Origin of the sequence: Anaerotruncus sp. 1XD42-93 (assembly GCF_009917605.1) — a bacterium.
GTDB lineage: Bacteria > Bacillota > Clostridia > Oscillospirales > Ruminococcaceae > Anaerotruncus.
Map to the genome: position 1 here is coordinate 1 of NZ_QZEG01000025.1, position 41,560 is coordinate 41,560.

A 41,560-nucleotide genomic window follows, 5' to 3' on the forward strand; every position below is an offset into this window, starting at 1 on the left:
AAGGAACCTCGAATCAGGCCCTATTATATTGGGGAAAAGCGGCTGATTACCTTGATGATGAAAATGGATGCTGATATGGTGGTCATGACCATGCCAGACCTGGATAACTTTCATATCAAGCGCAGCTATGTGCGTAAGGACATCGAATATATCTATATCTGCCACGGAATAGGAAGTTCTACCCTATTGCTGAATAAACTCGCTTTGGCACACTATGACACAATTTTTTGTATTGGAGAATATCAGAAGAGGGAGTTCCGACAGGAAGAAGCGGTTTATGGACTTCCTTCAAGAAATTTGATTCCCTGTGGTTATGGACTTTTGGATCGCACAAGGAAGGCATATGCTGAAATGCCGCCATATGCCCGGGAAAAACCGCAGATATTGATTGCGCCATCCTGGCAGACCGACAATATCTTGGACAGTTGTATTGACGAATTACTGGGTTCCTTGTTAACAGGAAAATATAGTGTGATCTTGCGGCCGCATCCGGAATACTGTAAACGTTATCCGCAAAAAATCGCAACATTAAAAAAGAGATATGAACAGCAAATTGGTCCTGATTTTGAGATTCAAACGGATTTTTCTTCCAACGAAACAGTGTTTCAATCTGATCTTGTGGTTACGGACTGGTCAACCATCTGCTATGAATTTTCATTTACGACCAAGCGGCCAACCTTATTTGTGGATACTCCCACGAAAATTATGAATCCGGAGTATGAACGCATCGGGATCATGCCACTGGATATTTTCGTTCGAAAAGCAATCGGGAAATCCATTAGTCCAAAAGAAGCGGGACAAATCCGGCAGACAGTCGATGAGCTGCTTTTAAAAACGGGAGATTATGCAGCATCTATCGAAAATCTGATGAACGAATGCCTATACCATCCGGGGGAAAGCAGCCGGGTAGCAGGAGAGTATATCATTAACCAGATGATTTCCAGACAGACCTCGAGGAAAAAGAGGTGAGCATAGATAAAATGGGGATGGAAGGTTTTATGTATGACCCGCAGATATTTTTAGAGGATATGCTGGCAGATGCACGAAATATCTTCCCAGATATATATGCAGTATTGGTGAAGCCAGAGGAGATGATCTTTGAAGAACGGTCGGCCATGAACTGTTTTTATTGTGGAAAATACAATAGGAACTGGAAATGTCCTCCTAATCTTCCTAAGATTGATTATCCTAAAATGTTTACAGAATATGAATATGGGGCCTTTGTCTACTTAAAATCACCTTTCGCAGATGAAACCTATGAAGATGTTCGTGCACAGTCTTCGATCAGGCTTCATCGGACACTTTTGCGAATGGAGAAATATTTATGGGAGCATGGCAATGCGGTAGCGATTTCATTCGGCGCGGGCTCCTGTAAGCTCTGTAAAGGGGGATGCGGAAAGGAACGATGCAACAATCCGTATGCGGCCAGGAGTCCCTTGGAGGCTACGGGGGTAAATGTGATTAAAAGTGCGGGAAAATACAATATCAGCATAAAGTTTCCACCAAAGGATTTTATTGTGCGTTTGGGGCTTATTTTATGGTAAGGAGGAAAAAGGATGACATACATTTTTTTAGCAGCGGGGCAGGGGTTGCGGCTTTCCCCTTTGACACTGCAAAGGCCAAAGCCGCTTTACAAATTGGATACCAATACAACGGTACTGCAAAGAATGATTAGCCTGATCCGGGAGTTCGATCATCAGGCAGAGATTGTGGTAGTTCTTGGCTATATGGCTGGGGATATCCGGTCTTGCCTTGATAACGATGTGCACTGTTTGATCAATCCCTTTTATAAGGTTACAAATTCGATCGCATCCTTGTGGTTCGCGAGGGAATATCTAGCACGTGACCATGTCACCATCATCAATGGAGATATTGTTGTAGAGAAGGAGCTGGCACGGACAATATTATGTAAAGCGACGGAGAAACCACTCGTGCTGATTGACAGTTCAATCCGGAATAATGGAGATTATAATGTCCAGGTGAAGAATGAAAAAATACTGGTCATGAGCAAGGAACTGAATGAATACTATGGGGAATATGCCGGAATTACACAGCTCGACAGGGGATCAGCACGAAAGCTGAGTCAGCAGATCGCCCAGATGGTAATGGGTGGATTTTACGATCAGTGGTATGAAGATGCACTGGTACAGATGATTTTCAATGAAGATTTTGTCCTGCATTATCAGGATATCAGCAACTATAGATGGACAGAGGTAGATTCCGTCAGCGATATGATGCTGGCCAAGACAATACATTTGGATAATTAGGTTCTTCTTAATAAAGAGAAACAAGTGCACAGACGGATATACAAATCCAGTCTGTGCGCATTTTTTTACGCGCCCCCGCCGCACTTATTTAGGCAGGAACCCAATTTTTTTATAGACCTTATCCAGCGTCCGCTGGGAGAACTTTTCGGCTTTCTCCGCGCCCGCCTTATAGCAATCCTCTAGGTAAGCCTTTTCCTTCATATAGCTGCCATACTGCTCCTGGATTGGGCGCAGCTCCTCGCAGACTGCTTCGCCTACCGCCTGCTTGAAATCGCCATACCCTTTACCCGCGAATGCCTGCTCGATCTGCTCAAAGCTCTGCCCAGTGACTGCGCTGTAAATCGAGATCAGGTTGTTGATTCCATCCTTCCCCTCACGCCAACAGACGCATCCTTCCGAATCAGTGACTGCACTTTTGAACTTTTTCATAATTGTTTCAGGGCGGTCGAGGATGCTGATAAACGCCTTGGGATTGCCATCGCTCTTGGACATCTTTTTCGTCGGTTCCTGGAGCGACATCACCTTTGCTGCGAGTTTGGGGATATACGGTTCGGGGATGGTAAACACATTCCCATAGATCCCGTTGAACCGCTGCGCGACATTGCGGGCCAGCTCGACATGCTGCTTCTGGTCGGTCCCAACAGGAACGAGGTCAGCCTGATAGAGCAGGATGTCCGCCACCATCAGCACTGGATAGGTGAACAGTCCGGCATTCACATTCTCGGGATGGCGGGCGCTCTTGTCTTTGAACTGGGTCATCCGGCTCAACTCTCCAAACTGGGTATAGCAGGCCAGGACCCAGTTCAGTTCAGCGTGGGTTTTGACATGGCTCTGGATAAATGCGATCGACTTTTCCGGGTCAATCCCGCAGGCGAGCAGCAGCGCATAGGCAGAGAGGGTATTTTCCCGTAGGGCTTTGGGATCCTGCCGGACGGTGATCGCGTGCTGGTTAACGATCGAATAGCAGCAGTTGTATTCTTCCTGCATCAGCTTCCAGTTGCGAACCGCACCCAGGTAGTTGCCCAGAGTGAAGATTCCGGTCGGCTGGATGCCGGAAAAGGTGATTTTTTTGTGATTGTTCTGTTCCATGGCAATCTTTCCTTTCAAATTAGAATCGGTCAGGCGGGATACCATTCACGGGTAAGCTGTCCGAGAATCTCGATCCCCTTGACGATTGCCTGATCGGTGGGGGTGGAGAAGTTGAGGCGGAACGCACGACAAGGGGCGGTCTGGTCGGCGAGGAAGGCCGAGCCTGGCACGATCGCGACCTTTTTTTCGACTGCCCGGTTGCAGAATGCCATCATGTCGGCGCCCTCGGGCAGGGTGCACCAAACGAACAGGCCGCCCTCTGGTACGGTGTAGGAAACCGCCGGGGAAAACTCCTTTTTGATGCAGTCGAGCATCAGGCTGCACTTGCGCTTGTAGATTTCCTGGATTTTGTGGATATGCGCTTCAACATCGCAGGTGGTGAGCCAGCGCTCACAGATCATCTGAGCAAGCATATTGGTATGCACATCGGAACACTGCTTTCCGACCGTCATTTTGGCGATCAGCGGTTTGGGAGCGGCGACAAACCCGACCCGGATACCGGGTGCAAGCAGTTTGGAGAAGCTGCCGACATAGATCACAGCGCCGCTTTCATCGAACGACTTGATGCTGGGAACCGGCTCACCGGAGCAGCGCAGATCGCCGTATGGGTTGTCCTCCAATATAAGGACGTTATATTTTTCGGCGAGGCGGAGAACCGCTTTCCGCTTTTCGAGGGAGGTGGTGATACCCGACGGATTTTGGAAGTTGGGTATCATATAGAAGAGTTTGACATTGGGCTGCTCCCTCATCGCCTGCTCGAGCTTTTCCAGATTGACCCCGTCAGGCTCCATCTCGACCCCGACCAGGTTGCAGTTGTAGGAGCGGAAGCAGTTCAGACATCCAATAAACGACGGGTCCTCGCAGAGAACAGTATCCCCCTCATTGACCAATGCCTTGGCGGTGAGGTCGGCGCCCTGCTGTGCCCCTGAAATGATAATCAGCTCGTTGTCCCGCATCGGGATGCCGTAATGGGTTTCGAGCAGTTTTTTACAGGCATCACGCAGGGGCATGTATCCCTCGGTAACCGAATATTGCAGGGCCATGATCGGCTGTTCAGCGAGTATTTCCGCCGCGATCCGCTGTACATCCGCGACCGGGAAGGCATCCGGAGCCGGATTGCCTGCGGCGAACGATATGACCGATGGGTCGGAGGTGGATTTTAAAATCTCCCGGATCAGGGAGGGTTGAAGGGTGGCCATCCTGTCGGAAAATTGATAAACCATGGTTATGTACGACCTTTCTGCCAAATGGCTGAACGATATAAAAATGATCCTGCATGTTTTCAAAAGCTCCCAAGCAGCGCGGGCAGCGTACGTATGGAATTTATTTTAGCATAAATCCCATTTGTTTTCAATCCTTTTACGCGGATGCATGTCCGCAAAATCCGACACCCGCTTTAGACAACTTCTGCGCCCCACCCTCTTTACAATAGGTAGAAACAGATAAACTTTTCAGTATATGAGGAATGGGTGAATTTTATGCAGAACAGAACAGGAGCAGCCGGAGCGGCATTGGGGGCGCGGGCGCGGCAGACGCTGCGTGCACACCGGCTGGAGATGGAGTATCTTGTATGTGCGGTAACCGGCTTCCTTTCAGCGAATGCGTTTGTACTGGGTGGCCTGGCGCCTTTTGGGGTTGCGTTTGCGGCTGCGGCCAAAAAGAAGGATTATGCAGCAGCCGTTTTGGGAGCGACGCTTGGATATCTCGCCTCGTTCCGTCTGGTAACCAATATTAAATATGTGGCGGCGATGCTCCTGCTCTTTCTGCTGCGCTGGGGAGGGGAGAGCGGGTCGTTTGCCAGAAGCCTGCGCATTCCGCGTCTGGCATTCTGCGCTGCTGCTCTGGGAATCCCGTCCCTTGCGCTGATGGTGATTTCAGGCGGAGGAATCTACGACCTGCTGCTTGCGGTCTCGGAGGTCCTTCTTGCCTGCTGTGCAGGATATTTTTTCTCCCGTACGATCCACGCGATGGAGGAAGGGCTTGAAAATGCCCGTCAGTCGGACATCACCAGTGTGATGATTACCTTTTGCATCGCGATTCTTGCACTGGTCAACCTGCACCTTTTCGGACTTTCGGTTGGTCGGGTGCTCGCCTGCCTGACCATCCTGCTCGCCGCACAGGCTGCACGCGAAGCAGGCGGTGCTATTGCAGGGGTCGCGGCAGGGGTGTCCGCAGGATTGCTCGGCGGCGGACAGGCGTTCCTGATGGGCACCTATGGATTTGGCGGGCTGCTCGCAGGGGTGTTTGCCCCGCTTGGTAGGTTTGCATCGGCGGGGGTGTTCATCCTCATCAACCTGTTTGCGATGCTCGCTTCCCGTTCGGGTGCGGACTACCATCTGCTTGCGGAAATCTTTGTCGCCAGCGCTTTTTCGATGCTGATTTCGACCGAACGGATGCAGCGTCTGGCAATGCGTGGGACACAGGGTGACGCGGTACAGGAGGATACCTATCGGGAGATGCTCACCGGGCGGATCGAAAATATTTCGGGCGCGCTGCGGGATGTCGCAGAGACCACCCGCAGGGTGAACGAGAAGCTGGCAGGGATGGTCAGCGGAGATGTCTCTTCGGTCTACCATTGCGCGGCGGACGAGGTCTGCCGCCGGTGCCGCAACAGGACGGTCTGCTGGCAGCTTCGATACAGCGATACCAGCAATGTGATGAACGATATGCTCGGGGTGCTCCGCAGAACCGGCCGGCTTTCCGAGCTGGATTTCCCGGACTATTTTGCGCGGGCCTGCCCCAGCCTTGCCGTACTTTCCGAGCAGATCAGCCGGAAATTTGCAGAATTCACCGCGCGGGAGACGATGCGCCGGAAGGTCGCACAGGTGCGCGGGGTGGTCACCGACCAGTTTGAAGGGATGGCCCTGATGATTGATTCGATGGGGCGGGAACTGGGCGCGCTTGCCGCGCAGGACAGCCAGACCGCCGCACAGGTCAGGACATATCTGGAATCTCTCTCGGTGTTTCCGGACCGGGTTTCCTGCACCCTAGACAGCGGCGCCAATATGACCCTCGAGCTGGTCATTCCAGTCTATAAATTCAACCGCCTGGGCGCGGAAGAGCTGACCTGCGGGCTTTCCGAGCTATGCGGACGGGAATTTGAGCTGCCAGCCAGGCGGGACTCGCTCGACAAAACCATCTGCACCCTGACCTTCACCGAAAAGGCATTTTACACGGTGCGGTGGGGCGCTTCCCAGGCAGGCAGCGGGGAGTCCCGTCTCTGCGGCGACAGTTACAGCTACGCAGACCCGCAGGTGGGGCGGGTCAACATCATCCTCTCGGATGGGATGGGGAGCGGCGGCGCGGCGGCAGTTGATTCGACAATGACCGCTGAACTGCTCAAACGGCTGATCGAAGCGGGAGTGAGCCTGGACGCAGCGCTGAAGCTGGTCAATTCGGCCCTGTTGGTCAAGTCGGGGGAGGAGTCGCTCGCCACCATCGATATCACCGGGGTGGATCTTTACACCGGCTGTGCCGAGTTCTATAAGGCGGGCGCTGCACCGACCTTCCTGCGCAAGTCGGGCAAGGGGGGATATGTCGAATCGAGCTCGCTGCCGGTGGGCATCTTGGGCGGGGTCAGCTTTGAGAAAAACGCGGTTACCCTGCGCGAAGGGGATGTGATCCTGATGGTCTCGGACGGGGCGGTCACCAGCGGATATGGATGGATTGTCAGCGAATTGGAGCACTTCTCCGGGGACGATCCCAAAGAATTGAGCGAACGGATTGTCACCGAGGCGAAACGCCGCCGCAACGACGGCCACGAGGACGATGTGACGGCGATCGCTGTCATTCTGGAGCGCTGCTGAGCCTTACTTTTCCAGAGGCTCTGATCTCCAACATGCGTTTGACATCCTCATACAGGGCGTCGTGATTTTCCAATTCGATCATCAGCCATTTTTGCCCATTGCCTTCTTGGGTATCCCGATAGATCTGCTGGATTTCGGGGCGGAAGGAGGGAAGCGCTGCTTCGAAACGCTCCTTTTCCTTTCTACCGATGACAACCATTACAGCAAAGGTATTTTCTCTCGGGTATACCGTACATAAAGACCGGCCCCCTTTTTGGAACCTGATGTTCCATCCAGGCTCCCAACTGCATTTGCTGAAGGCAAGCGCTGGTTTTGCGCGGTAGTTTTTTTCCAGATATGCGCAAAAGGTATCCCACAAAGGGTTATGGATATAATCACTGATTTCAGCCATGGAAGGGGGATAGGCGTGGTTTTCTCTGCAAATCATAAAACGGAACCTCATCTTTCAAATTTGGGGGAGTTTGACGCAGGAGGCTTTTTCACCTGCAAAAAGCCTTCGGTGGGTTGGAAGAATCGGGTGAAATTTTGAGAACGCTCTGGTGGATTGGACAGAGCAAAAACCAGCGCCCCGGCCCGGAGGCGGGAACGCTGGAACATTTTCTCAGTCACAGGGAGGAGATCAAAGGAAGTTGCCGACCTCAAACATCATCACGAACCGGAACGATTCCTCTTCAAGGACGGTTTTTTTCGTGGTGGAACGGTCTTCATTGACCTCCTGCACCGATACCTTGGTTGGCGCGTACCGGTTATAGAGGGAAAACTCATTCGCAATCTTCGAAACCGCCCCGAGGCTCGAGACGAGCACAAGCGGGGTATCCTCGGTGACAAAACGCTCATAGGCGGGATCCTGATTGTTGTCAAAATCGTCTACAAAATGGTACAGTCCGTTTTCACCGACCGGTGCATTTTCAAGCAGGAAGGGCATCGCGCTCGTAACACGGGAGAGCGCTGGAAAATAACTGTTGAACGGCACCTTTCTCATACTGAGTGCGGTCATGTTTTCCCGGCGGGTTTCGGTCTTTTGCAGGGTAGCCCGCTTTTCGTTGGCGGTGACCGTCCAGTACTCCGCCTGGTTGTTCGAGACAAGATTGACCATATGGATGGTCAGATTGGTTACAATCCCGCTGCTGGTGCCGTTGTCCTGCACAGTCATGGTGCTGTCGAGGGTCAACAGTTTGGAGGCGTTGTCCTGTCCGATAATCCGGATGATCTCCTGCATGGTATCCTTCTGAAGGACCGATGCGGCTGTGGTATCCTGTAACCTGGTGGTATTCATCTGAAGCTGGACGAATGAGATCAGGCGGGAGATGCCGAGAAGGAGCAGCACAAAGAGTGCAAACCCGATGATCCCCACCATGATGATTCTGCGTTTATAGACCGGCTTGAGCCGTTTGAACTGTGCGTAAGTCAGACCCATTTTTCCATACACCGCCTGCATTGAAAGATAAAACTGTCTATCCCTATTATAATGCATCTGAAAAGAATGTCAAATCCCGTCGAACGGGAATTTTAACCGCCCGGAATCTGTCGAAAAGATGCAGTGATCCCATTTTTCAGACAGTCCCCAGGCCGGTGGTGCGCGCATAGTGGAAGAGGTATTGCTGGGCGATCCCCTCGTATCCTCTGGCACAGTCAGGGAGGCCATCCGGATAGAGGCGCTCCATCACCCGCCGCATCCAGACGTCGATTGGGAAACACTCCACCCTGCCGCACCCGTAAAGCAAGGCGCAGTCCGCGACCTTGACCCCCACGCCAGTGATCCGGGTGAGCATCGCGCGGGCTTCGGGAAGCGGCAGGGAGCAGCAGGCTTCCAGATCTACCTGCCCGGAAACGACCTTTTGTGCCGCATCCACCAGATAGCGGGCGCGAAATCCCGCACGCAGCGGGGCGAGGTCGGCAGGGGAACAGGAGGCGACCGCTTCAGGCGAGGGGAACGCGAACCCGCCGCCCTCGGCAGGCTCCCCCAATAGTTCGCAGAACCGGGAGACAATCCCCTTAATTCGTTTGACATGGTTGTTCTGGCTGATGATGAACGAGGAGAGCGCCTCCCACGGTTCCTGACGCAGCACCCGGATGCCAGGCGCATACTCGACAGCCCGGGCAAGAGCGGGATCGGAGGAAAACCGGCGTTTGAGAGCAGCGTAATCCCGTCCAAGATCGAAATAGGGGTGCCAGACCTGCTCGAAGGAGGCGCGGCTGATCCCCCAAAGCCGCACCGCATCCCCTTCCCGGGAGATGCGGCAGCGTTTTTTGTGCGCAATGCCGATAAAACTGCCGTCCATTTGTTCTTCCCAACGAAAAGCCTGTCCGCAGTCGAGGGTCTGCGCAAGATCAAAATCAGGCATATCCGGCAGGAGAACACCCGATTCGTCGAAAGTTGCGGGGATTTGCAGCGCAGATTTCAGCAAGATTTTCCCTCCTTGTGCAAAAGTGGAATGCCATCAGTATACCAGATTGCAGCGCAAAAGAAAATAAAAATTCCTCAGAAAATTTTATGGAATTCTACGAAAATATACGGACATATCCGGCTGGTTGATTACAGATGGTAATCAGCCGCCGGCTTTTTTGGAATGCTGGGAAAAATGGGATGTGCAAAACTTTGTGGAATCTGTGAAAACTTTTCCTGGTGGAAAACCGCTTGTAATCGAATGGTTTTCTACAGTTTCCACTGACTTTTCCACTGGTTTGAGGGAATTCAGAAGGTTTTCCACTACGTTTTCAACGGTATGTTAATACTTTCGGTGTATTCAGCCTGATACAGGCGGTTTTTGTTTTTGTATAAAATGACGCTTGACAAGGGAATAATTCCATTAGGGCGGTAAAAAATAGATTGGACAAATCCGGAAAGGGGAGAAGCCTATGTTGAAAGGGGTCAGTCAGAAGGTAATCGAGGTAGTCCACACCGATAACCGCTATTTTGAGAAGGCAATCCTGTTCCTGCGGCCTGCCGCACAGGGGGAGGATAAAGCAAAACTGAAACTGCATGCAGGGGAGTATCTGGGGCAGATCGACTTTGCTCCCCAGAATCACGCCAAAAAGAAGCTGTCTGCGGGCGACCTGATACGTATAGCCGTTGCCGCGCTGGCTGGTGCGGCGGTCGCCTGCCTGTTTTTCCTGCTGTAACGCCGGGTGCGCCCTTGGGTCAGGGCGCCCTTTTGCGTTCCGAACAAAAAAATATTGCGCCCACCGGTTGGAATTCGGCCCGAAATATGCTATGCTAATATACGTATCGAAAAAAGAAAACTTTTTCGAAAGGTTAGGGGCGCGGCACAGACGGTTGCCGGACAGCTCTGTATAGGACGGATTTGCGTGCCGGAACCCCCGGCACGGTTGGCAGGAGGTTACTGTTTTATGGGAAATTCCAACCCCAAACACGACCGGGAAGACGATACGCTGGTTCTCGGGCGCAATGCGGTGGTTGAGCTGCTGCGCGGAGGACGGGAGGTCGAATGCGTCTATCTCTGCGACGATGTACCCGCCAGAGGGCAGCCGCTCTCACGGATCGCCGGGCTGGCGAAGGAAGCGGGGGTACCGGTCAAGCGGGTGGATTCCCGCAAGCTGGACCAGCTCGCCGGCGGGCTGAACCATCAGGGGGCTGTGGCGGTAGCCGCAGCGTTCCGATACAGCACGATCGACGAGATCTTCGCACGTGCAGGAGAGGAGCCCCCTTTTCTTCTGATCGCAGATTCGATCGAGGACCCGCACAACCTCGGTGCGATTATCCGCACCGCAGAAGCCGCAGGTGCGCATGGGATTATCATTCCCAAGCGGGGCAGCGCCGGGCTGACGCCGATTGTCGGGCGTACAAGCGCAGGTGCGGTCGAGCATCTGCCGGTTGCGCGGGTGACCAACCTTGTCGCAGCTATCCGGCAGCTCAAGGAACGCGGCGTCTGGATATTTGGTGCAGACATGAATGGAGGACGGTGGGAATCTACCGATCTGACCGGCAGTATCGGGCTGGTGATCGGTTCGGAGGGGTTCGGCCTCTCCCGATTGGTGCGGGAACACTGCGACGGAATCCTCTCTCTTCCAATGTGTGGGAAGATCAATTCGCTGAATGCCTCAGTTGCGGCTGGTATTCTGCTTTATGAGGTGGTTCGCCAGCGTACAAAATGAGCGTCCGCTTTGCAGCCTGGATGTTTTGCCAGGTTGCGGGAATTTGTTCAGTATTTATGCAAGGGGGCTTTTTCTCTTGCAAAAGCCCCCTCTTGCCGCTTCGCGGCAATTCACCCGAAAAAAGCGCTTCACAGGATAAAGCGTTCCGCCGCGTGCGCGCGGCGGCGGGAGCTCCGCCCCTCGACCCCGCAATTTTTTGAAAAAAATTGAGTAAAACTTTAGTTTTAGGAAAAAAGCGGTACCCGGCCCGGAAGGGAGGGGCCTACGGGGAGGGGTCGCCGACCCCTCGCCCGTAAGGCAAACTGAGGGGGCGTCGCGCGAAGCGCGCTTCGGGCTGAAAGCCCGAGAAGCCCCCCGAAGAAGGGCGCTTGCGCCCCGGAAGTTTGGGCTGGAACCCAAACTTCCGTTGCCTCACTGCCCCTCGACCCCGCAATTTTTTGAAAAAAATTGAGTAAAACTTTAGGTGTTGAACAGGTTTTGAGATTTTGTCCGTTTTTGCTCCGTTCAAGGAGATATCGCTGCGCGTCGGTTGGCCTATGTGCGCCGTTCGGCAGTTTTTATGGTAAGTTGCCGCCCGGAGAGCGGCAGGAAGGGGATTGTGAAAGTCCCTCTGTTTCAAGAGATCAACCACCGGCACAGACCGGCAGATTCCAGTTAGAAGGAGGGAACTGTTTGATATGGCGCCAGACTATAATGTAGATGATATTTTGGAGGAAATCCGCAGAAAAAAACAGCGGGAAGCGCAGCAGGCGGGCGGGGATACATATTCCGCGCCCTCTGCGCCGCGTCAGACCTCTGTGCCCCGCCAGCCCTCTGCGGCGCCCCGTCCGCGTCCCGCGCAGCAGCCGCCACAGACGGATGCTGCCTCCGGACGCCAGCCGGCGCGCCCTTCCTCCACGAGGCAGCAGGCGGGAGCCCCTTATTATGCGCCGCGCGCCCACAGCAGCGGGGCAGGAAAGGCGCAGACGCCACCTTCTGCGGCAAGGCCGCGCCGCCCACAGGAACCGGGACAGACGCCGTCCCATCCGGCAGGGCAGGTGCGCCGCTCGCAGCAGCGCGCGGAGGATGGTGGATACCCTCCCGCCGGCCGGCGCGCTCCGGCATCCCGGCGTACGCCCGACCCAACCGCCGCGCAGGGGGAGACTTACGGCGAGGGGTTCAGTTTTCGTGCTTCCGAGCCGTCCGCGGCAGAACCCCAGCAGCAGGAGCGGACGAAAACAGGCGGACAGAAGTTTGGCGGTGAGGAAGAACCGTTTCAGCTCAATTTTTCGCTCGACGATGGGCCTTCCGCCGGCGCACCCCGCCCCGCTGATGCAACCCGCATGGATATCCCGATCTCCAAACGCAGGAAGGAAGCGGTTGATTCCACACAGGAGATGGAACCGCCGGTTCCATCCAAACGTTCCCGCCGCTCCCGCCGGGAGCGCCCCGAAAGCATCGTCCAGTCCCAATGGAAGGACAGCTATGCCGAACAGGAGCGCTATGAACAGGAGGAGGCATCCGACGATGATTTTGCTTCCCCTGCCGATGCCCCCTATGTCGCAAAGGACCTCAAGTCGATCCGGATCGGCCTGATGGTCAAATTCCTGCTCACCCTGATCCTTGGGGCGGTTTCAGCCTATCTGGCTTTTTCACTGCGGATGCTGCCGTTTGGGAAACTGCTTGGGCTGAAGGACGACTATCGGCTGGCGCTTCCGCCGTTCATGTGGCCGGAAGAGGATATGCGAGTCTTTCTGATTGTCAACCTCGTGGTGATGGTGCTGGCGGCGATTGTTGCCAGCAATGTGGTCGGCAGCGGTTTTTCCGCCTTTTTCCGGCTGCGTGCCGACTCGGATTCCCCTGCCGCCCTCGCAACGCTGGGAGCGCTTGTGCAAGGGATTGTGCTGACCATCTTCCCGGATACGGTGCTTGAGAGCGAGCACATCAGCCTCTATTTTCCGGTCGCGATCTTCGCCCTTGCCTGTAACCTGGCAGGCAGGCTGGTGATGATGCGCCGGGTCGAGCGGAACTTCCGGTTCCTCACCTCCAACAAGGAGAAGTATGCGCTGGCGCAGATCCAAAGCCGCGATTTTGCCCGCGAGTTTTCACGCGGGCTTGGCCCGGACGTCGATAAGGTTGCCTACAGCGCGCCTGCGGGTTTCTTCTCCGGCTTCCTGGATAAAAGCTACGCGCCCGATTACAGTGACTCGTTCAGCCGGCTCTCGGTGCCGATCGTATTTGTCCTCAGCATCGTGGTCGGGGTAGGCACCGCGCTCTTCGCCAAAAGCGGGGATGTCGATGTCGCAAATACTGCGGTCTCGGCATTCGCGGCGGTGCTCTGCATCACGGCGCCGTTCGCGGGCGCGATCTTCCCCAATCTCATGCTCGGCAGGGTTTCCAAACAGCTGATCCGCCGCGGTGCGATGCTGACCGGCTATGAATCCGCGGAGGATTTTGCTGACACCAGTGCAGTGGTGGTCAGTGACAAAGATCTTTTCTCGTCCGAGAGCGTTATGCTTCACGGCATGAAGGTTTTCGCCGAAAAGCGGATTGACGAGGCGATCCTTGACGCGGCGAGCGTTATCCTTTCGTGCGACGGGATCATGTCTGCGGCATTCATCAACATGATCGGCGGCAAACGCTCGATGCTCAAAAAGGTTGACAGTGTGGTATACGAGGATGGGATGGGGATTTCAGCCTGGGTGGACGGAAAACGGGTGCTGATCGGCAGCCGTGAGCTGATGCAGAACCACGACATTGCCGCCCCTTCCAAAGATTTTGAAAGCCGTTATGCCCGTGATGGGCGGCGGGTCCTGTATATCTCCAACTCCGGGGAGCTTTCCGCGATGTTTGTAGTCAGCTATAACGCCGATCCTGCCGCAATCGAGTCGATCCGCGAGATGGAGCGCAATGGGATCGCAATTATCGTTTATACCACCGATCCCAATATCACCAACGATCTGGTTGCGATGGAATTCGGGATCAAGCGGACCCGCGTCCGGGTGCTGCCCGCAAAGCTGCATGGCGAATATGCGTTTCTCGTGCGTCCGAAAGAGCGGATTGCGGCCAATGGCGTGCATTCGGGCGGCCTGCGCGGGGTCAGCCTGCTGATGCGTGCGTCCAATGCGGTGCGAAAATCGGTGATGACTGCAACGATCGTGCAGGTCGTTGGGATCATTGTCGGCTATGGGCTGGTTACGCTCATGTCATTCACCGGCTCGCTGGCGTCGGCTTCGTTCTGGGTGATCCTGCTCTTTAACCTCGCATGGATGCTGGTGACGCTGGTCACTGCGTCGATCCAGAAATCCTGAGAGGCTGTTTCAGAATTGTCGGAAAGACGAAGGGGATTTTTGGGAATCCGTATTCAGAATCGGAGAATGCCAGATGGGCAAGGTGGTTTATTAACCTGTCCGGATGGCATCGAACGGTTGTGAATACGGGTTCTTTCCCTGTAAAAGGCGTTCTTTTATCATCAGGCTTGCGGCAGTTTATCCGGCTGTGTTCCGTTGCGGAAACCGTAGCTGGTGATTCCGACGTAAGCGCTGATCGGACAATGTGCGCGGCAGGAGGCGGTAAGAAATGAGAAAATGTCCGATGAGAAACAAACTTTAAAGGAAGGAGGAACAAGGATGGACAGACGGCGCAGGCTGCTCCAAAAGCAGTTGGATGCAGCAGTCCGGGAGGAAACCCGGCTGCTTTCCCCCAAGGCTCCGGGACGTCTGGAACAGACGATCCGCAAGGCGGAAGAAAGATTCCCGCCGGGTGCGGTCTCAGCGCTGCAAAAGGCGTTTGGGCTGGGGTTCGAAAAGGTGTTTGCATCAGGGACAGGGGTGATCGAATGGACGATCCAACCTGAAAAAAGCCGGAAAGCGGCGCAGCATGCGGCCGCCCCCCTAAAGACCGGGCGCGTCAGATCCGGCCTGCGCGGAATCGAGCGGCAGGCGAGGCGGCGTGTCCGGGGGAACCGGGCACTGACTGCGGCGGAGGGTGCCGCACTTGGCCTGCTTGGAATCGGGCTTCCGGATATCCCGATTTTTGTCGGGATGCTTTTGAAAACCGTCTATGAGGTGGCGGTTGCCTACGGATTTTCGTATGAACCGGAGGAGGAACGTCTATACATCCTTCAGCTGCTTTGTGCCGCACTCGCTGGGGACGGGCGGATGTACAGCGCACAGGCCGACCGTACTGCCTTCCGGCTCGGGAATGGGAAGTCCCCGGACGGGGATCTGGATACCTGGATTGCAGCCGCTTCACAGCAGCTTTGTCTGCGTCTGCTGGCGGTGAAGGCGGTGCAGGGCCTGCCGCTTGTTGGTGTGGTGGGCGGCGGATTCAATTGGGCGGTGCTTGGGCGGACCGGACGGTTGGCCCGGATCAAGTACCGCAAGCGGATGTTGTCCAGGATGCTTGATGTTGTGCAAAATTAACAGGAATTTTGGTTTTATTTATACGTGCAATCTGCTCGGTTTTACTTGCTTAAATCATCGGTAAACTGTATAATATGGTTATCATGTCGTAAATATCGCGGGGGCATCGAGGGGATTCTGTCCAGAATTACCAGTTTCAACCGCCCCGAGGCGGATAAAAAGGAGTGTATTACTTTATGAGACAATACTTAGCGGGTAAGATCAGGAACGTTGCGATTGCCGGTCACGGCGGGTGCGGAAAGACCTCTCTGGCAGAGGCTCTGCTGTTCAAGGCCGGTGCGACCGACCGTCTGGGCAAAACCAATGACGGGAATACGGTCTGTGATTTTGACCCGGAGGAGATCAAACGCAAGGTATCGGTCTCGAGTGCGGTCGCTCCGTTCGCGTGGGGAAGCGTCAAGATCAACCTGATCGACACCCCCGGACTTTTTGATTTTGCCGCTGGCTTTTATGAGGGCGTGCGCGCGGCGGAAAACGTCCTGATCTGCGTTTCTGCGCGGTCGGGCGTGTCGGTTGGCACCCAGAAGGCGTACAAGCTCGCGGAAAAACTCGGCAAATCCAAGATGTTTTTTGTCAACAAGATGGATGCCGACCACGCGGACTTCTACAAGGTGCTTGAGGAGCTGAAAACTGATTTCGGTCCGTCGGTCTGCCCGATCGTCGTGCCGGTCGTCGAGGACCACAAGGTCCAGTGTTATGTCAACCTGGTTGACAATAAGGCATACCAGTACAATGCCAAAGGCGAGCCATCTGAAGTTGCAATGCCGGATCTGGAGCACCGTCTGGAAGGTCTGATTGCCGCGATCAGCGAGGCGGTCGCCGAGACCGACGAAACCCTCTTTGAAAAATATTTTTCGGGCGAAGCGTTCACCCGGGATGAGATCATCAAAGGCATCCATGATGGTGTGCATAGCGGTGCGATCACCCCGGTGCTCTGCGGTTCGGCAGTCACCCTGGAGGGGATTGACATGCTGCTCGATTCGCTGGTGGATCATCTGCCGTCCGCATGGGAAGCGGGCGCCGAGATGGCGACCGACGCGAACGGCGAGCCGGTCGAGATCGACTGCACCGACGAAGCTCCCCTTGCGGCCTACATCTTTAAAACGGTCGCAGACCCGTTTGTCGGCAAGCTCTCCTATTTCAAAGTCGTTTCGGGCAAACTGTCCGGGGAGTTCACCCCGGTCAACTCCCGCACCGGTGCGCAGGAACGGATGGGCAAGCTGGTCTACATGACCGGTAAAAAGCAGGAGGACACCGCATTCATCACTGCGGGCGATATTGGCGCTGTCACCAAGCTGAGCGGCGCCGTCACCGGCGACACCCTTTGCGATCCCAAGCGGGTGGTTTCGTTCGAGCGGGTTGCGTTCCCGGAGGCGTGCCTTTCGATGGCGGTCAAGATCAAGCAGAAGGGCGACGAGGGCAAGGTCGCACAGGGGATGGCGCGTCTGATCGAAGAGGACCCAACCATCGGATTCGAGCAGAACAACGAAACCAAGCAGCAGTTGATTTCCGGTCTGGGAGAGCAGCATATTGATGTGATTGTTTCCAAACTGAAAGCGAAGTTTGGCGTAGATATTGGCCTGGATAAAGTTCGTGTTGCATATCGCGAGACGATCCGCAAAACGGTCAAGGTACAGGGCAAACACAAGAAACAGTCGGGCGGCCATGGACAGTATGGAGATGTCTGGATCGAGTTTTCCCCCTGTGATGATGAAGGGCTGGTGTTTGAAGAGAACGTGTTCGGCGGATCGGTGCCGAAGAACTTCTTCCCGGCGGTGGAAAAGGGCTTGCAGGACTGTGTCAAACACGGTGTTCTGGCGGGCTATCCGATGGTCGGCCTGAAGGCGGTTCTGCTCGACGGTTCCTACCATCCGGTCGATTCCTCCGAAATGGCGTTCAAGATGGCGGCTTCGCTTGCGTACAAGGCAGGTATGCCGCAGGCTTCTCCCGCGCTGCTCGAGCCGATCGGCAACCTCAAGGTCTATGTTCCGGACAGCAATACCGGAGATATGATCAGCGAGCTGAACAAGCGCCGCGGTCGTGTGCTGGGGATGAACCCGTCGGACGATGGTTTGCAGATGGTCGAAGGAGAGGTTCCGATGAGCGAGATGGATGATTTCGCGACGGTGCTTCGTTCCACCACCCAGGGCAGAGGCTGGTTCACCTTCAAGTTCGAGCGGTATGAGCTGCTGCCCGCAAACCTCGAAGCAGCTGTCATCGAGGAAGCAAAGAAGCGCAGCGAAGCAGAATAAAGAACTGTAAAGGCTGGTTGAATTGGAGGCCGGGGCAAAGTCCCCGGCCTTTTTGCATTTTGCTGTGTAAAAATTCAAATAATTTCCCCGCCAAGGACATATATATGGAAATAAGATTTCTTATTATGGAGTTGTTGGGGAGGTAACATTGATGTTTACAATCACATTCCGGGTGACCAAAAAGCAGCTTGCGGCGGCTGCCGCAGCGCTGGTGCTTGCATTTGCAGGGGGGCTATGGGCAAAGTCTGCGCTGTCTGAGCTTGCGGGGGACGTGGTGCAGGCTCCTGCCGAGGTCAAGATCGAAAAGACAGCCGCTAAGACCAACGAACAGCGGGTCTCGTTTTTGGAGTCATTCGGCTGGGAGGTCGAGCCGGAGGCGGAGGAGATTCTTGACGTGTTGATCCCCAAGGAGATGGACGACGTTTTCTCGAATTACAACGAGATTCAGAAAGCACAGGGCTGTGATCTTACCAAGTATGCAGGAAAACGCTGCAAACGGTACACTTATATTGTGAACAACTATCCGGACCAGCCCGAAAACATCCGCGCCAATATTGTGACCTATAAAAACAAGATTATCGGCGGGGATGTCTGTTCCATCGAGCTGAATGGGTTTATGCATGGTTTTGCAGCGGAAACAGATTGAACCCGGATGCAGGATGTGATACAATATCCCCAGGTGCAAAACAGGGTGTGCTGTTTTGCACCCGCCGGGGTGATGCGTCAAATCTCAGGGAAGCTACAGTATACAGGAAAGACAGCGTGAGCGGGGATGGATGAAATTGGCATATCAAAAAGGAAGTATGCGTCTGGACAAGGCAATCGCTGCACAAACGCGATTTTCGCGTAAGGATGTGCATAAAATGCTCAGCCGTGGGCAGATTCTGGTAAATGGGCAGCCTGTGCGCAATTTTGACAGCAGGGTTGACCTGGAGCATGACGAGGTTCTGGTCGACGGCCAGCCGCTGGCACTCACACGCTACAGCTATCTGATGCTGCACAAGCCGCGAGGGGTGGTCTGTGCGACTGCGGATGCCGCTCTGCCTACCGTCCTCGATCTCGTGCCGGAGGAATTGCGGCGTTCCGGGCTGGCCCCTGCCGGGAGGCTCGACAAGGATACCACTGGTTTTGTGCTATTGACCAATGATGGGGATTTTTCCCATCGCATCCTTTCCCCCCGCAGCCATGTCCCCAAGACTTATCTCGCTCTGTTGGACAGGCCACCCGACCATCTGGTGGTGGAAGCGTTTGCTGCGGGAGTTGCACTTTCTCCGGACAAGCATGACAATCTTGGCCCTGGGGGCGGGGCTGCCCGCCAAGAAAAAGAAAGGACCATCTGTCTGCCGGCCAGGCTGGAGCCGGTGGAAGGTGCCCCCTGTGTTGCAAGAGTGGTGATCCGGCAGGGGATGTACCACCAGATCAAACGGATGTTTGCGGCTTTCGGGATTGTGGTGACCGGCTTGCACCGGGAAAAGATTGGCGGGCTTTCGCTGGATCCATCCTTGCCGGAAGGGGGCTGCCGGCCGCTTTCTATGGAGGAGGTTGCGCAGATTGAGACAGAGTGCCAGGCGGAAATTTTTTAAAATGCACCGGGTTATCTAACAACCGTTCAAAGTTGCGTTAAATTTTCTTCATATTTTTTGGGGAAATTTGTTGTATAATGTGTCTGCGAAATGATCAACTATATGGCACAATCGAGTCAATACGTTCCCAAAAGGCATTATTCCCTCGTAAAACCTCAAAAAAGATGAAAATAATGGCTCTTTTCAGAGGAAAATAGGAAAGTGTGTTGCAAATTACACAAATTTGTTGTAAAATATTCGTGATGGCTTGTCAGAATAAAGTTCTCAAAATTTTCTGTGTCCGAAATGCCGGAGTAGATGGAAGAGTTCCGGCGCGGGGCAGGTGGGCCGGTGACGCATGGACCTATTACGAATAGAAGAGGGGATTGAAATGTCAAACAGGCTTTTTCAGGGGATCGTTCATCAGATGCGGGACTGTATTGACCGGGTGATCGGGGTCGTGGATGACAGTGCGGCAATTATCTCTTGCAGCGATCTGACCAAAATCGGAGAGACCAGCGATTTTTTTGCCATAGATCCCGGTGAGGTGAGCGAGGTATTCGTCCGGGATGGGTATACCTATAAACCGTTCGGCAGTAAAATGAAGCCTGAATTTGCAGTATTTGTCGAAGGCGTCGATGACCTTGCCGCAAAATACTGCAACCTGCTTGCGATTTCACTTTCATCGATCAAGCAGTATTACGACGAAAAATATGACCGCAGCAACTTTATTAAAAACGTGATCCTTGATAATATCCTGCCGGGTGATATTTATGTCAAAGCCCGCGAGCTGCATTTCAACACCGATTCCACCCGGGTAGTCCTGCTGATCCGGATCATTGCTTCCAACGATATTTCCGCATTCGATGTGATCCAGAACCTCTTCCCGGACAAGCAGAAGGATTTCGTTTTCAACATCTCGGAAAGTGACATCGTGCTGGTCAAGGAGACCAAGCCGGGCATCGAGAGCAAAGACCTCGAGAAGCTCGCCCGCTCGATTGTAGATACGCTGGGCAGCGAGTTTTACACCAAGGTGGTGGTTGGGATCGGGACCTCGATCGTCGGGGTCAAGGACCTTGCGCGCAGCTTCAAGGAGGCGCAGGTCGCGCTGGAGGTCGGCAAGGTGTTCGATACCGAAAAAGCGATCGTCAGCTATGACAACCTGGGGATTGCCCGTTTGATCTATCAGCTCCCGACCACCCTCTGCGACATGTTCCTGCGGGAGGTCTTTAAAAGAGGGTCGATTGAGTCGCTCGACCATGAAACCCTCTTCACCATCCAGAAGTTCTTTGAAAACAATCTCAACGTTTCGGAAACCTCGCGCAAGCTGTTTGTGCACAGGAATACGCTGGTTTACCGGCTTGAGAAGATCAAAAAACTCACCGGGCTGGACCTGCGCGAGTTCGACCATGCAATCATCTTCAAGGTTGCCCTGATGGTCAAACGTTACCTTCAGGCCAATCCCGTGAAATATTAACGAAACAAACGAAAAGCCTGTTGCGAACAACAGGCTTTTTCAAAGGCGGTGTACCATTCGATTGATCGAGTTTATCAATGTTTCCAAAGTCTATAAGACCGGGACGCATGCGCTCAATAATTTCAGCATCCGTATCGACCGAGGGGAATTTGTATTCATCGTCGGGCCATCGGGTGCGGGCAAAAGCACCTTTATCAAGCTGCTGATGCGGGAGGAAAAGCCCACCTCGGGGGAGATCTATGTCAACGGACAGGATCTTATCAAGCTCAAGCGGCGCAAGGTCCCGTATTTCCGGCGGACGCTGGGAGTGGTCTTTCAGGATTTCCGGCTGATCCCCAATATGAACGTTTACAATAACGTTGCGTTTGCCCTGCGGGTCACCAACGTCTCAGGCAGGGAAATCCGCAACCGGGTTCCGTATGTGCTCGGTCTGGTTGGTCTGGCCAACAAATCCAAGAGTATGCCGGAGCATCTCTCGGGCGGTGAGCAGCAGCGTGTTGCGTTGGCGCGGGCGCTGGTGGCCAATCCGTCGCTCATCATCGCGGACGAGCCGACCGGCAACATCGACCCCGACCTCAGCTTTGAGATTGTCGACCTGCTGTCAGAGATCAACAAATGCGGTACCACTGTCGTGATGGTCACCCATGAGCATACGCTGGTCAACGAGTTCAACCACCGGGTGGTCACGATCGACGAAGGCCAGGTGGTTTCGGACGACCGGCTGGATGGGGGGTACTACATCGAATGAGGGGAAGCAGTTTTGGATACCTCGTCAAGGAGGGCGTCAAGAATATCTATGCCAACCGGTTGATGTCATTTGCTTCAATCGGTACGCTGGTTGCCTGTATGCTGCTGATCGGCAGTTCTCTGCTGCTCTCGATGAATGTCAATGTGGTGGTCGGGCATTTTGAAACCCAGAACGAGATCGTCGCCTACCTCTATGACGATGTGACCCAGGAGCAGGTGTTCCAAATCGACCAGCAGATTGCAATGATCGACAATATTTACGACACTATTTATCTGGACAAGGACGCGGTGCTTCAGGAGCAGCAGGCGATGCTGGGTGACCTGGGGCCGTTGCTTGATTCGCTTGAAGGGGACGAAAACCCGCTCCCTGCGACCTACCGGATGAAGGTGACCGACCTTGCGCAGCTTTCCAGTACGGTGATGCGGGTCGAAGCGATCGACGGGGTCGAGATGGTGCATTCTCCCGATCAGGTCGCAGAGGTGTTTGTCAGCCTGAAAAACGCGATTTCGACCGGCGGGATGTTCATCGTCGCCATCCTGATCGTCGTTTCGCTGGTCATTATTGGAAATACGATCAAGGTGACCGTCTTTAACCGGCGCAAAGAGATCAACATTATGAAGTACGTCGGCGCGACCGATGGGTTTATCCGTCTGCCGTTTTTCGTGGAAGGGTTCCTGCTTGGCCTGCTTTCCGCGTTGATTTCGTTCGGCCTGCTCTGGGCCGGGTATAACTATATTATGGAGATTATCGCCGAAAACCCGTCCATCTGGATCGAGCAGGCGTATGCCAACGTCATCCAGTTTAAAGATATTTCGGTCCGGATGCTCGGTTGGTTTGCCGGCGGCGGCATCGGGATCGGGGTCTTTGGAAGTATGTTCTTTGTCAACAAATACCTGAAGGTCTGATTCCTTTCGGGATGCTGCCGCTCACTGGGGCGTGAAAGGGGGATTCCACATGTCAAAATGCAGGCGTCTGCTCGCAGCCCTGCTTGCCTTGATGCTTGTTCTGCCGCTGTCTGTACACGCGGACGAGGGGGAGGAACTGGACAACAGCGCTGCACAGGACCGGCTTGCTGAGCTGAACGACAGCTATAAAGAGCTGGAAGACCAGAAAAAAAAGGTGGATTCCCAGATTAACAGCGCGCGGACTGAACGTAAAAAGCAGGAGATCATCAGCGCCGAGATCGATGGGCAGATCAATACGACCACCAAGCAGATCGAACTGCTCAACGAGCGGATCGGCCTGCTGACCCAGCAGATCGGGCAGCTCAACGGCAGCATCGCACAGAAGCAGATCGAGATGGAAGCCAAAGAGGAAGAGATCTCGGAGGCAATGGAACTGTTCAAAAAGCGGATGCGGGCGATCTATATGTCGGGAGGTGGGAACAACACCGCGATCGGCATGATGCTTGGGGCGGAGAGCTATTCGCAGATGGTGATACGCGCCGAGGTGGTCGGGCGGGTCGCGAAGCACGACCGGGAGCTGCTCTCCAAGCTCGACCAGGACCTGAAGGAGCTGAACGAGCTGAAAAACGGGATCGAGCAGGACAAGCAGGAGATCGAGCAGAACAAGAGCGCGGTCGAGGGCGACAAGACTGAGATGGCGGTCAAAAAGGAGGAGCTGGACAGCCAGTACCAGATGGCGCGGGACAAGGTGGAGGATATCGCCGCACAGGAGCAGGAATATCTCGCGAATAAGGCCGAAATCCAGAAAAAGCTGAACATGCTCGAGGCAGAGATGAAAGCGATCTACGACGAGATCAACAAAGAGTCGGTCAATGTGCCGTACACCGGCGGTACCATGCGCTGGCCGTCCCCCAGCCTTTCGCAGATTACCACCCACTTTGGTGAAGGAGGACATACCGGTATCGACATCACCGGCGGTGGTGCCTACGGTACCCCAGTCCTCGCTTCGGGGGATGGGGTTGTCAAGGTGGCGAGTGTTCAGAACCCGGACAGCGGCTACGGCAAGTATATCATCATCGACCACGGAGGCGGAATCCAGACCCTTTACGCACATTGCAGTCTGCTCAGTGTCAGTGTGGGGCAGACGGTTTCGGCAGGCCAGCAGATCGCGCAGGTCGGCTCCACCGGATGGTCTACCGGCCCGCACATCCATTTCGAGGTGCGCAAAAACAGCCAGGCGGTCAACCCGCTTGCCTATGTAGGCGGCTGACCGCATAGGCTGTGATAGATGGAGCATATGCCTTGGAGGGGTCTGTCTGAGAAATCGAAATGGCCGTTTTTTCTGCAAGAAGCTGCGTCAAAAATGCTCGCCTCTTTGCGAAAAATCCGTCTATTTCTCTATTTTCAAACAAACCCTGGATGGGCGGAAAGGGGTATCCATGTCAAAGGGGAAACGGATTTTTGCGCTGGCGTTGGCGGCGCTGATGACCCTTATGGTCATTCTGCCAACCCTCTCGATGCTGGTGCATGCCACAAATACAGGCAGTGAGGAGCCAACGGAACAGCGGGATTTCACCGCCGAACGGAATAAGATCGCCGAGCTGAACGACAGCTATAAGGAACTCGAGGCCCAACAGAAGAAGATCGACTCGCAGATCAGCAATGCCAAAAGCGAGAAGCAGAAGCAGGAGGCGATCAAGGAGCAGATTGACGGACAGATCAACACGACCACCAAGCAGATCGAGCTGCTCAGCGAGCGGATCGACCTGCTAAACGGCAATATTGAGCAGAAACAGGTCGAGATGGAGCAGAAGCAGACCCAAATCGACGGCACGATGGAGCTGTTCAAAAAGCGGATGCGCGCGATGTACATTGCGGGGAACAACACCAGCACGATCGGCCTGGTGCTTGGGGCGGAAAGCTATTCGCAGATGCTCATGCGCGCCGAGGTGGTGGGCCGGGTTGCGGAGCACGACCGGGAGCTGCTCGCGAAGCTGGATCAGGATTTCAGGGAATTGAACGAGATCAAGAGCGAGATTGAGGAGGATAAGAGCGCGGTCGAAGGCGACAAGGCGGAGATGGCGGAGAAAAAGGAGGAGCTGGACGACCAGTTCAAGCTCGCACAGGATAAGATCCACGACATCGACGCGATGGAAAAGGCGTTCATGGCCAACAAGGCCGAGCTGCAAAAGCAGATGAAACAGGTGCAGGCACAGATGCAGGCGATCTATGATGAGATCAACCGGGAGTCCATGAATGTGCCGTACACCGGCGGCGTGATGCAGTGGCCATCCCGCTCCCTTTCACAGATTACCTCGAGTTACGGCTCACGGTTCGGCGGAAGCGACTTCCATACCGGTATCGACATCGCGGGCAGCGGCGCTTACGGCACCCCGGTTCTTGCCGCGGCAACCGGCACTGTCAAGGTGGCGAACACCGCAGTTACCCCCGGATATGGCTACGGTAAATATGTCATCATTGACCACGGCGGCGGAATCCAGACCCTCTATGCGCATTGCAGCGCGCTCAATGTCAGCGTGGGGCAGACGGTTGCGGTCGGGCAGCAGATCGCGCAGGTCGGCTCCACCGGATGGTCCACCGGCCCGCATATCCACTTCGAGGTGCGTAAAAACGGTCAGTCGGTCAACCCGCTCTCCTATGTGGGCGGCTGACCTATCCCCATCCTGAAGGAGATTTACTTATGAACAAGAAGATTTCGCTCGGTGCGGCGATCGCCTTCATGCTGATCGTCGCGGCCGCAACCTTTTCGATGAGCATGCTTTATGCAATGAGTACCTTCAACGAGAAGGTCTACAGCGTCAAAGAGCGCGAAAGTACCTACAGCAAGATTGCCGAGATCGACAGCTATGTACGGCAGAACTATATCGGCTCAATCACCGAAACGCGTCTCACCGATGCAACCGCGGAGGGCTTCCTCGCAGGTACCGGGGACCCATACGCAAAATATTATGATGCGTCGAACTATGCCCGTCTGCTCGATGACTACTCAAACAAATCGGTACAGATCGGCATTGTGACCACCATGGACGAGAGCGGTTATATCCGGATTTTAGAGGTCTATCCGGATTCGCCGGCACAGGCGGTGGGCCTGGAGGTGGATGACCTGATCGTCAACATTGATGAGACCGACGTGAGCAAGGATAACTATACCGAAGCGGTCGGGATGCTCCGCGGTGAGCCGGGTACCAAGATGACCATTGTGCTCCGCAAGGGGGTGGAGGATACCACACTCGAGATAACCCGCCGGTTTGTTGAGGTACCGTCGGTCAACTCCTCGCTGTTGGATAACTACATCGGCCTGGTGACTTTTAAAGAGTTCAACGACAATACCCCCGACCAGTTCAACAAACAGGTCAATAGCCTGATCGACCAGGGGGCGGCTGGGCTGATTTTTGATGTGCGGGGGGTGAATACCGGGACCTTGCGCTCGGTCGCACAGGTTCTGGACAAGCTGCTGCCCGAAGGGGTGATCGTCTCTTCGACCAACAAGAACGGTGAAACGACGGTGCTCGAGACCTCGGATGCGCGGGAGGTCGCACTTCCGATGCAGGTGCTGGTCAACGAGAAAACCTCGGGAGAAGCAGAGCTGTTCGCGCAGGCGATCCGGGATTATAACAAAGGCGGCATCGTTGGGACGACCACCGCGGGCAAAGGCACCATGCAGACCACCTTCCCGCTCACCGATGGCAGCGCGATCCGCTTAACCACTGCCAGGTATAATCCGCCGGTCAGCCCGAGTTATGACGGCGTTGGCGTGCAGCCTGATTTTGAGGTAAAGATGACCGAAGAACAGGCAGCTCTCGCGTCGGCAATTGGCGGTGTGGACAACGACCCGCAGCTTAAAAAGGCGGTAGAGGCGATTACAGTCGTTATCAAGAGCGGCGGCAACCTCGAGACGCTGGAACCTGTGGCCCCATCAGACCAGACTTCGTCTTCCAGCTCGGGGGACAATAGTTCGGAGGATGAGAACAGCAGCCCGGACGATGCGGAGGGAGACGAGGACAGCGAGGACAGCGAGGATAGTTCTTCGGAGGACGAGGAAGAATCTTCCTCCGAAGAGGAGGAAACCAGCTCGGAGGAAACCAGCTCGGAGGAGGACAGCTCCTCAGAGGATGCGGAAAGCAGTTCGGACGATGAAGACGAGATCAGTTCTTCGGAGGATGAGGATGCTGGTTCCGAGGAGGAATCCAGTTCGGATGGTCAGTGATTTTAGCGGATTCCTGTTTTTTCTGGGCATACCGGAGGGATTTCCTTCATAAACTGGACAGGTAAGACGACAGAGAGCGCTATCCGTTTTTTGTGAATATTTCATGAAATTCGTCCCACATGCTTGACAGATTTCGAACGTTTGAATATAATATGTGCTATTGGCTGAGCCTTCTCCGGTTTGGCTAGGTGGCGGTCGCAGAATTTGTTTTGCCGTGTCGCCAGAAATCGACCAGGGAATCCTGCTGATTCGATTATAATGGCCGATGGCATTTGTCGCCGTAATGCTGCGGTGAAGTCCGGGGAGTGGGGGAGCGTATGCCCGGACAGTGGCCGCCGGCATCAGAAATGTATCTTTAAAAGGAGAAAATGAAAATGGCAACAGAACTGGTAATGACTACCGAGGGCTATGAAGCGCTCAAAGCGGAACTCAATGAGTTGAAAAGCGTTACCCGTGGCGAAATTTCCGAGAAGATTCGGATTGCACGCGGATTCGGCGATCTTTCGGAGAACAGCGAGTATGACGAGGCCAAAAATGAACAGGCGGTCGTGGAAGCGCGGATCAAGAAGCTGGAGGACCAGCTAAAGTCGGTCAAGGTGATCAGCCGCGACCAGCTTTCAACCGAGACAGTCGGGATCGGCTGCCGGGTAAAAATTCTTGATCTCGAGTTTGATGAGGAGATGGAATATGTGATCGCAAGTTCGGTCGAGTCCCATTCCGACCTCAACAGCATCTCGGATGAATCCCCTGTAGGTAAGGGCCTGATGGGCCATAAGGTCGGGGATGTGGTGGAGATTCACGCTCCTGCTGCGGTCCTCAAGCTCAAAATTCTGGAGATCGGCCTATAATTCCCGGCGGAAATGTCGAAAATTTTGTAAAAAAGCGGGCTATGCAGATGCCTGCTTTTTTGCTATAATATGCCCAGAACAAAAACAGATCTGCCGGTGTTGTGACGGGATAACGGCGGCGGTCAAAACCGTATCATTATCATTGTTAAGGATGTGTCATATTGTGAGTGAGAACCAGAACAATCCTGCGGTCGAGCTGACCGCGGAGGAAGAACAGCAGAAGCGCTCGGAGATTTTGCAGATCCGCCGGGACAAGCTCTCCGCCCTGCAAGAAGAGGGGAAAGACCCGTTCCAGATCACGACCTATGCGCGCACTGCCTATGCGGACCAGATTGTGGAAAAGTTTGACGAGATGGAGGGCAGGACCGTTTCGATCGCTGGGCGGATCATGAGCAAACGTGGGATGGGTAAGGCTTCCTTTATCGATCTGCGGGACAGTTCGGGCCGGGTGCAGAGTTATGTCCGGCAGGATCATGTCGGTCCGGAGGTTTATGCAGATTTCAAGAAATGGGACATTGGGGACATCATCGGGATCGAAGGGGAGGTGTTCCGCACCCAGAAGGGCGAGATTTCGGTCAAGGCGGACAAAGCGGTTCTGCTTTCCAAATCCCTGCTGCCGCTCCCGGAAAAGTGGCATGGACTCAAGGACACCGAGCTGCGTTACCGTCAGCGGTATGTCGATCTGATCGTCAACCCGGATGTTAAGGATACCTTCGTCAAGCGTTCGCGGATTGTCAGCGCAATCCGCAGTGTCCTCGACCGGAAGGGTTTCCTCGAGGTCGAAACCCCGGTGCTGCATATGCAGGCGGGCGGTGCGAATGCGCGTCCGTTCATCACCCACCACAACACGCTCGATCTGGATATGTACCTGCGCATTGCGCTCGAGCTGCACCTCAAGCGGTTGATTGTGGGTGGGTTTGATAAGGTTTATGAGATCGGACGCACCTTCCGCAACGAGGGGATGGACCCCCGCCACAATCCCGAGTTTACCCTCCTGGAATTATATGAAGCATACACCGATTATCGGGGCATGATGGACATTACGGAGGAACTGATCCGGTATTGTGCACAGACGGTGCTCGGCACCAGCGTGATCCGGTATGGGGATGTTGAGATTGATCTGGACAAACCGTTCGAGCGGCTTTCTATGCTTGATGCGGTCAAAAAATACAGTGGGGTGGACTTCCGGACTGTGGAGACGCTGGAACAGGCGCGTGCACTGGCAAAGGAGCACCACATTGAATATGAGGAGCGGCATGGAAAGGGCGATATTCTCAGCCTCTTCTTTGAGGAATACTGCGAGGAACACCTGATACAGCCGGTCTTTATCACCGAGCATCCGGTTGACATCTCCCCGCTCTCCAAGCGCAAACCGGATGACCCGGAGTATACCGAGCGGTTCGAGCTGTTCATTCTGGGCCGCGAGCACGCCAACGGGTTCAGCGAACTGAATGACCCGATTGACCAGCGTGCGCGGTTTGAGCATCAGGCGGCTCTGAAAGCAGCCGGGGATGAGGAAGCGACCGATGTGGATGAGGACTTCCTCACCGCGCTTGAATACGGTATGCCTCCGACAGGCGGCGTCGGCATCGGTGTCGATCGGCTGGTTATGCTGCTGACCAATAGTGTTTCGATCCGCGATGTTCTGCTCTTCCCGGCCATGAAGCCGTTGGGCTGAGAAAACTCAGGAATCATGCGGGTTTGCAGCACTTCAAATCTGTGTTGACAACAATTTTTCGTAGAAATACGAAGGATTGTGATGCAGAATGAATTGTTGAAGGCAGGCCGCACAATATAGCGCTTACACTTAGGAGAGCACTTTTTGAAAGAAATTTCGGAAAGTGTTCTCCTTTTTTGTTAGATAGCATCTACACGTGTTAAGCACGCATAGCAGCCCAAATAGCGATACAACGAATATGTACTGTGGCGATAAAAGCATCAGAGGTCTTGGCATAGCGGGCGGCAATGCCTCTCCAGCGTTTCAAAGACAGAAAGCAGTTTCCTACCAGGTGACGCAGTTTATAGAGGTATTTATCATAGCCGCGTTGTTCTTTACGATTCTTCTTCGATGGAATCACAGGTTCCATCCCCGCTGAAACCGCATAGGACAGGAATCATTTGTGTCATAACCCCGGCCTGCCAACAGGGTTCCTGCGGAAATGCCTTCTATCAGGTGGACAGCTTCTTTACAATCCGCTCGGGTACCTTCTGTAATAAGGATTCGGACTGGCATACCATACGCATCCACGGCCAGATGTATTTTGGTGTTAAGCCCCCTTTTGTCTTGGACATATCCTGATTGCCGCCTTTTGCTCCCGCTGCGTGGGGATGTACCTTGATATGGCTGGCGTCGATCATCAGCCATTCATAATCCGGCTCATCGATCAGAATTTCTAAGAGCTTTTCCCAAACACCTTTTCTGCGCCAACGGATGAACCTCTGATGAACACTGCCCCACTTCCCGTAATCGGGAGGCAGGTCACGCCAGGGTGCTCCGGTTCGCAATACCCAAAACACCGCATTGATAAAACGGCGGTTATCCTGAGCAATCCCGCCCCACTGGCCTCGTTGTCCCGGCAAATGTGGTTCAAGCAACTCCCATACTTTATCGTTTATGTCGTGTCTATGATAGGATGCATCCATCTTTCTGCCCCCGGTCTTTTAAGATAGTTCCATTCTATCACAATCCCCGCCTCTTGTGTAGACGCTATCCAGGAAACGATTTCCTGCGCGGTATGATTTGTGTATTCTATCTGCATCCGCCAGCAGATTTCTCCCTCTGGCATATCTTCATCCGAAAAATCCTTATCAGCTTCTTCATCCTCATCTGCCCAATATTCTGGTAGCAAATCAAAATATGGCAGGACGCTGTTTCGGGAGGGGGCAAGATTATAGTCCTCCGGCCACATGAAAGATTCCAGACTATGTACGGCCCAGCGCAGGAGCGTGGACATCTTTTTGCCGTCCAGCGTCATGGACTGCTCTGCCCCGTCACCATCGAAGTCGGTCATAGTGAGGATGCGGCTGATCCTGTTGGCGGTAAAGCGTCCGTTGACCGGCAATTCATTGCCATACTCGTCAAAGACCTCTGTATGGATTTCAAAAACTAATGTGTTGATGATAAGCTGTTTTTTCCTGCGTTGCGCTCGGCATAGGGGAAATGGATGTTGTAGACCTCCTGCGCCAATTCTGCAACCTCCGGGCGGTGATCGTGCATCCGGTTCCCCAGCCACACTTAGTCACTGGCGATCAACCGGCCCATTGGAAATAGTCTGTGCCTCAGCTTTCTTTACGGCGGAGAGCCGGGAGCAGGCTTTGCAGATATGCGCGGCGAGGCCCTTGCCGGAAAACTTTTCGTTAGCTTTGTATTTGCCGCAGATTTTACAGTAATGTCCATGCGGGAGGCCTGATTCCTTTTTGGACATGGGATAGCCCTCTCTTTATTTTGCATTTCCTCTATGATAGTACAACGTTTCTTTTAGAACCTGTATTCATAATCAGAGGATGCCGGATGGGCGAGGGATTTTGCTGCCCTGCAAGGCGAAAAAACGCAGACAATCCTTTGTGTATTGCAAGATTTTTCAACGCGGCAGGCCGGTAAAAGACCCGCTCAGACGGTGTCGAATGGTTGTGAATACGGGTTCTTATTCCTACCGAAGCTATAAAATATGCCGATGCTATCCTTGTGCAATCTGAGGGGACGGACTATAATAATAGAAATCTGCTAATTCTCGAAGATTACCTTGACGGAATTTTGACTTTCTCCCTATATGATGAAAAAGACTGGAGGTGTTCGCATGGCATACAGAATTTTGATTGTGGATGATGAACCTATCCTGACCGAATTGCTTTCCACCCATTTGCAGGATCACGGCTATACGGTTTCCGTAGCCAACAGCAGCGATGAAGCCTTGGCGAAGCTGAATACAAAGCCGAATCTCATCCTTCTGGACATCAATATGCCGGGGATGGATGGGCTGGAGCTGTGCAAGGTCATTCGGAATCATATCGTCTGCCCCATCCTGTTCCTGACGGCGCGGATCACAGAGCAGGATAAGGTCAACGGCCTGCGGGCGGGAGGGGACGACTATATCACCAAGCCTTTCGGCTTGCAGGAATTGCTTGCCCGCATTGAGGCTCATCTGCGCCGGGACGAGCGGAATAACCGCCCGCCGGAGGTCGTGACCTCCCAGGGGCTGATTATCAACCTCTCTGACCGGAAAGTATTTTGGAACGAGCAGGAGCTTTCCTGTTCCAAAAGAGAATTTGACATCATTGAATTTCTGTCCTCTAACCCCAATCAGGTCTTTGACAAAGAACGTATCTATGAGGCGGTATGGGGCTATGACGCGGAGGGCGACAGCAATGTGGTTAAAGAGCATATCCGCAAAATCCGCGCAAAGCTCATGCAGGCCAGCGGAAGTGAGTACATCGAAACAGTTTGGGGGATGGGCTACCGATGGAGAAAGTAAAGGGACAATCACTGAAACGCTCCTTCATGGAAGCCGTGGCGATGACAATGCTGATCGTGTTCCTGTGCAGCGGCCTTGCGATTTTCGGCTGTTATCGTTTCCAAAAACATATTCTCCCCGATTCCAACGAGGTCTGGCTAACGCAGCAGACAACCGCCCCGGATGGTACGGTCACAGAAGCAAAAATGAGGTACATTCTTGATGGCTCGCCAGAGCCATTCGGCCAACTGGTAGCGGACGGCCAGGAACACAACGAGAATCAGGGACAGACGAGCTACATGATAGAGCGTATTGAATCCAGCTACTCCATGCTTTCCCCTAAAGCGAGAACGGCCTACCGCGTTTCGCAAATTTGTATGGTGCTGCTGCCGTTCCTGTTTGCTGTGATTGGAATTGCTTTGTGCGCGTGGTGGTTTTATCACAAGGTGCTGGAGCCGCCGATCACTGTCCTGATGGAGGCCACCGCCCACATTCAAGACCGGGATTTGAACTTCCAGATTACCTTTGACGGGCAGGATGAACTGGGCCGGCTCTGTGCCGCCTTTGAGAAAATGCGGCAGACCCTATATGAGAATAACCGTCAGATGTGGAGTATGCTGGAGGAACGCCGGGCGTTGCAGGCATCCGTGGCCCACGACCTGCGTAACCCCATCGCCATCATGACCGGTTATGTGGAATATTTGCAGGAGAACAGCCGGGGTGGGACCTTGACGGAGGAAAAACTGGAAAAGGCGCTCTCCAATCTCGGCATTACCGCGGAACGCATGGGCCGCTATACCGATACCATGCGTGACCTGGGGGCTATCGAAGAAACAGAAGTTCACCGCAGAGAGGTGGAGCTTCCTGATTTTTTACAGCACATGGCGGATTCTCTATCCATTCTGTTTCAGAATACCGATGTGCGTTTTTCCTGTGACCTCCATTTGCCGAAGGGGAGGGCCGTCCTTGACGGAGAGTTGTTGTACCGCGTTCTGGAAAATCTGATCTCCAATGCCCTCCGTTTTGCGGAGCGGGAAATTGGACTTACTTTTTGTCTGGAACATGGAATCCTGTTGGCCACCGTGACCGACGACGGGCCGGGCTTTTCGGACAAGTTGCTGCAAAAGAAAACCGCCCTGTTTTACTCCGAAGATACCTCCGGCAAGCACCTTGGCCTGGGACTGGCTGTAAGCCGGGTGCTGTGCCAAAAGCACGGGGGAACTATAGAGCTTTCAAACCAACCGCCCCACGGGGCCTGCGTGAAAGCCTCCATTAAATTGCAAGAAATATTGTACGGCACAGCCTTAATAACAGGAGGAGAAAATGGAAATATATGAAGTGATGCTTGACAGCAAACAATATGCCCAGTTAAAGAGTATGCTGATTGAAGATAGGAAGGGGGACTTAATAAGAAAAATACCAATCAACGGAAACGATTTGTTTTGTGATATGATTCATGAAATATATTCGCCTGTAATAGATGGATGGAGTACACTTGAAATTGTATTGAAAGAATCTGCCAAAGCACTGGATCTGTTAAGATTTATGACAAAACAGATATTTCCGGAGGACGAAAATTATTTTGTGAGACAGATTGGGAGAAATTGGGCAAATATTCGTTTGGAAAAGGATTACGCATTTAGAATATATAAGATCAAGGAAGAAGGCTTAAAATAAATTTTTAAAAGGAAATTTCTCATTTATCGGGCAGTTATCAATAATAGGCAACTGCCCATTCAGCCGTTTTGACAATGTGGAAATTTGATCGGCGTTTACAACGAAATGCCGCCCAAAAAACTTGGGCGGCATTTCGCTTTTCTTGACCGAATTTTGACTTTTTCCCGCTATGCTTAGTCCATCAAAGCAAAGGAGGCCATGTATGCGAAAACGATTGATCGCCGTTCCCCTGATATGCGGCGCTCTTTTATCCCTCGCCGCCTGCGGGAACTATGCCATTCCAGACAGTACGCCCCCGCCGTCACAGGCTGTTGCGGCAAACCCGTTTGAGGCGGCGGAGGAGGACGCCGGATTTCTGGCAATGCTCACCCACGAAGCTGCTTCGGCTGATTTCTCCGAGAGCGGGGAGCGCCTGCCCTTCCCCTATGACGGCGGCGAGTTTCGGCTGGACTACCGATTCTCCCTCTCCGGCAAGATGGATACTGTTGGATTTCTCCTGTTTCTGGACGGCCAGCCCCAGCCCTACAAGGTGAACGATACCACAGCGGAGTATGAGTATTGCCACAGCTTCCCCACAGCAGAGGATCAGACCTTTTCCTTCCTCTTTGAGCCTGTGACCGGCAGCACCGGCGATACGCTGACCCTGACCGTGGTGAGCATCACGAACCCGGACTTCCAGCCGGATATGGAATCCACTTCCAGCTATGGCTGGTATCATAAGACGCTGGAATCTTGTGTTGAATTGCAGTTCAACGTGGACGCGCCCGCCGCCCATTCAGACCTTCCGCCTGTCCGGGAAATCTTCGTGCAGAGTGATGTGTGGGAGGAAAAGGTTACAGCGCAGTATGTGGAAAACGAGCTTCCCAAATACGGCTGGGGCGGTGTGAGCATGGACACGCTGGATAGCGGGATCTATTATACGTTCTCCTATGACGGCGGCATCACCTATGACAACCAGCGGGTCTCCGCTCCCGTTACCCTGCGATTTACCATGTGCGGCACAGCCGGGACAAGTTACAGCATCGCTTTTTTCCTGGATCACCGGCCGGTGAAATTTGACGAAAGCACCTGCCGCTCCATTACATTGAGCAAAGGCGGCGTCATGGAGCTTGAGGCCGTGATCGACCCGGACAAGCTGGGGCAGTTTAACACCTTCTACTGTGTGGCCGTCCCCCAAGGTGGAGCATCCGGCCCGTTCTTTAAGACCAATTCTATTTTATTGTATAAGGAGAACTGAACATGAAAAAGGCATTCTGCATGATATTGGCGCTGCTTTTTACCCTGGCGTTGTCCGCCTGCGGTAAGATGGATTCCCCGGCTCCTGCGGTTTCGGGAGGTGACCCCTCCGACACTCCTGCGGTTTCAAGGAGTGACCCCTCCGATACATCCGTGGTCGCTGTCCCGCCCTCTGACGGACAGCAGTACCAGCCCATTTCCCAGGCTGGTACATCCTGCACCTTCGACCCTGCCCTGTTTGGCGGCAAGCTCCAGAGCTGCGCCTATGCCGGGAATGGAACGCTTTTCGTGCTGGCGGACAAGCTGTACCTCTACGACACAGGGACTTCCTCGGTGCTGGCCACCGCAGAAGCACCCCTGCGCGACTTTGAATCCCAGGCCATTGACGGGGGCTACGTCCTGTCCGGCATGGGCGATAACGGCATGATGGCGTACATCTACGACAGCTCGCTCTCTCTGAATAAAGAGATCGCGGTGGATGAGCTTTTGCAGGGGGATTTTGTTGTCAGCGAAACCGGGGGCGTAACGGCCTCCACAGACGGAAAGAAGCTGGCGTTTGCCGCCATGGGCGGGTTATATCTGTATGACCTGGAAAGCGGGAGCCTGACTACTCTCCTGAACGTGGCCCAAAATGCCGGGACAGCCAGCATTGGAATTTCCATGTTGAACGGCGCCGCGTTTGCTCAGGATAACAGCCAGATTGTGTTCTTTGGCAGCGGTAACTCAATTCCCGCGGTAGATGGCGAGGAAGGCTTTTCCATCCACGGGAGCATCGCCGTGGATGGCAGCGGTCTGAAGCTCACAAAACCGTCCGGCTACGAAATGGAAGAAATGCAGAGCAGCGTCAGCCGGTTGTTTTTCCCGCAGACCTTTACCCAGGCCAACGGCACGCTGCTTTGGATCGACCGGGCAACGGGCAGCGCCAATACGCTTTCCTTCTCTGCCAGCGGTGAGGGCAAAGACGGCGTGTACGGCTCGGAGCAGGGGGACTATGTCGCTACCGCCGTTCTGGGCAGCAATCTGACTGTTCGCGTCTATGACGTGGCCTCCGGCGCATTGGTTGCCACCGAAGTGATTGAGAACTCCGACCCTACATATTTCAACCGCATCCCCAGGATTTACCTTTTGGACGGGGCCAAGACCGCCGTAGTCGTTCTCGGAGGCAGCATTATCGAAGTTGATACGTTGGTATCCACATTTACATTTGGAGAATAACATGGAGATTACATTTGAAGGCGTATCAAAGCAATACAAAAGCAAGCACGCGCTGAAAAACTTTACCGCCACCTTGAGTGAGGGTGTGTATGGCCTGCTGGGTGAAAACGGGGCCGGGAAAACCACGCTCATCAACACCTTTGTGGGCATTTTGCGGGGGGACAGCGGTACGATCCGGGTGGACGGTCAGGATGTGAGGACGCTGGGCAAAGCGTTCTTGTCCCAAATCGGCTATATGCCCCAGTATCCTATCTTCTATCGGGACTTTACCGTCAGGGATTTTCTGCTCTATATGTGTGCGCTGAAAGACATTCCCGCCCACGAAGGGCAGGACCGGGTTTCCGAGCTGCTGGCCACGGTGAACCTGACGGACGCACAGGACAAGAAAATCGGTGCGCTCTCCGGCGGTATGCGTCAGCGCGTCGGCATTGTGCAGGCCATGCTGTCCGACCCCAAAATTCTGATACTGGACGAGCCTACCGCCGGTCTTGACCCCAGCGAGAGGATACGGTTTCGGAACCTGATCTCCCGGTTTGCCCAGGGCCGGACGATCCTGCTGGCAACCCACATTGTTTCTGATGTTGAGTGCATCGCGCGGGAAATCCTGCTGCTGAAACAGGGGACGCTGCTCATGCAGGGGACGCCCGCCGCGCTGGAGCAGAACATTGAGGGCAAAGTGTGGAATGTGACCGCCGGGGCCGAGGATGCCGCGCTGCTGACCGATCTATACTGTGTCAGCAACATGAAGCAGGAGGACGGACGGTTTACCCTCCGCATTGTTGAGGATGGATGCCCAATCAAGACCGCACAGCCTGTCCAGCCCAACCTGGAGGATGTGTTCTTGTACTATTGCAGGGGGGAGCGCCATGATACGTCTGATACGGTATGAGTTTATCAAGCAGTTCTGCAAACGCTCCATCCTGGCGCTCTTTGTGGTGTTCAGCCTCGCCAACCTGTTCAAAATCTATGGCGAATACAAATCCTACTCCTATCTGACAGACGGGAACGGAGAGCGGAGCTGGCACACGCTCCATTGGCAGCTCTATGAGGAATACCGGGGCGAGATTACCCCGGAGAAGGTCGAACGCCTGCTTGCGGTCTATCAGCCACTTGTGGAGGCCACATCGGATATGACCGCAAGCACCGCCACCGATGACCCCAATACGATGACCGGGAACCTGTACAGCGACAGGAACCTGCTGGACAAGTATTTTGTGCAGCCTATGCAGTATTCCTATGAGTACAGCGGCCGGTCGGAGCAAGTGGCAAACAGAGCGCGGCAAAGCGCCGCGCTCTATGGGGAACGGGGAGCGGTCTATCAGCAGAGGGAGAGCGGCGCGATCTATAACCTCTATGCTGGCCGCACCATCCCCGCCTTTTCCTATCGGGAAATGTGCAATTACTATCTGAACTATGATTTTTCCATCATCCTGACCCTCCTGCTCTGCCTCTATGGGATCATCGGAACCTTTGTGAGCGAGCGGGAAACGCAGATGGATATGCTGTTACTGGTAAGTCCTAACGGCGGCAGAAAAACAGCCCTGGCGAAAATCCTCGCGGCCACCCTGTTTCTGCTCTTGACATCGCTGTGGTTTTCTCTCCTTGACCTGATTGGCTTTGCGGCCTCCTTTCAGACCTTGGAAGGGCTGACCCTGCCGGTGTTCGCGATTCCGAACTTTGCGGAAGTCTCCGTTAATCTCAGCATTTTTCAGTATGTCCTCCTGTCTGCGGCACTTAAATGCGCTGGCACATGGGTGATTGGGATGCTCTGGCTGCTGGTTTCGATGTTCTGGAAAAATGCCCTGCTCCCGTTTGTCATCAATTTTGCCCTCTGTATAGTGCTGGTTGTCAACGGAGCCGTTTGCGCCTACTCCAATTTCTTCTGGACAAAGGTGCTGAATCCCTATTCTCTGCTGACCAACCGTGTTCTCCTGGGCAAAACGGAGTTTGTGAACCTGGGCGGGTTCCCCGTCCTGACTTGGCAGGCCGCAGTTTGGATTTCTTTGACAGCGGGCTTTGTGCTTGTTACCGCAATCTATTTTCTGTCAGCGGAAAACTGCCACCGCTGTGTTGGGAGGGCAAAATGAGTGTTTTCTCTTATGAATGGAAAAAACTGATGATTTACCAGCGGGGCCTATGCTATATCTTGGCCGCGCTCCTGGTCAGTACGGTTTGGCTGGCTGCAACCGACAGGCCGCAGAACAGCGCGATGGAAGAATACCGCGAGGAATACGAGTGGTATCTGGAACGGCTGGACGGGGCGTATACAGAGGAAAAGGCCGCTTGGCTGGAGCAGGAGGCCCAGGCCATCACGGAGGCCCGCTATGCCCGCTCCGGGTCCCAGGAAAGCTATTACAGCGGCCAGATCACAGCGGAACAGTATGAGCGGCAGACTGCGGAGGTCAACACTGTATTGGCCCATGAGCATGGTTTTGAAGCTGTGTATCAGCAATATTTATATATCTGCGAGAACACCGGCAATCGTTACTTTCTGAAAACAAACGGCTGGGCGGGGCTGTTTTCCGCCCAAACGCTGGACTTCCCGCTGTTCCTTGTCATTTTGATTTTGGCTGCTGCGGTTTTTTGCTCGGAGTATAGCTGCCAGATGGACGCGCTTTTGCGGACGGCTCCGCAGAGCCGCAAGAGTGCCAGAAGTAAAGTCGTGATGACCCTCTGCGCCGTGTTTGTCCTCTGTGTAGGACTATCCCTGATCCGTTTTCTGTTCTTTGCGGTAAAATATGGCCTGCCCCACGGGGAGTACCCTGTTCAGAGTATCGCCAGTTTCGGGGGCAGTACAAAAAATATCTCCCTGCTGGCTGCGTATCTGATTTTGACCGTCCTGCGCTGCTTTGGCTCGGTGTACCTCGCCGCTCTGCTGCTCTTTACCTCCGTTTTAGTGAAGAAATACGCTTTGACGGTGGTGATTGGGGTGGCATCCACCTTAATACCGTATATCGGCCTGTCCAGACAGATCTGCTACCGCTTGCCGCTGCCCCTGCCGTTCCTGCTGGCAACCGGCTTTTTGGAGGGGGCTTCTTCTGTGGAGGATTCGTTGACAGGTGAAACCATCGTGACTTTTTCGGAGCGTTCCCCCCAGGAGCTGCTGGCCCTGCTCAGCCTGTCCGCTGTGTGCTGCGCCCTCATGGTATGGTGGGTCCTGCGGCAAAACACAAACTGCTGGCAGTCTGGAAGAAAAGCCGTCAGAGGCTGCGGGGTTGCCGCGCTCTGCCTGCCGGTGTTGCTCTCGCTGTCCGGCTGCTCTGTCACAGAATCTACAAACGGGATATTCAATTCATCTTCGCAAAGTGTGTCGGAAACTTACAGTGTGATCTTCGACGATCAGACGCGGACATACTCTCTGGAGAACCGGGAAACCGGCGCTTTGACGGATTTGGCCCTCTCTCCGCTGTTCGGGGCCTTTTTGGACGGAGAATCCGTCCAGGCGGTCTATATGGATGCTCCCTGCATTTACTATATGACCTCGCGCACAGAACAGTATGTGGATCGGGTCGGCAGCTACAACAGCACAGCTACCCAGGTGTCTATTGTCCAGCTTGATACAGAAACCTTTGAGGAACAGGTTATTTTCGAGAAAATAACGGACAGCGGGCGATCTCTGCTGGGAATTGACTATACCGTGGGGGATACCTGGATGTTTCTGCAATACTGCTATGGCTTTTTCTTGAACAACGACAGCCTCTTTTTCATTACGAATGATGGGATTACGGAAGTGAGCAGGACGATCCAGCGAACGCAAGTGCTGGACATCCCCACCAGGGGGAATATAGCGTTTGATGGGCGGACGATCTACTTCATCAACGAAAATTCTTTGCTGACGACGTATGATACCAAGACCCAAAAAGCAAGGCCGTTTCGGAATATGGTTGCCTATGACTTCTGCCTGACCGACCAAGGGCTGTATTTTATCAACCGCATGGATTCCGACTGTGTTTATTTGTGCGGCAAGGACGGCGTTGGCAGTCTGAAGGTTTCAAATGATCCAGCCTTGTCTGTTGAGTATGACGGTGAGAACGTTACCATGATTCTAAAATCGGACGGGAAGGAGGTGGTTTTTGAGCCGTGACGGTACGGGAGCGCCAAGCATCCGTCAGAGCAAGGCGAAAAAAGCGCGGCAGAAGGTTGATGATCGCCTATGCTTTGCGCGGTGTGATCTTCCTTCTGCTGGATCTGATGATTATTCTTATGGTATGTGGGGTGCTTTATATCAAGGAGCATCTGGCTCCTGCGCCGGACAGTGAATTGCCTGATGGGAATAGAGGAGATTCAACGGGCGATACCACTGTTGCGGGAAGCTCCATCATTCCGGCAGCGCCTTCTATTCCCGGACAAGTAAAAATTGCCTTGGATGCCGGACGTGGTGGAGATCAGCCTGGGTGCGTAATAAATGGTGCAACTGAAAAGGATATTACTTTGTCCATCGTTTTGCTACTCCAAGAAAAATTGGAATCAGAGGGTGCTGCCGTTGTTTTAACGCGGAGTGCCGATTCTGATGTCAGCTTGCCTGACTGTTCAGAGATCGCAAACAACGCCGGGGCGAATTATTTTATCAGCATCCATTGTAATTCGTATGAAGATGATTCTTCCGTCACAGGATTTGGGTGCTATTGCTATCAATCTGCTGAAAGTGAGAATCTGGAAGAAACTATCACATCAACGGCGGATAACCATTCGATTTCAACGCGGAAGGTAAAGGAGGAAAACTATGCCGTGTTGCGCGAAACGGCGATTCCTGCTGTTCTAATTGGGGTCGGTTTTTTGACGAACACAGAAGAACGGGGAAAACTGTTGTCCCCGGAATATCAGGATACTGTGTCCTGCTTGCGGGAATAAAACCCATGACAAGATGCGGGAGGATACTGTACTGCTGAATTTCCCGATATATTGCCCTAAATGCAAGCAGGAAACGCTTATTGAGGGACAACAAAAAAATCACCGTCATCAAAGGGCCAGACGCATAGATGCAGAGCCGATGAACTTGTGAGCGAATCACCAGATCATCGGCTCTGCATATCACATTACATACTGTTTTGCATCTAAAAGATAAGTATTTTCCATTTGCCCGTCAGTTCATTTGCCATAGCGCGTACAGCGGCCAGGACCAGCCGCCCCTCTGTTCCGGGCGAGCTCGGTAAAGCCCCGCGATTTCCTGGATTTCGCGCTTTGATACTAAGAGCAATTTTGCTTTTAATAAGAACCTGTATTCACAAGGAGAAAAGAACGTGGTAAAATAGAGATATGGAAGAAAAAGGACGGGAGTCG

35 protein-coding genes and 2 pseudogenes are annotated in these 41,560 nt (G+C 53.8%); 29 read left to right on the top strand and 8 right to left on the bottom strand.

Features of this window, described 5'->3' with window-relative positions:
* The 3 genes from D5269_RS10240 to D5269_RS10250 form a co-directional block, all read left to right on the top strand.
* A partial coding sequence (locus tag D5269_RS10240; RefSeq protein WP_199735733.1) for a CDP-glycerol glycerophosphotransferase family protein occupies positions 1-969 on the top strand: 969 nt, incomplete at its 5' end.
* A complete protein-coding gene (locus D5269_RS10245; RefSeq protein WP_243126822.1) occupies positions 966-1,544 on the top strand; it encodes a DUF2284 domain-containing protein in 579 nt (192 codons plus the stop codon). The genes D5269_RS10240 and D5269_RS10245, both read left to right, overlap by 4 nt.
* A 12-nt stretch (positions 1,545-1,556) precedes the next feature.
* Complete coding sequence (locus tag D5269_RS10250; protein ID WP_120485771.1) at positions 1,557-2,267, top strand: NTP transferase domain-containing protein; 711 nt, start codon at positions 1,557-1,559, stop codon at positions 2,265-2,267.
* 84 nt (positions 2,268-2,351) lie between these two features.
* Here the strand turns inward: D5269_RS10250 and trpS are convergent, their stop codons facing one another.
* Together trpS and D5269_RS10260 are read right to left on the bottom strand one after the other, a co-directional pair.
* Positions 2,352-3,356, bottom strand: a complete 1,005-nt coding sequence (trpS, locus tag D5269_RS10255; protein WP_016317274.1) for a tryptophan--tRNA ligase — start codon at positions 3,354-3,356, stop codon at positions 2,352-2,354.
* Positions 3,357-3,385: 29 nt separating this feature from the next.
* Entirely contained in the window at positions 3,386-4,579 is a 1,194-nt protein-coding gene (locus tag D5269_RS10260; RefSeq protein ID WP_120485772.1) for a PLP-dependent aminotransferase family protein, read from the bottom strand.
* 255 nt (positions 4,580-4,834) lie between these two features.
* On the opposite strand from D5269_RS10260, the gene D5269_RS10265 reads away from it, so the two are divergent.
* Positions 4,835-7,162, top strand: coding sequence for a SpoIIE family protein phosphatase (locus tag D5269_RS10265; protein WP_022788582.1), 2,328 nt, complete (start codon positions 4,835-4,837; stop codon positions 7,160-7,162).
* On the opposite strand, the gene D5269_RS10270 is transcribed toward D5269_RS10265, so the two are convergent.
* From D5269_RS10270 to D5269_RS10280, 3 genes are all read right to left on the bottom strand, one after another.
* Positions 7,143-7,553, bottom strand: coding sequence for a DUF3788 domain-containing protein (locus tag D5269_RS10270; protein ID WP_243126823.1), 411 nt, complete (start codon positions 7,551-7,553; stop codon positions 7,143-7,145). The genes D5269_RS10265 and D5269_RS10270 overlap by 20 nt on opposite strands.
* A gap of 228 nt (positions 7,554-7,781) precedes the next feature.
* Entirely contained in the window at positions 7,782-8,579 is a 798-nt protein-coding gene (locus D5269_RS10275) for a DUF2970 domain-containing protein (protein ID WP_120485774.1), read from the bottom strand.
* A gap of 136 nt (positions 8,580-8,715) precedes the next feature.
* Positions 8,716-9,570: a DNA glycosylase gene (locus D5269_RS10280; RefSeq protein ID WP_347707295.1), complete on the bottom strand. Its 855-nt coding sequence runs from the start codon at positions 9,568-9,570 to the stop codon at positions 8,716-8,718.
* Positions 9,571-10,021: 451 nt separating this feature from the next.
* Here D5269_RS10280 and D5269_RS10285 point away from each other — a divergent pair, with 451 nt between their 5' ends.
* From D5269_RS10285 to lysS, 15 genes are all read left to right on the top strand, one after another.
* Positions 10,022-10,285, top strand: a complete 264-nt coding sequence (locus D5269_RS10285) for a hypothetical protein (RefSeq protein ID WP_016317280.1) — start codon at positions 10,022-10,024, stop codon at positions 10,283-10,285.
* Between the two features lie 228 nt (positions 10,286-10,513).
* Positions 10,514-11,278, top strand: a complete 765-nt coding sequence (gene rlmB, locus D5269_RS10290; protein WP_016317281.1) for a 23S rRNA (guanosine(2251)-2'-O)-methyltransferase RlmB — start codon at positions 10,514-10,516, stop codon at positions 11,276-11,278.
* Between the two features lie 677 nt (positions 11,279-11,955).
* Complete coding sequence (locus tag D5269_RS10295; RefSeq protein ID WP_120485776.1) at positions 11,956-14,568, top strand: hypothetical protein; 2,613 nt, start codon at positions 11,956-11,958, stop codon at positions 14,566-14,568.
* 318 nt (positions 14,569-14,886) lie between these two features.
* Complete coding sequence (locus tag D5269_RS10300) at positions 14,887-15,681, top strand: EcsC family protein (protein WP_158604972.1); 795 nt, start codon at positions 14,887-14,889, stop codon at positions 15,679-15,681.
* Between the two features lie 176 nt (positions 15,682-15,857).
* Positions 15,858-17,933: an elongation factor G gene (locus D5269_RS10305; protein ID WP_120485778.1), complete on the top strand. Its 2,076-nt coding sequence runs from the start codon at positions 15,858-15,860 to the stop codon at positions 17,931-17,933.
* A gap of 151 nt (positions 17,934-18,084) precedes the next feature.
* The gene (locus tag D5269_RS10310; RefSeq protein ID WP_120485779.1) at positions 18,085-18,579 is read left to right on the top strand and encodes a DUF4830 domain-containing protein; all 495 of its coding nucleotides are present in this window, start codon (positions 18,085-18,087) and stop codon (positions 18,577-18,579) included.
* 136 nt (positions 18,580-18,715) lie between these two features.
* Positions 18,716-19,516 carry a pseudouridine synthase gene (locus tag D5269_RS10315; RefSeq protein WP_243126824.1) on the top strand — a complete coding sequence of 267 codons (801 nt, stop codon included), beginning with the start codon at positions 18,716-18,718 and terminating at the stop codon, positions 19,514-19,516.
* Positions 19,517-19,886: 370 nt separating this feature from the next.
* Positions 19,887-20,972 carry a helix-turn-helix domain-containing protein gene (locus D5269_RS10320; protein WP_016317287.1) on the top strand — a complete coding sequence of 362 codons (1,086 nt, stop codon included), beginning with the start codon at positions 19,887-19,889 and terminating at the stop codon, positions 20,970-20,972.
* A gap of 61 nt (positions 20,973-21,033) precedes the next feature.
* Positions 21,034-21,720 carry a cell division ATP-binding protein FtsE gene (ftsE, locus tag D5269_RS10325; protein WP_016317288.1) on the top strand — a complete coding sequence of 229 codons (687 nt, stop codon included), beginning with the start codon at positions 21,034-21,036 and terminating at the stop codon, positions 21,718-21,720.
* Entirely contained in the window at positions 21,717-22,625 is a 909-nt protein-coding gene (ftsX, locus tag D5269_RS10330; protein ID WP_016317289.1) for a permease-like cell division protein FtsX, read from the top strand. Before ftsE ends, ftsX begins: the two co-directional genes overlap by 4 nt.
* A 49-nt stretch (positions 22,626-22,674) precedes the next feature.
* On the top strand, positions 22,675-23,895 hold the full coding sequence (locus D5269_RS10335; RefSeq protein ID WP_016317290.1) for a M23 family metallopeptidase: 1,221 nt from the start codon (positions 22,675-22,677) through the stop codon (positions 23,893-23,895).
* A gap of 169 nt (positions 23,896-24,064) precedes the next feature.
* Complete coding sequence (locus D5269_RS10340; RefSeq protein ID WP_016317291.1) at positions 24,065-25,297, top strand: M23 family metallopeptidase; 1,233 nt, start codon at positions 24,065-24,067, stop codon at positions 25,295-25,297.
* A 29-nt stretch (positions 25,298-25,326) separates the two neighbouring features.
* Positions 25,327-26,853 carry a S41 family peptidase gene (locus D5269_RS10345; RefSeq protein WP_120485780.1) on the top strand — a complete coding sequence of 509 codons (1,527 nt, stop codon included), beginning with the start codon at positions 25,327-25,329 and terminating at the stop codon, positions 26,851-26,853.
* Between the two features lie 374 nt (positions 26,854-27,227).
* The gene (greA, locus tag D5269_RS10350) at positions 27,228-27,701 is read left to right on the top strand and encodes a transcription elongation factor GreA (RefSeq protein ID WP_016317293.1); all 474 of its coding nucleotides are present in this window, start codon (positions 27,228-27,230) and stop codon (positions 27,699-27,701) included.
* Positions 27,702-27,864: 163 nt separating this feature from the next.
* Complete coding sequence (lysS, locus tag D5269_RS10355) at positions 27,865-29,379, top strand: lysine--tRNA ligase (RefSeq protein ID WP_016317294.1); 1,515 nt, start codon at positions 27,865-27,867, stop codon at positions 29,377-29,379.
* A 199-nt stretch (positions 29,380-29,578) separates the two neighbouring features.
* On the opposite strand, the pseudogene D5269_RS10360 reads toward lysS, so the two are convergent.
* Together D5269_RS10360 and D5269_RS10365 are read right to left on the bottom strand one after the other, a co-directional pair.
* A pseudogene (locus D5269_RS10360) lies at positions 29,579-30,344 on the bottom strand (IS5 family transposase).
* Positions 30,314-30,763: a hypothetical protein gene (locus D5269_RS10365; RefSeq protein ID WP_016317296.1), complete on the bottom strand. Its 450-nt coding sequence runs from the start codon at positions 30,761-30,763 to the stop codon at positions 30,314-30,316. Before D5269_RS10365 ends, D5269_RS10360 begins: the two are co-directional and overlap by 31 nt.
* 735 nt (positions 30,764-31,498) lie before the next feature.
* Here D5269_RS10365 and D5269_RS10375 point away from each other — a divergent pair.
* From D5269_RS10375 to D5269_RS10420, 10 genes and pseudogenes are all read left to right on the top strand, one after another.
* Positions 31,499-32,173: a response regulator transcription factor gene (locus tag D5269_RS10375; RefSeq protein ID WP_120486747.1), complete on the top strand. Its 675-nt coding sequence runs from the start codon at positions 31,499-31,501 to the stop codon at positions 32,171-32,173.
* Positions 32,161-33,489, top strand: a complete 1,329-nt coding sequence (locus D5269_RS10380) for a HAMP domain-containing sensor histidine kinase (RefSeq protein WP_120486748.1) — start codon at positions 32,161-32,163, stop codon at positions 33,487-33,489. The genes D5269_RS10375 and D5269_RS10380 overlap by 13 nt, the downstream gene beginning before the upstream one ends.
* Positions 33,476-33,829, top strand: a complete 354-nt coding sequence (locus D5269_RS10385) for a hypothetical protein (protein ID WP_016315154.1) — start codon at positions 33,476-33,478, stop codon at positions 33,827-33,829. Before D5269_RS10380 ends, D5269_RS10385 begins: the two co-directional genes overlap by 14 nt.
* 202 nt (positions 33,830-34,031) lie before the next feature.
* Positions 34,032-35,066, top strand: a complete 1,035-nt coding sequence (locus D5269_RS10390) for a hypothetical protein (protein ID WP_120486749.1) — start codon at positions 34,032-34,034, stop codon at positions 35,064-35,066.
* A 2-nt stretch (positions 35,067-35,068) separates the two neighbouring features.
* Positions 35,069-36,280, top strand: a complete 1,212-nt coding sequence (locus D5269_RS10395) for a hypothetical protein (RefSeq protein ID WP_120486750.1) — start codon at positions 35,069-35,071, stop codon at positions 36,278-36,280.
* A gap of 1 nt (position 36,281) precedes the next feature.
* The gene (locus D5269_RS10400) at positions 36,282-37,169 is read left to right on the top strand and encodes an ABC transporter ATP-binding protein (RefSeq protein ID WP_120486751.1); all 888 of its coding nucleotides are present in this window, start codon (positions 36,282-36,284) and stop codon (positions 37,167-37,169) included.
* Complete coding sequence (locus D5269_RS10405; RefSeq protein ID WP_120486752.1) at positions 37,147-38,367, top strand: ABC transporter permease; 1,221 nt, start codon at positions 37,147-37,149, stop codon at positions 38,365-38,367. The genes D5269_RS10400 and D5269_RS10405 overlap by 23 nt, the downstream gene beginning before the upstream one ends.
* Complete coding sequence (locus D5269_RS10410; protein ID WP_120486753.1) at positions 38,364-40,364, top strand: ABC transporter permease; 2,001 nt, start codon at positions 38,364-38,366, stop codon at positions 40,362-40,364. The genes D5269_RS10405 and D5269_RS10410 overlap by 4 nt, the downstream gene beginning before the upstream one ends.
* Positions 40,365-40,423: 59 nt before the next feature.
* Entirely contained in the window at positions 40,424-41,131 is a 708-nt protein-coding gene (locus D5269_RS10415) for an N-acetylmuramoyl-L-alanine amidase (RefSeq protein WP_155846329.1), read from the top strand.
* Positions 41,132-41,144: 13 nt separating this feature from the next.
* Positions 41,145-41,259, top strand: a pseudogene (locus D5269_RS10420) (cysteine-rich KTR domain-containing protein).
* 104 nt (positions 41,260-41,363) lie between these two features.
* Here the strand turns inward: D5269_RS10420 and D5269_RS18320 are convergent.
* Positions 41,364-41,560: hypothetical protein (locus D5269_RS18320; RefSeq protein ID WP_207670316.1), on the bottom strand; the 197-nt coding region annotated here is incomplete at its 5' end.

Excerpts from the sequence above, each read along its gene's own strand:
- trpS (WP_016317274.1), bottom strand. The coding sequence starts at position 3,356 with ATGGAACAGAACAATCACAAAAAAATCACCTTTTCCGGCATCCAGCCG.
- D5269_RS10400 (WP_120486751.1), top strand. The coding sequence starts at position 36,282 with ATGGAGATTACATTTGAAGGCGTATCAAAGCAATACAAAAGCAAGCAC.
- D5269_RS10375 (WP_120486747.1), top strand. The coding sequence starts at position 31,499 with ATGGCATACAGAATTTTGATTGTGGATGATGAACCTATCCTGACCGAA.
- greA (WP_016317293.1), top strand. The coding sequence starts at position 27,228 with ATGGCAACAGAACTGGTAATGACTACCGAGGGCTATGAAGCGCTCAAA.
- D5269_RS10390 (WP_120486749.1), top strand. The coding sequence starts at position 34,032 with ATGCGAAAACGATTGATCGCCGTTCCCCTGATATGCGGCGCTCTTTTA.
- D5269_RS10305 (WP_120485778.1), top strand. The coding sequence starts at position 15,858 with ATGAGACAATACTTAGCGGGTAAGATCAGGAACGTTGCGATTGCCGGT.
- D5269_RS10295 (WP_120485776.1), top strand. The coding sequence starts at position 11,956 with ATGGCGCCAGACTATAATGTAGATGATATTTTGGAGGAAATCCGCAGA.
- D5269_RS10340 (WP_016317291.1), top strand. The coding sequence starts at position 24,065 with ATGTCAAAGGGGAAACGGATTTTTGCGCTGGCGTTGGCGGCGCTGATG.
- D5269_RS10265 (WP_022788582.1), top strand. The coding sequence starts at position 4,835 with ATGCAGAACAGAACAGGAGCAGCCGGAGCGGCATTGGGGGCGCGGGCG.
- D5269_RS10300 (WP_158604972.1), top strand. The coding sequence starts at position 14,887 with ATGGACAGACGGCGCAGGCTGCTCCAAAAGCAGTTGGATGCAGCAGTC.
- ftsX (WP_016317289.1), top strand. The coding sequence starts at position 21,717 with ATGAGGGGAAGCAGTTTTGGATACCTCGTCAAGGAGGGCGTCAAGAAT.
- D5269_RS10335 (WP_016317290.1), top strand. The coding sequence starts at position 22,675 with ATGTCAAAATGCAGGCGTCTGCTCGCAGCCCTGCTTGCCTTGATGCTT.
- D5269_RS10270 (WP_243126823.1), bottom strand. The coding sequence starts at position 7,553 with ATGGCTGAAATCAGTGATTATATCCATAACCCTTTGTGGGATACCTTT.
- D5269_RS10320 (WP_016317287.1), top strand. The coding sequence starts at position 19,887 with ATGTCAAACAGGCTTTTTCAGGGGATCGTTCATCAGATGCGGGACTGT.
- D5269_RS10395 (WP_120486750.1), top strand. The coding sequence starts at position 35,069 with ATGAAAAAGGCATTCTGCATGATATTGGCGCTGCTTTTTACCCTGGCG.
- D5269_RS10415 (WP_155846329.1), top strand. The coding sequence starts at position 40,424 with ATGATCGCCTATGCTTTGCGCGGTGTGATCTTCCTTCTGCTGGATCTG.
- D5269_RS10275 (WP_120485774.1), bottom strand. The coding sequence starts at position 8,579 with ATGGGTCTGACTTACGCACAGTTCAAACGGCTCAAGCCGGTCTATAAA.
- D5269_RS10380 (WP_120486748.1), top strand. The coding sequence starts at position 32,161 with ATGGAGAAAGTAAAGGGACAATCACTGAAACGCTCCTTCATGGAAGCC.
- D5269_RS10310 (WP_120485779.1), top strand. The coding sequence starts at position 18,085 with ATGTTTACAATCACATTCCGGGTGACCAAAAAGCAGCTTGCGGCGGCT.
- D5269_RS10385 (WP_016315154.1), top strand. The coding sequence starts at position 33,476 with ATGGAAATATATGAAGTGATGCTTGACAGCAAACAATATGCCCAGTTA.
- D5269_RS10285 (WP_016317280.1), top strand. The coding sequence starts at position 10,022 with ATGTTGAAAGGGGTCAGTCAGAAGGTAATCGAGGTAGTCCACACCGAT.
- D5269_RS10345 (WP_120485780.1), top strand. The coding sequence starts at position 25,327 with ATGAACAAGAAGATTTCGCTCGGTGCGGCGATCGCCTTCATGCTGATC.
- D5269_RS10260 (WP_120485772.1), bottom strand. The coding sequence starts at position 4,579 with ATGGTTTATCAATTTTCCGACAGGATGGCCACCCTTCAACCCTCCCTG.
- D5269_RS10405 (WP_120486752.1), top strand. The coding sequence starts at position 37,147 with ATGATACGTCTGATACGGTATGAGTTTATCAAGCAGTTCTGCAAACGC.
- D5269_RS10410 (WP_120486753.1), top strand. The coding sequence starts at position 38,364 with ATGAGTGTTTTCTCTTATGAATGGAAAAAACTGATGATTTACCAGCGG.
- rlmB (WP_016317281.1), top strand. The coding sequence starts at position 10,514 with ATGGGAAATTCCAACCCCAAACACGACCGGGAAGACGATACGCTGGTT.
- D5269_RS10250 (WP_120485771.1), top strand. The coding sequence starts at position 1,557 with ATGACATACATTTTTTTAGCAGCGGGGCAGGGGTTGCGGCTTTCCCCT.